Genomic DNA, 46,186 nt, shown 5'->3' with positions numbered 1-46,186 from the left:
TCGGATCAAGCAGTTCCGGGGCATAGCCACTCGATATGATAAGGATGCTGCCAACTATCTGGCGGCGATCAAGCTCATCTGCACACGCCTCTGGTGCAATGCATAATGAGTCTGCGCCCTAAAGTTTTCCATTTCTAACAGTAGCGGTTCGGCGGAGAGGCCTTTTAATTTCTTTATTTTTTTACCCAAGGCAAAAATACGAGTTCTAACGGGGAGTAAGCCGCAATTTGCGACTGCCGCCTTGGCGTAATCATAAAAAACTGTAAGGGCCGCTTTTGAGAACCCCTCATAATGCGCGTACAATAAAGCCCAAGAAACCCTAAGCAAAACTACTTTCTGATGATCGCTGACATCTTTTCGTGCAAGCAGCAATTTTAAAGAACCTAGTTCTGCTTCACGCCAACTTAAGTCATCAGTAATCAAGTCAAGCGGAGACTTCATTACAGAGATACTCCCGCACAACCTGAATCCTTTCATGGAGCTTTGGTATGGTGTTAGCGCCCGGCCCTGTAGCGCTTTTGAATCTCTCGCTGGAAAATGCGGCTATCAAGCGTGCCAAAAGGTCACCTCCGGGAACGTCAACTAGGTCGTCGTAGCGCTCTACGAACGCGGCACAGACAGCCTCGTAATATGCTGGCGCTAGACGCCCCGTGGCTTCGCCATGTGTATTGAAACGAGTGAATGCTTGATCGCCCAACTTTTCGAGAATGGCGTCGAAGGTCTTTTCAAAAAGTGCTGCCATTCCATCGCGATCAAAATGCACAAGCCCGAATAGGACGCTCTCCATGTAGCCGTCCAACCATTCTTCGATGTTACCTTTGAACGTATCTCGCGAGTTAACCAGAGCAAAAAATCGAAGTACTAGTTCCTCATTCGCTCTCTGTTCTACCATGCTGCTCGGAAGGCGTGAAATCGCTGATGCGAATCCCTGATGCTGCGCGAGTCCTTGCAGAAGCTCATAAAAATCAGCGCCTCCGTCGATCATCCTAGATGAGCAATTTCGGATCTCTTGAGCGGAAAGAAGCGAACCGCCAGTATTAAGACGTTTGAATAGCTCATATTTAACGAAGGCATCGCCGGATTTGTTAATTATCGTCGCACGGATAGGCGTGCGCTTTATTTTTAATTTTGTAACGGTATCGATAGTATTCAACGTCTTTCCATTTAGATCGTGAATAAAATCACAACCTTGCAGAACAAGTTCTGGTTGACTAATGGCAGAATGGTCTAAAAATTGAAGTACAGAGCTAGTCCTTTGAAGGCCGTCAATTAGCTCCAAAATTCCATCATCGTTCTCGATGAGAAATATGGGAGGGATTGGAAGTCCCATTACTATAGATTCTATTAGCCTAGATCTTTGCTCATTAGACCATCGAAAAAGCCTCTGATATTCTGGACGAATAACAATCTCTTCATCTCTATGTAAGTTGAGAAGTTCGCCGAAGGAAAAATCCACCGCCGTCGTGCGAATCTCGCGATCGAGGCTGCCTGGAGTGCTGTTAGTCAATTTTGATACCCTCTTCGATTTGCAACGACGCTACAGGCCCGCGGAAGCTTGAGCAATACCACGCTTCCGATCTCAGCTTGCGAAGGTGCATCAACGAGCGGCCATCTTTGCTGCCTAAATTAACGGCGGCCAGTGGCAGGTTCACGAATTATTCAATCCACGGCTGACAGTCTGAAATCGGCCCAAGGCGGTCATCCCGGCAGTGTGCGAAAACAGGTGAAACACGACAGGGGTAGTTAGGCCACCGCCTGCAACCCCTTGCGCTGGATGATGGACAAGAGCCGCAAGGCGGGACCGCCGGGGCGCTTCACGCCGCGTTCCCAATCCGACACGAGATTGCGCGAGACGTTGAGATAGGCGGCGAACACCGGCTGCGAGACATGCTCGCGCTCACGGATGGCGCGGATTTCATCGCCTGCCAGCGATGGGGCCGGGGCAAGACACGCCTCATCAAAGGTGCGAAGTGTCGCGCGCGACATAACGCCCGCGTCGTGCGCGTCGCTCATCATCTCGTGGACCGCGCCCGCGATCTCGCTGCGATAGCCCTTACCCTTCACCGTCGTTCCCATCGTCTATCTCCACCAGCGTTCCAGATGCCACCAGCCGGTCCAGTTCCTCGTCGTTCCATTCCAGCGCTTCGGTTGCCGCATTGCGCAGCAAGGCGAGGTCCGCCTTCGATATATTCGCCTGCGCACTCTTGGCGAAGCCGAAAGCGAATATCGCCCGATCACCGTGCCGGAGCAGGATCAGCGTGCGATAGCCGCCCGACCTGCCCTGACCGGTACGCGCCACGCGCTGTTTGATGACGCCGCCGCCGAGATCGGCATCCACCAATCCGCTTTCGGCGCGCTGCACAGCGTCCCGAAGCCCCGAATCGGCAATGCGCTCCTTGCGCGCGAAGCGCTCGAACCAGCCATTCTTGAATATACGTGGGATGGTGGCCCTCCTGCTTCCGATGCCATATATAATACATAGCGTTAGAGTTCAACGCACTTGCAGGGCCGATATTGGCGCAACCGGCACTGAAATGCCCCGATCGGCACTACAGTGCCCCACCCCTTGCGACGCAAGACGATCCGGCGCAGCCTGATCACTGGCGGGCAGACCTCCGATGATTTGGAGAATTGCCATGAATGATTCGACCTGACCAATGCGCAATGCCGTACCCATCGGCATAAAGCACTGACCGGCATGCTGTTTGGGACATAGTGGGAAAAAATTCTGCGATGGTCACGCCCTGCGGCAGAGCTACGTCGTGGACCGCCCTTGGACGCCCCTGAACGCCAGTCGTCGCCAGCGCCCACCCGTCCAATCCCGAATGGCCTGATTTGGCCCCGTAACGGCTCTTGCCCAGTGCGCCATGCTGCCCGATGCTGGTCCACAGGGGCGCGTGCAACACCTTGATTTGAAGAGATTGCCCCATGAACAACCCCGATCGTATCATCCGCCTGAAGACCGTTCTCGCCCGCACCGGGCTTTCGCGCACCACGCTCTATCGCAAGATGGGCGAAGGCACCTTCCCCCGCCAGGTAAAGATCAGCGTCCACGGCGCGGGCTGGCACGAATCCGCCGTCAATCGCTGGGTGGCCGATCCTGTCGGCTATCGCGACGACCACGCCGGGAGCCAGGTACAATGACCGTGCCTCTACCGCCCGATCCGATCTGCGTGCGCGTCAATGATGCGGCGCGCATGATCGGGGTCGGCCGCACCAAGCTCTATGCGCTGATCGCGGCGGGTGAGATCGAGACGGTGAAGCTCGGCAAGGCCACCCGCGTCACCACCGCCAGCCTGCACGATCTCATCAGGCGGCAACGCGAAGCCTGACCGGCTCGGACGCCGTGGGGTCGGCGTCCGAACTACCCTTCACCGGCAGCTTGTCCAGAAACTCCGCCCAGCGCGCCATGAGGCTGCGCCGCTTGTCGAAGAAGTCGGTGCGGCGATAGGCGGCTTCCACCTTGTTGGGCAGCTTGTGCGCCAGCGCCTTGTCGGCAACCTCCTTGGGGAAGCGGGTCCGCTCCGACGACCAGTCGGTGAAGGCCGAACGGAAGCCGTGGACGGTCACACTCTTGATGCCGTCATCGCGTAAGAGCTTGGTCATGGTCATGTCGCTGATCGGCTTTTCGCCGTCATTGCTGAACACAAGGCCGGTATCGCTGGTGCGCTCCTTCCACCGCTTGCGGAGCAGCGCCACGGCGGGCGCGGACAGCGGCACGACATGGGTCTCCCCTGCCTTCATCCGCTCACCCGGAATGGTCCAGATGGCCTTGTCCAGATCGAACTCCGACCACACGGCAAAGCGCGTCTCGTTCGACCGCACGGCATTATAGATGGTGAAGCGCAGCGCGTCGCGCCCGGTCGTGGGCGAAGCTGCCGCCAGCTTCCGCATGAGCGCAGGCACATCCACATAGGGCATGGCTTCCAGATGTCCGCCCTTGTCCACCTGACGGGGAAGCCCCTTGCGCACCGAGCGCAACGATACCTCACCCGGAAGCCAGCCCTTGATATGGGCGAAGTCCAGCACCGCGCCTATGCGTTGCAGGATGCGCCGCGCGCTATCAGGGATGGTCAGCCAGATCGGCGACAGCACCTCGACCACGCACGCATTGTCCACCTCGTTGACCGGCTTCGTGCCGATCGCCGGGAACACATGGTTCTCGAAACTGGAAATCCAGTTGGCGTGCCGCTTGTTCTTCCAGCCTTCCTTCAACGCCTCGTAACAATCGCGGGCCGCCGTCTCGAAGCTCGGCACCACCTTGCGCGCCCTGCGTCGCTCGGCGACCGGATCGGTTCCCTCACGGACCTTCCGCCGTAATGCTGCTGCCGCTTCCCGCGCCTCGGCCAGTGACACGTCCAGCGCCGATCCCAACCCATAGTCGCGTCGGCGTCCATCCTTCTGCATCCGCAGCACCCATGTCCGCGCACCGCTATCCTTCACCAGCAGGCACAGTCCCCGGCCATCGACATGCCGACCAGGCTTCGCGTTCTTTACCTTCAATGCCGTCAGTGCCATCGGTTCGGTTCCCGCTTTGGGCATCGCAGGCGTTCCCACACTTCCGGGCAGGAATTGGTCCCACAATCGTTCCCACATTTTGCGCCAAATTCAGGCAAATCAAGACGACCGACCGCGAACACCATACAAGACAAATCGTCGATTTTACAGTGTAGTTAGGAACGTCCCGGCATCGCCCGAGACAAAAGTTCTACACTCGTAGGGGTCACCATTTATCAATGCCTTGCGAGGCGGTTGGATAGTGGTTGGCGCCGATCTGGGCGCGCGGCCAGCGGATTGAGCCAGTCGGCTTTCGGCTATTCTCCTAGAACTATTGTCGTCCGGCCTGAAGGCTTGGACATTCACCCGTCTGCGTTCCGCTCCATGCCTGACGTCCAGCCTCGGCTCGGCTGGACCTTCCGCTTATCCCGCCACGGCCGTTCTCGTCGCCTTCGCCGATCGCGTCCTCTTTGCCTGCCCTTGCCGGGGCCGGGCAGTCGATTCCCGCACGACGAGCGAAGGCGCGAGCACGATGTTGCGGATCTCCGGATCATCCCCCCGAATGCGTTGCAGCAGAAGGTCGGCCGCCTCCCGCCCCAGGGCATTATGGCCGATGCGTATCGTCGTCAGCGGCGGCGTCACCAGATCCATCATGGGCATGTCGTTATGCCCGACGATCGATACGTCCTCCGGGCACCGAAGGCCACGTTCCTTCAGCGCATCATAGGCGCCCAGTGCGAGAAGGTCGTTTGCGGCGACGATCGCGGTGATGTCGGGGTCACGGTCCAGCAGGCGGCGGGTCGCAATCGCGCCCTCTTCCCGCGAATAGCCTTCGGCTGCTTCGTGCAGCGGCTCGGTCGAACGAAGGTCGTGCTGCTCCATCGCGCCATAAAAGGCGCGCCGCCGCAGATGGCCGGTGGACACCGTCTCCGGTCCTGCGAGATGTGCGATCCTGCGATGTCCCAGTTCCACGACATGGTCGACGGCGAGTTGCATTCCCAGCGCGTCGTCGGAGACGACGGCCGACAATCGGCGCTTTTCCTCCGCCCGGTTGACGAGAACCGCCGGAAGCCCCTGTTCGAGACAGAAATCGACCACCGGGTCGTCGCGCTGGACGGTCGCCAGGATCAATCCCTCGATCTGCCGCGTCGCCAACTCGCGCACGATCTCCAGCTGCCGGCTGGAATCCCGCCCCACATCGGCAACCACGGTCGAGAAGCCTTCCGCCGCAAGCCTTTCCGCCGCGCCGCTGAGGATCGGGGAAAAGACGGTATTCGCGATGTCGGGCACGAGCATGCCTACAAGATGCGAGCGGCCGGTGCGCAGGCCCGCGGCGAGCAGGTTGCGCCGGTAGCCAAGGCGCTGCGCCGCCGCGAGCACGCGTTCAGCCACTTCCTCCGCGACCAGATAGCGGGTCGCTGGGTTGAGCGCGCGGGAGACGGTCGACGGGTGAACTGCAGCGGCCTCCGCGACCTGCTTGATCGTCACGGTCCGGGATTTGGTGCTACTGCGCGGCAAAATAGTCTCCTTTGACAGGCCTTTCTCTTCCCGCGCGCAAATCTTGGCAACATGATTTCGCATTCCGGCCGGTCGCGGGCCTTTTGCAGGCGGCTGCGGCAGGATGGAGGGGCGTCGGTTCATGGCGGCGGGGCGATGCGATGCCGCCCGCGAACGGCCGCTTCGACGGACCGTCAGGTCATCGCGCCGCTATCCGGGCCGTCGGAAGTCCGGTCCGGGGATTGTCTCTGGCTTGTCGTGCTTAAAAGGAGCGATGCGGCAAGGAGCGCCCCCCTCCCCCTGCCGGGGCCGATATTTCCCGCCGGGCTTAATGCCGGCGTTTGAAGCGCTGCACCCGGCGGCCATAACCGACTTCCGCCGTGTAGAGATTGCCTTTCGAATCGATCGCGATGTTGTGGATCGACTTGAACTGGCCGGGCTGGCGGCCCGCGCGGCCCCATTTCGTGACGAACGCGCCGGTCTGGCGGAGCAGTGTCACGACCTGTCCGTTGCCGCCGTCGGCAACGAAGATATAGCGTTGCGCGGCGTCTTCGGACAGGACGAGGTCCCACACCGATCCGCTGCCCAGCGTCTGGGGCTCCACCTTGAACTCGCGCACATAGCTGCCGTCCTTGCGGAACACCTGTATCCGGTCGTTGGCCCGGTCGCAGACATAGACCAGACCGTCGCGGGCGATGCGCACGCAATGAACCGGGTTGTTGAATCCCTGCGATACCGAAGCGGGCGAATAGGGCGGCAGCTTGTCGTCATTAGGCACCGAACCGCTGCCGCCCCAATGCCGCTTATATGCACCGGTCGACAGGTCGAAGACGATCACCCGGCGATTGCCATATCCGTCCGCGACATAGAGTTCGTTCGCCGCGCTGTCCGTCATCATATGCGCCGGGCGTCCCAGCCGCGTCGTGGAATTCGACCCCTTGGTGCCGTCGTCGGCCCCGAACTGGCGGATGAACTTGCCGTCGCCGGTGAACTCCAGCACCTGGTCGCCGTCCAGATTGCCGGCGATGAAGACATGGCCCGCATCGTCGACATGGATGCCATGTTCCATCTGCACCCATGGATGGCCCTGTCCGGCTCCGCCCCAGGCGGCGAGAAGATTGCCTTGCTGGTCGAATTTCATGACCGGCGGAGCAGCCGAGCAGCAAAGCGACTCAGGCGGAGATTTCTGCGCGCCCTTCTCGTCGTCGAGCAGCGAACCCGGCCGCTGGATGATCCAGACATTATCGTCCTTGTCGACGGCGACGCCCGAGACCTGGCCCAATATCCAGTTGCCGGGCAGGGGCCTTGGCCATTGCGCGTCGGGTTCGAACCGGGGGGCGTCGGCGGCGGGTTTCTGGGCGGGAACGGGCGCTGAGCCGATGCAGCCGATCAGCATCGCCATGGCAAGGAAACAGCGCCGCATAGTCATCCCTCCGGGCCCATTGTCGACCGAATAAAGGCTCTCAAGCAAAGGGCCCGCGTCCTAACATATTGTTATTCCGAAAGCGCCGTGGCAGCAGGCGGTTGCGCGCCCTGATGATAGCCATTATTTATCTTAATTAATAAGATTTCAATTGCCTATATCGCGATATGATGGTGATTTGCAGCGTCTGTCAAGGCGCAATCAGGGTGCGTGGCATCTGTTCAGGAAGGTTTCCCCTGTGGAAGGAAGCTGCTAGCTGGAGTTTCGCGCCCGGGGTGGCGCCTTGGGTTTGGATTGGGAGAAGTATTCATTCGCGGACCGGTTCTAACGCCGAAGAATAATTCGGTGACGCGGGCGTTTGCGATCCTGCGGGCCATAGCGGGCGCGGGTCGTGATCTGAGCGCGACGGAGGTTGCCCGCGCGGTGGGCAGCAATATGGCGACGGTGCATCGCTTCCTGCTGACGCTGGAAGGCGAGGGTGCGGTCGCGCGCGGGCGCAAGGGCGGTTTCCATCTGGGACCGGCCCTGGCCGACCTTGGCGCCCGGGTGGAAGGCGACGTGCTGCTGGTAAATGCGGCGCATCCGCATCTGGAGGCTCTGGCCGATGAATTCCGCGAAGCCGTCCACTGCGTCGCACGCAGCGGGAACCAGGCGATCAATGCGGCCGTGGCGCGGCCCGACCGTTCGCTGGTCATCAGCCATCCGGTGGGCGAGCCGTTTCCGCTTCACTGCACCTCCGCGGGCAAGCTGTTCATCGCCTCGATGAGCGAGAGTCACCGCGCCAGCTTCCTCGCCAATGCGGAGCTCAGGCGCTACACGCCTGGCACCATCGTCGATCCGGGGCAACTCATGGCCGAACTCGGCCGCATCGCGAAGCAGGGCTATGCGGTGGACAATGAGGAATGGGAGGAGGGGCTTCGTTCGATCGCGCTGCCGCTGCATAACATGCGGGGCCAGGTGGTGGCGGCGATCGCGCTGTCGGCGCCCAGTTCGCGGCTGGGCGACGAGCAGTTGGCGAAGGCGCGGTCCGCGATCGCCGGCAGCGTGACCCAGATCGAACGGTCGCTGTCGATCGAAAGCCGGGTTTTCCCGTCGCGCGCCAAGCCCCGCGGCAATTTCCCGCACCTGAAGCGCGTGGCGGATTTCCTGTTCATTTCGGGCACCAGCGCGCGGCGGCCGGATGACAGTTTCGAGGGCGCGACCGTCGGGGAAGACGGCAAGGTCGTGATCGACATAGAGCGGCAGGCGCGCTTCATCTTCGACGCAATCCGGGACATGCTGGCAACGGCGGGCGCGTCGCTGGCGGACATCGTCGATATTCAGGTCCACCTGCTCGACATGGCCGATTATGAGACCTTCAACCGCGTCTATGCCGATTATTTCGGCTTCGAAGGCCCTGCGCGCAACACCGTCGCGGTCAAGGAACTGCCCCATCCCCATCAGGGGATCATGATCACCGCCATCGCGTTCAAGCCGGGTTCCCATATCGCCCCGGACGAATGACGCTATGGCCCTCGACCGGAGCGATTTCCAGGCGACGCGATTGATCGCTGATTAAGAAATCGCGTTAGGACGGAAATCAGGGCGGTTCCGGCCCGGTGCCGGGATCGCGCGCCTGCTGTTTGATCCTTGTCCGTTCCAATCGTGCGATGTCGCGCGAGCGCCAGCCGTGGCTGTGCGATATAAATTCTCATCTAACGACTTTTATATCTTGCATATCGAGATAATATATTTCATGCAGGGTTCCGGAAAGGGAGAGACGTGGATGCCCGATGTTCGTTTGAGCCGAAGGTCCGCAATGTCCGCCATGCCTGGAGGGCGGGCGCGTCGCCGGTTCTGGCGGGCAGCCGCCCTCGCCCTGTTGGCGGCGGCGGGCGGTGGCGCGGCGCAGGCTCCGGCAGCGAAGGTGCCGATGGTGAAAAGCCAGGCGCCGGGCTTCTATCGCATGATGCTGGGCGACTATGAGATCACGGCGCTCAATGACGGCGTCGTCGACTTCCCGCCGGCAAAGCTCTTGACGAACACGACGGCGGGCGAGGTGGCCGCAATGCTGCGCAAGCGGTTCGAGCCGGATGCCGTGCCCACGTCCGTCAATGCCTTCCTGATCAACACGGGCGACCGCCTGGTGCTGGTGGACACGGGCGCCGGAAAGGTTCTGGGGCCGCGACTGGGCGGGCTTGCCGAAAGCCTGCGGGCGGCGGGGTACCGGCCGGATCAGGTCGATGCCGTGCTGATCACGCACATGCATCCCGACCATATCGGCGGCTTGGTGAAGGATGGGCAGCCGGCATTCCCCAATGCGACCGTCTATGCCGACAAGACCGATGCGGCGCTGTGGCTGGACCCGGCCGAAGCGGCGAAGGCGCCGGAGGATCAGGGCAAGCTCGGCAAATATCGCTTCCGGGCGGTCAAGGAGTCGATGGACGCCTATAGCCGGCGCGGCAGGCTCCGATATTTCGACGGCACGGGGGAAGTGCTTCCCGGCATACGCGCCATCGCCTCTCGCGGGCATTCGCCCGGCCACGCCTTTTTCGAGGTGGAATCGAAGGGCGAGCGCCTGCTCTTCTGGGGCGACATCATGCATTTCGGGCAGGTCCAGCTCGAACTGCCGGAAGTGGCCATGTATTCCGACATCGATCCTGCAAAGGCGACGGCGAGCCGGTTGGCGGCGCTGAAGGATGCAGCGGACGGGCGCTATCTGGTCGCCGCCGCGCACCTGCCCTTTCCCGGACTGGGGCATATCCGCAAGGCCGAACGCGGCTATGCCTGGGTGCCCGTCACCTACGAAATCCCGCCCCGCTGACGGAGGGGGCGGCTGGACGGCCCGATGCGTGATGGCGTCGGATAATGCATCGATGGGAGGAGGCGACATTGCGACTGGGTTCCGGATTATTGGCCTTCGCGGCGACGATGCTGCTGCCCGCCGTTGCGGTCGCGCGCGACGCGGCTCCGCGCAACGACCTGCCTCAGCCTTATGAAACGACCCGGGATTGGGGCACTTTGCCCGCGGGGATGAAATGGGCGGCGGTGACGGCGGTGGAATCGGCCCCGGGCGGCGTCATCTACGTCATCCATCGCTGCTTTGAGAATTCCTGCATCGACCGGCCCGAACCGCCGATCCTGAAATTCGATGCGCAGGGCCGACTTCTGAAGGCATTCGGCCAGGGCCTGTTTCGCTTCCCCCATGGGGCGACCGTCGATGCGCAGGGCAATTTGTGGGTCACCGATCTGGGTTCCGTTTTCCTGGCCGAGCGCGGATCGGGCGACAATGGCGGCAAGATCGTGAAATTCGATTCCGACGGCAAGGTGCTGATGACGCTGGGTCACGATGCGCTGGGTTCCGCCACAGACTTTCTGGATCAGCCCAATGACGTCGTGGTCACGCGCAAGGGCGACTTCTTCGTGTCCGAAAGTCATTCGCCCGGCGGCAAGAACAACCGGGTGCTGAAATTCTCGAAGGACGGCAAGTTCATAGGGCAATGGGGGCGCAAGGGAAGCGGTCCTGGCGAGTTCAGCGAGCCTCACAGTCTGGCGCTCGATTCCCGTGGCCGGCTGTTCGTGGCCGATCGGGAGAATAACCGCATCCAGATCTTCAGCCAGGACGGCAAGTTCCTGGCCCAGTGGCATCAGTTCGGTCGCCCCAGCGGCATCTATATCGACGGGAAGGACAGGCTTTATGTCGCGGATTCCGAATCCAGTCCGGTCGAGGGCCGTAATCAGGATGCCCGCATCCGTCGGGGTATCCGCATCGGCAGTGCCCGGACCGGAAGGGTCGACGCCTTCATCGAGGATGCCGAAGCGGCGGAACCCAGGCATTCCGGGGCCGAAGGCGTGGGTGTCGACGATCAGGGCAATGTCTATGGCGCGGTCGTTGGCCGCCGCATGCTGGAACGGCATGTGAAGCGGCCGAAGCCATGAAGGGCTGCCCGGTTCCGAATGATCGGCCCGTTGCAAGGCCCGCAGACTTTCGTTGACGGCTTCCTGCGGGCTTGATACCAATCTTACAAGACGAATTATTTTTCTTACTTAATGAGAATCGGAGAGAGCTCATGTCCCAAGGTAAGATTCTCGCGGGCTTCGTGGCGCCGCATCCTCCCCATCTCGTCTATGCCGAAAATCCCCCGCAGAATGAGCCGCGTTCGGAGGGTGGGTGGGAGCCGCTGCGCTGGGCCTATGAAAAGGCGCGCAAGAGCATCGAGGAACTGAAGCCCGACGTGCTGCTCGTCCATTCGCCGCACTGGATTACGACAGTCGGCCACCATTTCCTCGGCGTGGAGCGTCTGTCGGGCAAGTCGGTCGATCCGATCTTCCCCAATCTCTTCCGCTTTGCCTTCGACCTGAACGTCGACGTCGACCTTGCCGAAGCCTGCTGCGGCGAGGCGCAGGCGCTTGGCCTGACCGCCAAGATGATGCGCAATCCCAATTTCCGGGTGGATTATGGCACGATCACCACGCTGCACATGGTCCGTCCGCAATGGGACATCCCGGTCGTCGGTATCTCGGCCAACAATTCGCCTTATTACCTCACCCTCGACGAGGGCGTGGAGGAGATGGAGCGGCTGGGCGAAGCGACGCGGCGGGCGATCGAGAAAAGCGGCAAGCGGGCCGTGCTGCTCGCGTCCAACACCTTCTCGCACTATCATTTCCATGAGGAGCCGGAGATTCCCGAGGATATGAGCCGGGAGCATCCGCAAAGCTACAAGGGCTACAAATGGGACATGCGCATGATCGAACTCATGCGCAGGGGCGAGATCCGGGAGGTGATGCGCCTGTTCCCCGAATGGGTGGAGGAAGCCTTTGCCGAAGTGAAGTCCGGGGCCTTCCCCTGGATGATCTCCGCCATGGAATATCCCACCACGCCTGCGGAGCTTCACGGCTACGGCACGGTCATCGGCACCGGCAACGCCGTCATGGAATGGCGTCTGGCGGCCTGAGCCCCAATCGAGATACGAGGACATATCATGCCGGTCGTTTCCGCATTTCTGATGCCGGGCAATCCGCTGCCCTTCCTGCGCCAGGACAATCCGCCCTGGGCTCCGCTCGCCACGGCGGCGAAAGCGGCGGGCGAGGCGCTGCGCGCCAGCCGGCCCGACGTGTTGCTGATCTATTCGACCCAATGGTTCGCCGTGCTGGACGAACTGTGGCAGGCGCGTCCGCACAGCACCGGCGTCCATGTCGATGAGAACTGGTATGATTATGGCGACCTCCAGATGGACTTGCGTGCGGATGTTTCGCTGGCCCAGGCGTGCGTCGCGGGGGCCAATGCGGCGGGCCATCGATCCAAGGCGGTCGATTATGAAGGCTTTCCGATCGACAGCGGAACGATCGTCGCCAACGCCTTCCTCAACCCCGGCGGAACGATTCCGACGGTGGTCGCCGCCAACAACCTCTATCATGATTTCGCCACGACGGAGGCGCTGGGCCGGGTGGCGGCGGAGCAGGCCGATCTTCAGGGCAAGCGCGCGGCGGTGATCGCGGTCGGCGGCCTTTCCGCCGGCTATTTCGACAAGGACATCGACATAGCCGAGGATCGTATCGTGGATGAGCAGAGCGACGCCGCCAATCGCGCGCTGCTTGCCGCGATGGAGCAGGGCAGGGCGGACCGCTTGCGCGCCGGACTGGATGACTTCGCCGCGGCGGCGAAGACCGACATGGGGATGAAGCATCTGGCCTGGCTGTTGGGGGGCGTGGGCGATTTCAAGAATGCCCATGTCCATGGCTATGGGCCGACCTATGGCGCGGGTGCGGCCGTGGTCGAGTTCAAGCTGGCCTGATCCGGCGGACCATGGCCGTCAGCCGGCATCGCCATTCCCTTGACTCCATGTCGCCGGACGCGCCGGGCGGTTCGGACTTCGCGCTTGAAGGCCGCGCTTGTCCCCCTTCGCTTGCGGCGGCGGCGGGAGAGGCGCTAGAGCCGATCGACATTCAGAAGATGACGAGCCGAAGATGGTGGTTTTCCATGACCCGGCGCGCAGCGTACTCAAAGTACGTGAGCACCGGAAGCACGGAAAAGCGTCATTTGCAGGCCGTCAGGGCTGAATGTCGATTGGCTCTAGGCCCCGGGGGCGGGTTCTGGCAGCAAATGGCCCGTCCGGCACAAGCGGGGCGGCCAGGCGTTCATCATGGGCTTCGCGTTCGAAAGATCGGTTCGATAGAGTTTACGGTGCAATGAAGATGACAGATGAATTGAAGATCGGCCTGCAGCCGGCACCCAATGGCCGTCTTGCGGCGGCGCCGGCCGGCATAGTGGAGGGCAAGGCGAAGCCGCGCGGGCCATTTCCCCATTATCGGCGGGCCGGGGACTTCATCTTCATATCGGGCACCAGCGCGCGAAAGCCGGACAACAGCATCGAGGGTTCCGATGTCGATGAAATGGGCGTCACCCAATTGGACATCAAGGCGCAGACCCGCGCCGTCATCGAGAATATCAGGGATATATTGGCGGCCGCCGGCCTCGACCTGTCGGATCTTGTCGAGGTAAGTTGCTTTCTCGTCAGCATGAACGATTTCGGTGGATTCAACGAAGTGTGGGCGGAATATTTCGACGAGACCGGCCCCACCCGGACGACGGTCGCCGTCCATCAGCTTCCCCATCCGCTGCTGCTGGTCGAGATGCGCGCCATCGCCTACGCCCCGGACCCGCAGATCGGCTGATCCGCCCGCGAACAGACCAAGCCCGATAGAAGGAGGAAATCATGTCCGACCGTCGCGAACGGATCGTGCGCGCCTATTTGTCCGCCATGGAAAAGGGCGATCTGAACGGCGTGCTCCAATGCTTCGCAGCCGATGGCACGGTGATTTCGCCCGTCTATGGGGAAGAGCCCGTCCGCCCATTCTACGAAAAGCTGTTCGCGGACACGATCAGCGCCAGCGTTGATCTGCACAGCCTGTACGTCAGTCCGACGCAGCCCGAGCGGCTGATTGCCCATTTCGCCTATCGCTGGAGCCGGCATGGCCAGCCCGATGTCGATACCGACCTGATCGACCTTTTCGAATTCGATCCGCAAAGTGATCGGATCGGGCGTTTGCGGATCGTTTTTGCGCCCTTGCCCGGCAGCGGCGCGTGATGGGCAGCGCCATGGCCCGACGGGCAGTCCGCCCTCACTATTCCGTCGAAGGTTGCGGCTTTCAGGCGAAAGCGGCCTGATCGCGAACCCATTCCCGCCCCGCGCCGCGTGGCGGACGAGCGGTGATCTTCTTCCACGCCTGCTCATGGAAGAAGAAGGCGACGGCGTTGATCATCGGTTCGATCAGCGCGATCCCGCTCGCCATGGCGACGGAACCGGTCATCAGATAAGCGACCGAGAAGCCCACGGTCAGGTGGATGCTGAGATAGGTGGCGGTCTTGATCAGGTCTGTGGACATGGCTCTGTGCTCCTGTTGCCGCTCAATTAAGATTCGTTCGCAATAGGTGCCAACAGCTTTTCCCTCTGGCTCTGATCGCCTTTGCCGATCAGGATGGCGGGAAAGGAGAGTCCAGGATGAGCGGAAAGATCAGGGTCGGCATCGGCGGTTGGATCTTCGAACCATGGCGCGGCACCTTCTATCCCGAAGGGCTGCGGCAGAAGGACGAACTGGCCTATGTGGGCCAGCATCTGACCGCGACGGAGATCAATGCCACCTATTACAGCACGCAAAAGCCGGCGACCTTCGCCGGCTGGGCCAAGGCCGTGCCGGATGGTTTCCAGTTCGCGGTCAAGGCGTCGCGCTACTGCACCAATCGGCGCGTGCTGGCGGAGGGGGGCGAATCCATTGCAAAGTTCATCAACCAGGGTCTGGTCGAACTGGGCGACCGGTTGGGGCCGATCCTCTGGCAATTCATGCCGACCAAGAAATTCGATGCGGAGGATTTCGGCGCTTTCCTGAAGCTGCTGCCGGCCAGCATCGACGGCGTGCCTTTGCGCCACGCGCTGGAGGTGCGGCATGAGAGTTTCGATGATCCCGTCTTTTTCGACCTCGCGCGGCAGGCCGGCGCGGCTGTGGTCTATGCCGACCATCCGGAATATCCGGCGTTGCAAGGCCAGGAGGTCGGCTTTTCCTATGCCCGTCTGATGCGCACGCGGGAGGAGGAGCCGACCGGCTATTCGGCGGAGGAGATCAAGGGCTGGGCGGAGGTGGCGCGCGAACGGGCTGCCAGAGGCGATGTCTACGCCTTCTTCATCAGTGGGGCGAAGGTCCGCGCACCCGCCGCAGCGCAGGCCATGATTGTGGCTTTGCAGTAACATCGACTGTTGCATTTGCTGCAACTGCGAAATCGTCCTTTGCGATTGTTACAACATCATGTCGGGCGCATAGGCCCGCTCGCCCCTGGTGGCGATAAATAACAATGACTTGCAGGACGAATGATATGCGACATACGGTTCAGGGCGTTGCCCTTATGGTTGCGGTCGGCGCGCAGATGCTGACCTTCTATTCGGTGCTGTTTGCCTGAGCGCAACATGACCCGATCCAAAGAGTCCTTGATGGACATCGGAAGAGCCGCCCTGGATATTGCCATGGGCGGCTCTTTCATTATCGCGGGACTTGATCAACCTTCCGCAGCCAGCCCGCCAGCAGATAAGCGACGACGCCGACCGGCCCCAGGGCGCACAGCGTCAGCAGCACGAGCGCAATCCGGATCAGCGTGACATCCAGGCCGGTGCGGTTGGAAAGCCCGGCGCACACGCCCATGATCTTTCCATTGCGGCGGTCGAGGGTGAAGCTGTTGTTCATGAATCTGGCCTTCTTGAAGAGATATGGCGGGATCAGGCGATCGGCGCGATCGGAACGGCGGCGCCGATGAAGAGCGCGGAAACCAGCAGGGCGCCGGTAAGGGCAAAGGCGGCGTTTTGAAGCTTGGCGAACATGATATACTCCCTGATTTGTGCTTGGCCGGACTGTCCGACCGTGATGCAGGGAAGATTGCAGGAGCCGTGCCAATTTCGATTTCGCCCCGATTTCAGGGTATTCTCGCGGCCCATTCCTCATTTTTGGGCGGGAAATTTTCCGCTAATTGGGCAAATTTCCTGCAAGTCGGGAATATTTGCAGGGTGATCGTCTGAAGGAACCGCTTCTCTTCGTCTACGGCACGCTCCGGCCCGGCTGCGACGAACCGATGGCCCGCTGGTTGGGCGATGCGGCCCGTCCTGTCGGCCCAGCCGTCGCGCAAGGCGCGCTCTATCGCGTGGCGGCCTATCCGGGCTTCGTGCCTGGCGGGACCGGTGACGTGACGGGCGACCTGTTCGCGCTCCCCGATCCGGAGGCGGTGCTTGCCGCGCTCGACGACTATGAGGAATGCGCTGCCCACTTCCCCCAGCCGCATGAATATCGTCGCGAACGGCTGATCGTCCTGGGCGAACATGGGCCGGTGGAGGCGTGGACCTATATCTACAATCGCGACGTCGTCGGGCTGGAACGGATCGAGAGCGGTGATTTCCTGAGTTGAGAATGGCTAGCGCGAGGCCCGGGCGCGGCTGGAGCGTTTTCCGGGCGGATAGAATGATCTGCTGGCTCGGAAAACGCGGCAAAACAAAAGCCTGGAGCATCATGCAGAAAACCGGTTCCCACTTTTCCGCATGATGCTCTAGGCTCTCCCGCCATGGCTTGAGGAGAGACGCGCATGACCGATGAACGGGATCAGCCGGAACGTTTGCCCGAAGACAGCAACTGGATCGGTTCGACCGGCCTCGACCGGCGCAAGCTGCTGGTGGGCGGGGCGTTCGCTGCGGGCTTCGCCGCTGCCTGCCGGCCTGTGTCCAGCAGCGCGGTCCAGACCTCCGGCGAAGGGTTGAAGGAAGAAAACGTCTCGATCGGGGCGAGCGACGGCTTTGCCATGCCTGCTTTCGTCGCTCGTCCCGTCGCCGGCAAGGCTGCGCCCGTCATCGTCGTGGTGCATGAGATTTTCGGCGTGCATGAATGGATCCGCGATATCTGTCGCCGCTTTGCGAAGGCGGGTTATTACGCCATCGCCCCCGACCTGTTCGCACGCCATGGCGATGCGACCAAGGTGGCTGATTTCAGGCAACTGGTCGGCACCATCGTGTCCAAGGCCTCCGACGAGCAGGTGTTGAAGGACATCGACGCCACCTATGCCTGGGCGGGCAGCCATGGCGGGGACGGCAGGCGGCGCGGCATCACCGGCTTTTGCTGGGGCGGGCGGGTCGTGTGGCTCTACGCCGCCCACAGCGCGGAACTGGACGCGGGCGTTGCATTTTACGGCCGGCTGGTCAGCGACAAGACCGAATTGCAGCCGCTGAGCGTCATTGAGCAGGTGAACCGGCTCAAGGCCCCGGTGCTTGGCCAATATGGCGCGCTGGACAAGGGCATTCCGGTGGCTGACGTCGAGAAGATGCAGGCCGCGCTGAAGATCGCGGGCAAGTCGCCGCCGGACGCGATCACCGTCTACCCTGGCGCCGACCATGGCTTCATGGCCGACTATCGCCCCAGCTACAACGAAGCCGCCGCCAAGGCCGCGTGGGACGCGACGCTCGGCTGGTTCGGCAAATATGTGAAGGGATAAGGACCGTTCGGCTTGGCTGAGCTGAAAGCGGCGCCCTTGCCATATGTTCATTCTTTACCGCCATGCTGAAACAAGTTCGGCATGACGGCTTTGCAGGGCGGCGGTTGCCCTTATTTCTGCTTCATCGCCTCGACGGCGGCGAGCGTGCTCTTCACATGGCCGGCATAGTTCATCTCGCTATGGACGAAGACGATGCGGCCGCTGGGCGCGATGACATAGGAAGTGCGGTCGGTCATGCCCGGCCGCATCTTCAGCGCCACGTCATAGCCCGACACGATGTTGGGACCAGCCGACGCCACGGCGAACTTGCCCGCGCATTCCTTGGTGGAGAAGGCGACCAGATCGTCCACCGGATCGGCCGACATGCCGATCACGGTCGCGCCAGCCTTCCTGAAATCCTCGATATGTTCCGCGAATTCCCGCGCTTCGGCGGAGCAGCCGGGGGTGAACGCCTTGGGGAAGAAATAAAGCACCACCGGCCCGCGCTTCAACTGGTGCGACAGGGTCAGGGTGAAGGTCTTCCCCGCCAGCGCGCCGCGGGTGGTGAAGTCGGGCGCCTTGGCCCCGACGGCCAGCGCCGCCATGGCGCCCTGCGAACCGACGGCGGCAGCGGCAAGGGCGAGAGCGATCTTCAGGCTTCTCATCATCGGCTTCCTCTTCATTCAGGCGGTGGGGGGCTTCCGATAGTCCATCCCTTCGGCCATGGTGATGACTGCAACGTTCGCCGCGCGCAAGTCCGCCAGTGGCCCAGCCGGATCGCGGGGGAAGAAAAGTCAGCCCCTTCCGGCGCGCCATGGCATAAGCCGTGGCTGAGAAGTGGCCGAGAAGGAGTGTGGCAGGGATGAGGCAGGAACGCGCGCTGGCCGGAACCCATTGGCGGAATGCCGGTTTTCCTCACATGCGCGCGATGATTCTCCTGCCGCTGCTCGTCCTTGCGGCGTGCGGCGACAAGCCGGGCGATCAGCCCGGCATCGCCACCAATATCGTCGACGAAGCGATGAACGAAGTGCAGCAGGTGCCCGAAGGCGCGAACGGTATCCAGACCGCTGAACCCGCGCCGGAGATTCCATCCAAGCCCGTGCCGGTGGGGTCGACCATCCCCGCCAGCGTGCAGGGGCGATGGACGGGCCTGGACGAAAGCTGTGCCGACCGCGCGACCGAGCTGGAGCTGACGATCACGCCGACCAGCCTGGTCTTTCTGGAGAGCGAGGGGAAGGCGACCGGCGTGTCCCACGGCCCGGACGGCCGCATCCGCATCGACGCGGCCTTCACCGGCGAAGGGCAGAGCTGGAACAGGAAGCTGGAATTGCGGCCCTCGGCCAGCGGGCGGGAGTTGACGGTGATCGACGACGGCCGGGCGGTGACGCGGAAGCGGTGTAGTTGATCTTCGGCCTGTTCCTGCAAAGGCGGGAAACGGGATCGGGCGGCAGAATTGGGTTCCTGCCTGCGCAGGAGCGCGGAATGCTTACTCCAAGCTTTCCCAAAGCCGCCGCACTGGTTAGAGCCGCCTCATGATCGGCCGTCTTACCTTGAGCGATTTCCGCAATCATGCGGATGCGCTGATCATGCCCGATCACAGCTTCATCGTGCTGACCGGGGACAATGGCGCGGGCAAGACCAACATATTGGAAGCCGTGTCGATGTTGGCGCCGGGACGCGGCCTGCGCGGCGCGGCCCTGCGCGACATGGTGCGGCAGGATGGGGCGGGCGGTTTCGGCATAGCGGCGGAAGTGGACGGCGTGATGCTGGGTACGGGGGTTCTCGCTTCGGCCCCCGACCGGCGTCAGGTGCGGATCGGCGGCGTCGCATCCTCCGCCAATGCGCTGGCGGATCATCTGTCCATCGTGTGGTTGACGCCCGCGATGGACCGGCTGTTCATGGACAGTCCCGGCGGGCGGCGGCGTTTCCTGGACCGGCTGACGCTGGCGCTGCACCCCGCCCATGCCGCGCACAGCGCCCGCTACGAGGCGGCGATGCGGGCGCGCAACCGGCTGCTCAACGATCTGTCCGCCGCCGATCCTTCCTGGCTGAGCGCGCTTGAAACGCAGATGGACGAGCATGGCGCGGCGCTTGCCGCCGCCCGCGCCGATCTGGTCGGCCGCTTGCAGGCCGCGCTGGAGGACCAGCCCGACCATCCCTTTGCCCGTCCGCTGCTGGCGATCGAGGGGGAAGGGGAGGGCGACGAGCCCCTGGGGCTTCGCCTAGCCCGCGAACGCCGCCGCGATGCCGCTGCCGGTCGCACCTTGTCCGGCCCGCATCGGCAAGACCTTGCCGTCGTTCACGCCGCCAAGGCGCAGGCTGCCGCGCTCTGTTCGACCGGCGAGCAGAAGGCGCTGCTGCTCTCCATCCTGCTCGCCCATGCGGCTCTGGTGGCGGCTCATCGCGGCCAGCCGCCCGTGCTGCTGCTCGACGAAGTGGCGGCGCATCTCGACCCGTCGCGGCGGGCCGCGCTGTTCGACCGGCTGCGGGAAACCGGCGGCCAGGTCTGGATGACGGGGACGGAATCCGCACTTTTCAACGGCTTGTCTGCGGCGAGCCGGTTCTGCGTAACGGCGGGGCACGTCTTTCGTTCCGCAGATTGACGCGCCGCAACAACGACTCGTCGCTGGCTGCTTTTCAATGCGTCCGGCGTCTGCCCTAAAGCATGGCACGGGGTTAAGTCGTTCAAATAGTCGGGGGTCGCATTCCTATGATCGGTGGTTTTCGCGCTATTGTCGCAGCGGCAACGCTTGCACTCGGCGCCCTGATCACGACCCCGGCCGCTGCCGGCGTCCTTCAGTGCGCGCCCTTCGCCCGGCAGGTTTCCGGTATTGAGCTATATGGCAATGCCAACACCTGGTGGGGTCAGGCCGATGGCCGCTATGAACGCGGCCATGAACCCCGTGTCGGCGCCGTCCTTGCCTTCTCGGCGAGCCGTTCGATGCCGGTCGGCCATGTCGCCATGGTCAGCAAGGTGGTCAGCGAGCGCGAAGTGCTGTTGACCCATGCCAACTGGTCCTATCGCGGCGGCGTAGAGCGCAATGTCCGCGCCATCGACGTGTCCCCGAACAATGACTGGACCGATGTGCGCGTCTGGTATGGCCCGATCGGGGATCTGGGTCTGCGGCCGAACCCCGCCAAAGGCTTCATCTACGCGCACAAGGCGAACGACGCTCCGGTGCAGATCGCCATGGCGGATCGCGCGACCGCAGGCTCCGACGCCGCGCGGGGTGCTTTCTGACATTTTAACCATTTCCTAATGGCCGCCGCCTAATTTCGTCGGCGGTGGGGCGATTCTGAGACTTTTGGGGTCGCATGAAAGTGGGAATGATGCGCTGGGCGGCCTTGCTGCTGGCCGGCCTGACAGCGACGCCTGTGCTGGGCGCGACCGTGCTGCAATGCGTGCCCTATGCGCGCACCGTGTCGGGCGTCCAGATCTATGGCGACGCGCTGACCTGGTGGGACCAGGCGGAAAATCATTATAAGCGCGGGCATGCGCCCCGCAGGGGCGCGGTGCTGGCCTTCCGTCCCGTCGGCCCGATGGTGCTGGGCCATGTCGCGGTGGTCAGCAGGGTGCTGGACGACCGGCGCGTGCTGATCCGGCATGCCAACTGGTCGGTGCCCGGCGCGATCGAGGAGGATGTTCTCGCAGTCGACGTATCCGAAGAAGGCGACTGGAGCGAGGTGCGCGTCTGGCACAGCCCGACCAACCGGATGGGCGCGCGCAGCAACCCGACCTTCGGCTTCATCTATCCCTACAAGCCGCAATTGCGCGAGTTCCGGACTGATCCGGCGCTGGGCGTCAGTACGCGCTTCGCCAGCATGACGGTGACCAAGGACGATCCGGAGGAGGATAGCGCTCCGTTGCGCAGGTCCGCCGCCCAGCCGCGGCTGGCAGTCGACCTGCGTGCCATCCGCTATGCCGATGCGGCGCCTTCCGCCCGTTCGCTGCGCGACATCATCGCGGACGTGAAGCGAGACGCGGCGCTGCGTTGAAGCGGCCCGATGTTCCCGCGCGGGCAGCAACCCGGCCCCGGCTATCCTGAAAACATGGCGTCCGAACGGGCTCTCATGAGCCTCTCGTCTCATCGGAACGCGGCTGAATAAAAGGGCGCGGCCCTCTGGCGAGGCGGCGCCCTTTTTTCTTCAGCGCAGACGAAACTCTATTCCGCCTTGTCCGCTGCTTCCCCGGCGCCCTCGTCCGCATTCTCGAACCACGCCTCGACCGGCCCCGAGAGCTTGATCGTCAGCGGCTGGCCGTGGCGGTCGCGGGTCTTGCCCGCCGCCACGCGAATCCACCCTTCGGAAATGCAATATTCCTCGACATCGTTGCGGACGCGGTCCTTGAAGCGGATGCCGATGCCCCGCTGAAGCACGTCCATGTCGAAAAAGGGGCTCTTCGGGTTGGTGGAAAGGCGGTCGGGGGGCGTATCGCTCATGATGGTCCAAATCCTGTCAATCTGGCGCGACCTAGCCCTTAGGCCTGCCCGCCGTCAACTGCTGCGGTCCATCGTCGACATCGCAGAAGATGCGCCGGATCACCCCCTGCGCCAGCCAGGATTCGAAGCGGGCATGCGCATCGGCCAGATCCAGGAAGGGATAGGCGACCGGCCGTTCCCCCACCGCCCGGCTGGCGATGACCAGCCGCATCATGGCATCGGGCGCCGTGGTCAATATACGTCCGCGCCGGTCGGTGGCGGCGCTGTTGACGCCGACGACATGGCCGTCCTCGGCAAAGACCGGACCGCCGCTGATGCCCGACAGCGTGCCGTCACCCATCGGAATGCGCGCATGCTCCGCCCAGGCGAGCACGGGCTGCGTCTCCTCGCCTGCGCCGCGCCGGGCGCGGGCGGCGCCGATCAGCTCGGATATGACGAGCGTCGGCTGTCCGCCCGGAAAGCCCATATGATAGCCGACCGATCCGGGCGGCGGCATGCGGTCCGACAGCGGCAGGGCGTGGTCGCTCGCCACGCCCCCGCGCACCAGCGCCGCATCCGCCTCCCGGCTTTCCACCAGGCGCGACACGGGGCGGGCGAAGCCGCCCTGCTCTATGCCGACCCGGGTGCAGCCATGGGTGACATGCTCGGCGGTCAGCCATGCGCCGTCCCGGTCGATGGCGAAGGTCGTGCCCATGCTGTCGGCGGGCGCCTCCGTCCGTTCCTCGATGACGAAGCTCTCATCGCTCCATTGCGGCATCGGACGGCGCGGCGAGCGCGGGTCGAAAGCCTCGACATGCAGCGGCGTTGGCCTGATGACCTCGCTGATCCACAGCAGGGCGAGGATGATGCCGAGCAGGCCGGGCAGACAGCCGAAGCGCCGGCCCGCCACGGCTCAACCCGCGACCGCGCCGGCGGTCAGGCAGGCGATGGCGACCTTCATCATGGCGAGGAAGATGGCGGCGGACCGTTCGTCCGCCTCGATGCGGGTCGGCAGCGAGCCCAGCAGGAAATCGACCACGCGGAAGGCGATGAGTTGCAGGATCAGCGTCACGCTGCCCCAGATCATGATGTCCCAGACATTCACCGAGCCCGCGAGGCAAAAGCCCAACGGCACGGCCAACCCGATCGCCGCCCCGCCCAGCGAGATCGCCGCGGCAGCATTGCCTGCCCGGATCAGTGCGAATTCGTCATGCGGCGTGATCCACATATAAAGCGCCAGCGCCGCCAGCCAGGCCACGGTTGCGGAACCCAGGTGCAGCAGGAAGATGGGCAGGCCCGACAGCAGGCTCTGAATGACGGGCATGGGATCGGTCATCGCGTCAAAATGCCGCAAGCGGATGCCGGGCGCAATTGCCAGTCGATGGCGAAACGGGTGGAGAGGAAAATGGCGCAACCCGCGCAGCTTCCCCTCCACCATTCACTTCGCGGGTGTTGAACAGAGGCAGGTGCCTCTCCTGCAATCCTCCCTACGCTGCGCGCAGGGAGGATTGCATGGCATCAACCGGCCGATGCGGTCAGATCAATTGCAGACCCGAACCTTCACGCGCCGGTCGCGGTAATGATTGTAGCGCCATTCGGTCCAGCAACGCTGGCGGTAATGCCCGCGCCAGGAGCGCCGGTCGCCGCGCCAATAGCGGCGGTCGTCATGGCGCCAGTCGCGCCTGCCATCCCAGCGCCTATCGTCCCAACGGTCGCCGCGATACCCGTCGCGATAGCCATAGCCGCCATAATATTGCGCCTGTGCAGGGGCCACGCTCGCCCCCATGGCGGTGATCGCCAGGCCCAGGGCGGCAGCGCCCTTCCACAAGATGTTCATGTCTTTCTCTCCTCAGCATGCACGCCCGTCGCCGGGGTCATGAAGGGAAGATGCACCGGCCTTACTGAACCGTCCGGGAACGGTGTCGTCAGCCAATATTCATGGATGGATCAGCGGCCCCGCAGGGCGCTTTCCGCCTCCAGCATATAGTCGCGCGTGATCGGCAGGCTGCGGCGGTCGCGGACATATTGGACCTGGTAATTCACCATGCCGCCATGTTCGAACACCGTGGCCGCACCGGCCAGATAGAAGGTCCAGAGGCGGAAGAACCGCTCATCGTACAGGGCGACGATGTCCGCCTTGTGCGCCAGCGTCCGCTTGTACCATTCGCGGATTGTGAGGCCGTAATGGATGCGCAGCACCTCGACATCCGTGACCATCAGCCGCGTGCCCTCGCTCCCCTGGATCATCTCCGACAAGGCGGGAATATAGCCGCCGGGGAAGATATATTTCTGGGTGAAGGCGTCGGTGATGCCCGGCCCGTCGATCCGCCCGATTGTGTGGATCAGCATCACCCCGTCCGGGGTCAGAAGCTCGCGGCACTTGGTGTAGAAGGTGCGGTAATCCTTGGTCCCGACATGCTCGAACATGCCGACCGACACGATGCGGTCGAACGGCCCGTCCATGTCGCGATAATCGATCAGTTCGAAGCGGACATGGTCGGCCACGCCGGCATCCTGCGCCCGCTGGCGCGCGACCTTGAGCTGCTCTTCCGACAGGGTGATGCCGGTCACGTCGACGCCGCAGGTGCGATGCAGGTACAGCGCCATGCCACCCCAGCCGCAGCCTATGTCGAGCACCTTCATGCCCGGCTTCAGGTGCAGCTTGGCCGCGATATGCGCCTTCTTGTCCTCCTGCGCCTGTTCCAGGCTGATCCCCGCCTCATTGTCGGCATCGGGGAAATAGGCGCAGCTATATTGCCGGTCCCGATCGAGGAAGAGGGCGTAGAGCGCGCCCGACAGGTCGTAATGATGCGCGACATTGGCCTTCGCCCGCGCCCTGTGATTGGCGGCCCAGAGCTTGCGCCGGATCGCCTTGAAGCCGCGCTTGACGGAGCCGAGATCGCTGATCGACTTGCCCGTTTCCCAGGCATTGTTCATGCGGATGAGCGAGATCAGCTCCATGATCCCGCCGCCCTCTATCGCGACGCGCCCATCGATGAAGGCCTCCGCCATGCCGAGGCGCGGGTCCCTGACGATGTCGAACGGCACACGCGCATCGTGGAATTTCAGCGCCAGCGACGGAAAGCCCGGTTCGGGGGTTCCGACCGTGATCTTCCTGCCGTCATGATAATAGATGCTGAGCTGGCCCCGCGTGACCAGCCGCTTGATGACGCGATCGAACAATTTCATGGGGCCACCCTGTCAGGTCATTCCGCTGCCGTCAAATGCCCGCATACCAGTCATAGCCGGCGCGGTCCTCCCAATAGCCGCCCTTGCCGCCGCCTATGCCGTCAAGACTCGCAACCGCTTCAATCTTCATCAGATATTTCGCCTGCTTGTAGCCCAGTTGCCGCTCCACCCGCAGCCGGAGCGGCGCGCCATTGGCCACGCGCAGGGGTTCGTCGTTGAGCGCGAAGGCGAGGATCGTCTGCGGGTGGAAGGCGTCCTCCAGATCGATGCTTTCATAATAGCCGCGCCCGCCGCCCATATCGTCGGCGCAGTGGAAGACGATGTACCGCGCCCCGTCCCGCAGCCGCGCCGCGTCGAGGATCGGCTTCAACGGCACGCCGCGCCATTTGCCGATGGCGCTCCACCCCTCGACGCAGTCGTGGCGCGTGATCTGCTCCCGATGGGGGAGGGCGTGGAGCTGCGCCAAGGAGAGGGAAAGCGGCCGTCCCACCAGTCCGGACACATGCAGCCGCCAGTCGGCAAAGCCGTTGCGCCACAGCGCCTTATATTCGGCTGTGTTCGGATTGGCGGTGCCGTTGGGGCGGAAGGAGGGAGAAATCTGGTCCGGCCGGAATTCCCGCGCCAGCGCGTCGCGGGCCATCAGGCTGCGCTGCGCCCATTTGTGGAAATTCCCGGCGGAAAACAGCGCCTCGCGCACCGTCTCGTTCTTCGCCAGCCGGTCGCATCCCGCCAGCGTCGCGGCGGCGCCCAGTACCAGGGTCCGACGGTCGAGGATCAGGCTCATCGCCGCGCCTCCGGCACGCGATAGCGTCCGCTGATCATCGAGCGGATTTCGTTCAGGGGCCCGGCGAGCACCACCATCAGCATATGCACCAGGAAGAAGGCGACGAGCATGAAGGCCGTGATGAAATGGATCGAGCGTGCCGACTGGCGCCCGCCGAACAGGTCGACCAGCCAGGGCCATGCCGCGTTCATGCCTGGCGACATGGTGAGGCCCGTCAGGATCAGGATCGGCAGCGCGACGAAGATCACGCCGATATAGCTGGCCTTTTGCAACATATTGTAGCGCAGCGCCGCTTCGCCGGTTGGGAAACGCAGCCGGGCATGGTCCTTTATGTCCTGCCAGACATGGCGCGGCGCCAGTTCGTCGCGCCGGAAGGCCAGGTCGCGCGCCAGATGCCCGCCGAACAGGCTCCAGACCATGTAGAAGAGCAGCGCGAAGGCAAAGATCGGCGCGGCGCTCAGATGCCAGTGCCGCGACATCGCCAGATCATAGTGGGCGGGCAGCGTGATCCAGCTTCCGAACCGCTCCAGCACCAGCCACGGGCGGTCGAGATTCGCGCCATAATGCCCCCAATAAAGCCGGGGATGCGCATTGAAGATGCCAAGCCCGCTGGCGAACAGCACGTAGAGCAGCAGCGCATTCAGCCAATGCCACAGGCGCGTCGGTCCTTTGTGGCGCAGCACCAGCTTCGGTTCGGCGGCTATCGGCTCGGATGAGGCGCTATCCATAGGCTGCTGTTACCCTTTTGCACCAACAGCGTCAAAAAGGACGATGCCGTTACGCGCATGAATCATTTTTCATGATCCCGTTCATGTGGGAGCCAGATTGCGGGTCCATAAGCGCCGCTGCCGGGATCGAGTAAAGTTTCCGGATTTTTGAAGCTCCTATGGATAGATGCCCTGTAAGTTCAATAGGGATGATATGAAAATATTTATCAAATCAGTCTCTTTTAAAAACCGATTGAGAACATAAATCGATCTCACCCGGTTCAGGGTATCGAACAAGTCATGAGGAATACCATGAAAACTGCGATTATCGCAGCGATTGCTGCTGCCACCGTTTCTGTTCCTGCCTTTGCTCAGGATGCCGCGCCTTTTACTGGTCCGCGCGCCGGCATTACCATGGGCTATGACAAGGTTCAGGGCGAGGACGGCTTCAGCTATGGCGTGTCGACCGGCTATGATCTGGCCGTCACCCCGCATGTGACCTTCGGTCCGGAAGTCTCGCTCAGCGAGTCCACGGCGAAGTTCAGTGGCGTGGATGCGAGCCGCGATCTCGCCGCATCGGTGCGCCTTGGCTATGTCGTGACGCCGCAGGTGCTGGCGTTCGGCAAGGTCGGATACGCCAACAGCCGCTTCGAAGTCCCTGGCGACCACCAGACGCTGGAAGGCGTGCGTTATGGCGGTGGCGTCGAATATTCGGTGACTCCGCGCACCTATATTTCGGCCGAATATCAGCGGACCGAATATGAGGACAATTTCGGCGGCCGCGATGCGGGCGTGGTGGGGATCGGCTTCCGCTTCTGAGTTGGGTGCCGTTGGGTATGACAAGGGGCGGTCCCGCTGGGGCCGCCCCATTTTCATGCAAACTCATACTGTTGCGGAAAAGCATCATACATTTGTAAAGTTCATATCCATATTGCAACAATCACAATCGCGTTACATATGCGCGCCGTCAGCGATGCATGTCGCTGCGTGCAGGACGGGGGGATGAACCGAATTATCTCGGTATTCCGAATGACGATGAAATAACGACACGCAACGTCATCCCCGTAAAAAGAACAAGCGGCAGTCCACATCACCGGACTGTTCGTTTCTGATGACATGAGGATTTTATGAAGACTGTGATTTTCGCAGCCCTTGCTGCTGCCGCCGTTTCCGCCCCCGCTTTCGCTCAGGACGCCGCGCCCTTCACCGGCCCGCGCGCCGGCGTGACGCTGGGCTACGACAAAGTTGGCGGCGAAGAAGGCTTCAGCTATGGCGTCAGCACCGGTTACGATCTGGCCGTCACCCCGAACATCACCTTCGGCCCGGAAGTGTCGTTCGGCGATTCCACCGTGGATGAGGCCGGTCTGGATGTCAGCCGCGATCTGGCCGCTTCGGTGCGCCTGGGCTACATCCTGACCCCGCGCGTTCTGGCGTTCGGCAAGGTCGGCTATGCCACCACCCGCTTCGAGGTCGCCGGCTTGGGCAGCACCAATCTGGAAGGCGTGCGTTATGGCGGCGGCGTGGAATTCGCCGTGACCGGCAACACCTATATCTCGGCTGAATATCAGCGCACCGAATATGAAGACAATGCTGGCGGCCGTGACGCCGGCGTCGTCGGTATCGGTTTCCGCTTCTAATCCCTCTCGGATAGAACAGGGAAAGGGCGGCCCGGTGGGGCTGCCCTTTTTCCATGCCAGTTCAACAGAAACAGCACAAACCCTAAGCCCAGGGGAGAGGCGTCAGGTCCGGTTCCACCCAGCGCCGCCGCGCTTCCGTCGACATCAGCCGCTCGCGCGACCAATAGGCGAACAGCCAGTCCTTGTCGGCCATGGGGGAACGCATCAGCGCCGCAAAGGCCTCTGCCGGCGACGGTTCGCCCGGCAAGCCCGCCAGCACGGCCCGCGCCGCCTTCAGCGATGCCATGGTAATCGTCTCATGATAGCCGGCGCTGTCGCTGTTCACGCCGCCCATGCTCTCGTTATAGGCCGCGATCATCCCGGGCATATCCCGCTCGGCCAGCATGTCCGTCCGCCGCAGCATGAGCCACAGGGCCGTCGCGAAATGCGCGCCATGCGTCCACTCCTCCTTGGGCAGCGTCCGCGCGCAAAAGCCGCTGGCGATCCGCTCGATCTCTTCGTCCGTCATTGTCATCCATCCTTTCATGCCGCCCGGACGAAGCCGACAAGAAAAACCCCGCCGTCCGGGCGGGGTTTGCATCTCGCGCCGCAAAGGCGCAGGTCATCGGCCCCGCTCTATCCGAGCGCCGCTTGCTTCTCCGCCTCCAGCCGGTCCAGCTCCGCCCGGCTTTTCTTCTCGGAAGCGGACTTGAGCTGGCCGCAGGCGGCCATGATGTCCCGCCCCCGCGGTGTGCGCACCGGCGCGGAAATCCCGCCTTCGAACACGATGTCGGAAAAGCGCCTGATCCGTTCGGGCGTCGAACATTCATAATCCGTGCCCGGCCAGGGGTTGAACGGGATCAGGTTGACCTTCGCCGGCAGCTTGTACTGGCGAAGCAGCCGGACCAGCTCGCGCGCATCCTCGTCGCTGTCATTCTTGTCCTTGATCATGACATATTCGAAGGTGATGCGCCGCGCATTGTTCGCCCCCGGATAGTCGGCGCAGGCCTGCAAAAGCTGATCGATGCCGAACTTCCTGTTGAGCGGCACCAGTTCGTCGCGCACATCCTTGGTCACGGCGTGCAGCGACACCGCGAGGTTGACGCCGATCTCCTCGCCCGCCCGCGCCATCATCGGCACAACGCCGGAGGTGGAGAGGGTGATGCGCCGCTTCGACAGGGCAAGTCCATCGCCGTCCATCACGACCTTCAGCGCATCGCGCACATGGTCGAAATTATAGAGCGGCTCGCCCATGCCCATCATCACGATGTTGGTCAGCATGCGGCCATCGGTCGTATATTGCGGCGCATCGTCGGCTTCATCGTCATTGGCGGACGCCATGCTGCCCTTGGGCCACTCGCCCAATGCATCGCGCGCCAGCATCACCTGGCCCACAATCTCGCCCGGCGTCAGGTTGCGCACGAGCCGCATCGTGCCCGTATGGCAGAAACGGCAGTTGAGCGTGCAGCCCACCTGGCTCGATACGCACAGCGTCCCCCGGTCCGCGTCCGGGATGAACACCATCTCATAATCCTGCCCGTCGTCGGAGCGCAGCAGCCATTTGCGCGTGCCGTCGCTCGAGACCTGCGCCTCCACGACCTGCGGACGACCGATGACGAAGCGCTCCGCCATCCAGCCGCGCATCGGCTTGGCAAGGTCGGTCATGGCGTCGAAATCGGTCTCGCCGCGATGGTAGAGCCAGTGGAACAATTGCTTGGACCGCAGTTTCGCCTGCCTGGTATCGAGCCCCGATTCCTCCAGCACGCCCTTGATCTGCGGCCGCGACAGCCCCATCAGGTCGACGCGCCCATCCTCACGAGGCGTCACCGCGCGGGGCACGGGCACAGGGTCGATAGCGCCGGGAATCGGCATCAAGGGGTTGGCGGCTGTCTGCATGCCCGCGCCCATAGCGGATTTTGGGGGATTTTGGAAGGGCGGTGAATGGCGCACGCCCCTCACCGCAATCGCGCGCACCCCAGCGCCGCGGCATCGATCGCCGTAGCCGCTCCGCGCAACGCATAGGTGTCCGCAAAGCCCCGCCCACGCGCATCCCGCGTCTGCACACTCATGCTGGTGGCGGAGCGCATCGCCGCGATGATTGCCGCATCCGCCCGCGCATCGGGCGCCCAGGCATCCACCTGCCCCGCCACCAGCGTAAAGCGCCGATCCCCCACATTCAGGATCACCGCAGCGTCCCCCATTCGCATCCTGCTCAAGCGGAAATGCACCTGCCCCCGCACCGATTGGCGCGGCCAGCTCCCGACCGCCGCAAAGCCCTCCGATCCCGCTGCGACGGGCATGGCGATCGCATAGCAACGGGGGCCACCGGATTGGGAAGGGGTCGGATCGCGAAACGCCCCCCACGCCTCGAACACGCCCAGAGAGTCCCGCGCCTGCGCGGCCGTGGCCATGATCATCAGGGGGAGGGCGAGGGGCCATGGAGCTTTCACATCCCCGGCAAAGCGCATGCTGTTCCCTTTTGCAACCCTTTGGCAAACGAAACGATCACCCAGCGCTTGCAGGGGCCGTCACAGCGGCTATGAAGGATCATCCATCATTGTCGCCCGGATTCGACCGAGTTCGGGCTTTGCGCAGAAAAGAAACGGACAGAACAGGGACATGAAGGCCACCATCGAACGCGCAACGCTGCTCAAGAGCCTCAGCCACGTCCAGTCGGTGGTCGAGCGGCGCAACACGATTCCGATCCTGTCCAACGTGCTGATCGAAGCATCGGCCGATGGCGCGATCAAGCTGATGGCGACCGACCTCGACCTCCAGATCGTCGAAAGCGTCGCCGCCCAGGTGGAACAGCCCGGCGCGACCACCATTTCGGCGCACACCCTGTTCGACATCGCGCGCAAGCTGCCCGAAGGCAGCCAGGTCTCGCTCCAGGCCGCCGAGGGCAAGATGCTGATCCAGGCAGGCCGCGCCCGCTTCAACCTGTCGACCCTGCCGCGCGACGACTTCCCGGTGATCGCGGAAGGCGACCTGCCGACCAGCTTCGAACTGCCCGCCGAAACGCTGAAGCAGATCATCGACAAGACGCGCTTCGCCATCTCGACCGAAGAGACGCGCTATTATCTGAACGGCATCTATTTCCACGTTTCGGACGAGGGACAGCCTGTGCTGAAGGCGGCGGCGACCGACGGCCATCGCCTGGCGCGCGTCACCGTGCCGCGACCCGACGGCGCGGACGGCATGCCGGGCATCATCGTGCCGAGGAAGTGCATCGGGGAACTGCGCAAGCTGCTCGACGAGGTGGAAGGCTCTGTGCAGATTTCGCTGTCGGCGAGCAAGATCCGCTTCGGCCTGGGCAGCGCCATCCTGACCAGCAAGCTGATCGATGGCACCTTCCCTGATTACAGCCGCGTCATCCCGACCGCCAACGACAAGCTGCTGAAGATCGATCCGCGCAGCTTCGAGGAAGGCGTGGACCGCGTGGCGACCATCGCCACCGAAAAGACCCGCGCCGTCAAGATGACGCTGGACCGCGACAAGATCACCCTTTCCGTCACCAGCCCGGAAAACGGCACGGCAGCCGAGGAAGTCCCCGGGGCCTTCCAGGGCGAGGGCTTCGACATCGGTTTCAACGCCCGTTATCTGCTCGACATCCTGGGCCAGATCGACAGTGATCTGGTCGAACTGCACCTGGCCGACGCCGCTGCGCCGACGCTGATCCGCGAAGATGATCGCAGCCCCGCGCTCTATGTGCTGATGCCCATGCGCGTTTGAGGGTTTTGCCCGGTTGCGGACATTGACGCTTCCCCTCCCCTTCAGGGGCGGGGATTAGTGGCGGGAAACCACCCGCCGCAGACCTTGCCTGTCGGGTAAGTTTCTTTCAATCTCTTGTCGTTACGCAGCGAATATGACTTCCTTGCGGGCGAACCTGGCAGAACTGCATACGCGGCGGACCGATCTGGTCGCGGCGCTTGGCCTTGCCGAAAGCGGGGCTGCCGTCGACGCTTCCTGGATTTCCGGCACCTTCGTCCATATCGCCCGGCTCTGGCCGCTTGTCCTGCTGGGGAAGCTCTGCATCACCGCTCTGCTGCATGTGCCTTTCTATGATGAGGGCAATGTCGGCCATGCCGTTGCCCTGGCGGCCATGCTGCTGGTCGACGGTATTGCCATCGTCGTGCCGCGCGGGGCCCGGTTCCAGCTCTTGCGGCCACATCACCAGAAATGGCTGATGCTGCCGATGGTGCTGCTCTCGGGCCTCAGCTTCAGCCTGATGCTGGGACCGTCGCTGATCGCCGGCGAGCCTTCGCGCAATCTGGCCGCGGAAATGGCGGTCGCGTTGATGGCCGTGTCGATCTTCGGCGACCGGCGCCTGTTGGGTGTCAGCTATTTCTGCGGCCTGCTGATCGCCTCCATCCTGCATCGGGGCGATTTCGCGCAGGTCGGCCTTTTGATCAGTTGCATAGCCGCGATGCTGGTCGCCGCGCTGCGCCAGGCGCATGCCGACATGAACCGCGCCATCGCCTTCCATCAGCGGGATCTGAGGGCCCAGCGCTCCGACCGGCTGCTCCATGACTATGAACAGTCAGGTCGCGGCTGGTTCTGGGAAACCGACCGCCACGGGTGCATCGTCTATATTTCCGACACATTGGCCCGCACCTTGGGGCTGGGCAACGATGCGCTGATCGGCCGCCCGATCACGGAAATCATCCGTCCCGGCGACCGGCAGGATGGCGATGGCGAGCGCACATTGGGTTTCCACCTGTCGGCGCGCACCGGCTTTGCCGAAATTCCCGTCCGCGCCGCGATGGCGAAGGACGAGCGCTGGTGGTCGATCTCCGGCCAGCCGGTGTTCAACGAATTCGGCCAGTTCCACGGCTTCCGGGGCAGCGGCACGGACCTTACCGAAATGCGCCGCAGCCAGGCGGAGGTGACGCGGCTCGCCCAATATGATTCGCTGACCGGCCTTGCCAACCGGGTGCAGATGATGCGCTCGCTGGAGCAGGCGGTCGCGGGCAAGAACGGGCAGCCGCGTGACTGCACTTTGATGATGCTGGACCTCGACCGGTTCAAGATCGTCAACGACACGCTGGGCCATCCGGCTGGCGATGCGCTGCTGCGCCAGGTCAGCGAGCGTATCCGGCGCGTGGTCGGCAACAAGGGGCTGGTCGGACGCCAGGGCGGCGATGAATTCAAGATCCTGCTGCCCGGCCGACCCGACAAGATCACCCTGGACCATCTGGCGCGGGCGATCATCACCGATGTGTCCCAGCCCTATACGGTGGAGGGAACGGCGGTCGTCATCGGGGTGTCGATCGGCATTTCCTTCTGCCCGCAGGATGGGGTGACGGCCGAGGAACTTATCCGCAATGCCGATCTTGCGCTCTACGCCGCCAAGGGGGACGGGCGCGGCATCTATCGCTTCTATTCCCCGGAGATGCATGCCGATGCGGAGGATCGCCGCCAGTTGGAGGAGGATCTGCGCAAGGCGCTGGTCGAAAACGCCCTGCACCTCGTCTATCAGCCGGTGGTTTCCTCCCGGACCGAGCAGATTACCGGCTATGAAGCGCTGCTGCGCTGGCAGCATCCGGTGCGCGGCGCGATCTCTCCCACGCTGTTTATCCCCATTGCGGAGGAAAGCGGCCTGATCGGCCCGATCGGTGAATGGGTGCTCCGCACCGCCTGCCGCGATGCGGCGCAATGGGCCGACGGGGTTAGGGTGGCCGTCAACGTCTCCCCGATCCAGTTCGCCAATCACGGCCTGCCCTCGATCGTCATGAATGCGCTCGCCGCTTCTGGGCTGGCGGCCCAGCGACTGGAGCTGGAGATCACCGAAAGCGTGTTCCTGAACGACGATGATGGCACGGACTCGATGTTCTCCCGGCTGAAGGGCATCGGGGTGCGACTGGCGCTCGACGATTTCGGCACCGGCTATTCCTCGCTCGGCTATCTCAAGAAAGCGCCGTTCGACAAGATCAAGATCGACCAGAGCTTCGTGCGCGGCGCCGCGATCAAGGGCAGCCCCAACAGCGCGATCATCAAGGCGATCGTCAGCCTGGCCGAAGCGCTGGGCATGGACACCACGGCCGAAGGGGCGGAGACGCAGGATGAACTCGCGCTGATCCGCAACCTGGGGTGCAGCCATATCCAGGGCTATGTCTATGGCCGCCCGCTGCCGGCGGCGGACGTGCTGGTACAGCAACACCGCCATGGCGGCGTGGTCGCGCCGCAGGGCTTCCAGTCGAGCCGGACGGAACGCAAGACCATGTTGCGTACCGTGGCCGTGCACCATGACGGTCATGTCTATACCGGGCGCATCCGCAACATCTCCGCCACGGGTGCGCAGTTGGAGGGCCTGTGGAACGTGCCGGAGGGCACGCTGTTCGCCATCGAACTGGGCGACAACCAGACCGTCAACGCTATCGCGCGATGGTCCAAGGACGACCGGCTGGGGGTGGAATTCGTCCAGGCGATCAACCCGTCGACATTGCGCGCCGTGCCTCGTTCCATGGCATCCTGAGGGTGCGAGGCGGGTCAGGATGGCTGGGTGTGGGGCGACGGAGATAGTCGGGTTCCGCCATTAGGCGCGCGGTGCTCCTGCGCAGGAGCATGCTTTACCCAGACCAACATCAACGTCCGCTCTCCACTCTTGCCCCTTGCTCCATCTCCACGCTTGCCGATACCTTGAACCGCGCTATGTCCGTCCGGTCATCGGAGCGGGAGACGGCATGGGCCGCATCGTCGGGAAAATCGTCAAAGGCTTGGGCGCTGCGCTGCTGTTTCTGGTTGTGGCCCTGTGCCTGGCGGTGACCGTCGTTCCACCCTTTCTCGACCGCATCTATTATGAAGGGCCGGTCAGCCGCCATTATGACGGGGAACGCTTCTTCAATCCCGATGGGGAAATCCGCTCTCCCGGACCGGCGGGCGGCAACCCGCGCGGTTTCATCGCGCGATGGCTGCTGGGTCAGGACGACCGGCCCTCATGGCCCGACATGGTGGCGGTCAAGCCTTCGCGCCCGCCTGCCTTCGCCGCGCCGCGTGGCATGATCGCCACCTGGGTGGGACATGCCACCGTACTCGTGCAGGCGGCGGGCCTCAATATCCTCACCGATCCGATCTGGTCCGACCATGCCAGCCCCTTTCCGCCCCTGGGGCCCCGGCGGGTGGCGCAGCCGGGCGTGCGCTTCGACGATCTGCCGAGGATCGACCTCATCCTCCTCAGCCACAATCATTACGACCATATGGACATCCCCACGCTGAAAAGGCTGTGGAAACGGGACAGGCCGAAGATCGTCACCAGCCTGGGCAATGACGCGATCCTGAAAGCCAACGGAATTCCGTCGACGGCGCTCGACTGGGGGCAATCGATAAGCGGCGCGGCGTTGAACGGCCTGGGCGACGGCACGGTGATCCAGTGCGAAAATTATGAGCATTGCCCGGATTATCGCGTTCATGTGCTGCGCAACCATCATTGGAGCAGCCGCTGGGGCACTGACCGCAGCCGGGCGCTCTGGTCGAGCTTCTTCGTCAGCACGCGGGCGGGCAATATCTTCTTCGCGGGCGACACGGGCGCTGGCGATATGGCCTGGCCCGCCGACGCAGCGCGGCTGGGGCCGATCAGGCTGGCGATGATCCCGATCGGCGCCTTCCGCTTCCATCCCGGACAAATGCAGTCGGATTCCCATGTCGGGCCGGAACAGGCCGTGCAGATTTTCGAAAAGCTCAAGGCCTCGACCGCCATTCCCATCCATTGGGGGACGTTCCGCCTTTCCTACGAGAAATGGGATACCCCGCCCAAAATGCTGGAACTCCAACTGAGTTGCGCAGGCATTGAACGGCGGCGTTTTGCGCCCCTTCGGGTCGGGCAGTCGATCCTGGTGCCCGGCTGGTCGCCCGTGCCGCACGGGGAGAAGCGGTGCGATCCGAGCGAGATCGTGAGGTTGAAGTAGGCGGAGGTTGTTGGGAGGCGGTAACCCGCCAAATCCTGTCGCCGCCCTAATGTTTCTGGAGCTGCCGCTCGATCGTCGTCCAAAGTCCGGCAAAGGCCTGGGCGGATGGGGATGAGGCCGCGAAGGCGCCCAGCGGTTTGCGGCGGACAGCCATTTGTTCGACCGCGCTGGCCATGGGAATGGCCGGCCAGCCGGGCTGGGATTCCAGGGCCGCGCGATGCAGGCCACGGCGGCGGTCGACCATGGAATAGACCGGCATGATCGGCGGATGGCTGCCGCCGCGCTGCACCAGATAGCGGGCGACCTCCCCCATGGCGCGTTGGGCGAGGGGGGAGGGGATGACCGGAATGACGATCATGTCCGCCGCGCGCAGCACCTGCTCGCTGGTTTCGGTGAGGCCGGGCGGACAATCCAGGATGATCCGGTCATAATCCTTGCCCAGGCTCTCGATCAGCTTGGCGAGACGCTTCTTCTTGTCCATCTCCCGGAACAGATGGTCGAGGCTGCGCAGCGAGGTGTCGGCGGCGATCAGGTCGAGGCCCTGCACCGTCGAGGGCTGGATCAGCTTGCGGACCTCCACATCCTTGCTGAAGATCGCCTGCGCGGCGTCGCGGCTTTCGCTGTCCGTGGAGATCAGCCAGCTCGACGCGGCCTGTGGGTCGAGATCCCACAGCAATGTCCGCCGTTTCGAGATGCTTGCGGATGCCCAGGCGAGGTTGATCGCGAAGGTGGTTTTCCCGACCCCGCCCTTCAGGCTGTAGACGGCGATGGTCGCCACTTGCGGTTCCTTTGCCATATGCGGAGGCTATCTTGCTGCACCGCCAAAGCAAGGGCTGAATCATGGGATTGTTACGTGCATGTGACGGACCCTGCCGGACCCTCGATTACCAGCCCGCCGTCGAAGAGGATGATGGGTTGGTCCGCTGGCGGGTTTCGATGGCCAGTGCCGATCATTCCTCGTCCACGCCCATCCGTTCGGAATGAGCCTGTCGCCGTCCTGCGCTTTCCCCAAGGAAGAGTGGCGCTTCGACAGGCTCAGCGCGAAAGAGGTGCTAATCCGGCTCCCGCGACATAGGGCGCTCAAACGAGCACCGGGGATTGCGCCAAGAAAAATCCCGCCGCGAGGCATGGTCGCGGCGGGATCATTTCCTTTTCGAAGGATCAGGCGGCTGCCCGGCGTTCCTTCAGTTCCTCGTTCAGCATTTCTGCGAGCAGGAACGCGAGTTCCAGGCTCTGCGCCGCGTTGAGGCGCGGGTCGCAATGGGTGTGGTAACGATCCGCAAGGCCTTCGTCCGTGATCGCCACGGCGCCGCCGGTGCACTCCGTCACATTCTGGCCGGTCATTTCGGCATGGATGCCGCCGCCGAAGCTGCCCTCCGCCCGGTGAACGGCGAAGAAACCGCGTACCTCCGCCAGGATGCGGTCGAACGGCCGCGTCTTGTAGCCATTGGCCGCCTTGATGACATTGCCGTGCATCGGGTCGCAGGACCAGACCACCGGATGGCCTTCCTTCAGCACCGCGCGGACCAGCCTGGGCAGGCCCGCCTCGATCTTGTCATGGCCGTAGCGGGTGATGAGCGTGATCCGGCCCGCTTCCCGGCTGGGGTTCAGCACGTCCAGCAGGCGGATCAGCGCGTCCGGCTCCAGGCTGGGGCCGCATTTCATGCCGATCGGATTGCCGATGCCGCGCAGATATTCGACATGCGCCGACCCTTCGAACCGGGTGCGATCCCCGATCCAGAGCATATGCGCGGAGGTGTCGTACCAGTCGCCGGTCAGCGAATCCTGCCGGGTCAGCGCCTGCTCATAGGGCAGCAGCAGCGCCTCATGGCTGGTGTAGAAGCTCGTTCCCCCCAATTGCGGCACGGTTTCGGGCGACAGGCCGCAGGCGCGCATGAAGTCGAGCGCCTGCCCGATCTGGTCGGCCATCGCCTCGAACTTCGCGGCCCAGGGGCTGCGGCCCATGAAATCCAGCATCCAGCCATGGACCCGGTCCAGGCTGGCATAACCCCCGGTCGAAAAGGCCCGCAGCAGGTTGAGCGTCGCCGCCGACTGGTTATAGGCGCGGATCATCCGCCCCGCGTCGGGTTCGCGCGCCTCCGCCGTGAAGGCGATGTCGTTGACATTGTCGCCGCGATAGCTGGGCAGTTCGACGCCGCCGATCGTCTCCGTATCCGCGGAGCGCGGCTTGGCGAACTGGCCAGCCATGCGGCCGACCTTCACGATCGGCAGCTTAGACGCAAAGGTCAGCACCACTGCCATCTGCAGCAGCACGCGGAAGGTGTCGCGGATATTGTTCGGATGGAACTCCGCAAAGCTCTCCGCGCAATCGCCGCCTTGAAGCAGGAACGCCTCGCCATTCGTCACCCTGGCGAGTTCGGCCTTCAGGCTGCGCGCTTCGCCGGCAAAGACGAGCGGGGGAAACTGGCTGAGCTGAGCCTCCACGGCGGCAAGCGCCTGGGCGTCACGATAGACGGGCATCTGGATGCCCTTTTGGCTGCGCCAGCTTTCCGGCGTCCACTTCGCCGCCACGTCGAGTCTCCCAAAGATCGTAAAATAGGGGCCGCACCTACGCGCAACCAGTGGCTAACGCAAGTTTATAGCGGCGGCGTGCGGGGGCACGTTATTTCTGGCAAGGATAATGTTCGTTGAGCGCCACGCTGACCAGGACGGAGGCAGGCGCCTGCCGCTGGTCGGGATAGCGGGTCAGATAGGTGAGGACGATGCGCTTCACTTCCTCCGCATTCATCTGGGCGGGCCAGCAATTGGGCTTGGCCCGGCCGATGAACACATCCTTCTTGATGCCGTCCACCGCGCCGACGATATAGGCGGTGCAGGCCAGGGCATATTCCGGCGCCTTGTTGCGGCATTTGGCGAGCAGGGTCGTGCCCGTCTCGAACATATAGCTTTGCGCAGGCGCAGCGACGGTCGGTATCGTCATGGCGCCAATTCCCATGAACGCTGCGGTTGCGGCTTTTAGCATGCGCGGAATATGCCCGCTTGCCTGACATATGTACAAACGGGCCGGCTGATCCGTCGCACGGTCCGGCTCAGCCGCTGGAACCTTATGCCGTGTTGAGGGTGAGGCGCCAGTCCCAGCGAAGCGGATCGCCGTCCATCACCTCGACCCCCCGGTCGATCAAGGCGTCGCGTATCTCGTCCGACAGGGCGAAGTCCTTTTCGGTGCGCGCCTGCTGGCGACGGTCCAGTTCGGCTTCGATCTCTTCGGGCGCGATCGCCGCGTCCCCGGGCCGGATGCGCAGGTCTGCGCGGCCGATGGTCAGCAGGTTGAGGCCCAGCGCCTGGTCGAAGGCCGCGAGCAGGCAGAGCTTCTCGTCCACCGGCACCTTCTTCATGGCGATGGTCTCCTCCAGCAGCGGCAGCGCGCGGGGCGTCATCAGGTCGTCGCTGATCGCCGCGTCGAACTGTTCGAGCAAGGGCGCGAGCTTGGGGTGGAGATTGGCGCGCAGCCAGTCCAGCCGCAGCGACTGCCATGTCACGCCCTCGGCCCGCGCCTTCAGATTTTCGACACCCATGACGAGGCGTTTCAGGCGGGTGAGCGCTGCGCCGACGCTGTCCGCGCTGAACTCCAGCTCGCTGCGATAATGTGCGCCCAGGCACAGCAGGCGATAGGCAAGCGGATGCACGCCCGCGTCGATCAGCGAGAAGAGAGTGGTGAAGCCGCCCTTCGACTTGCTCATCTTTCCCTGCCGATCGACAAGGAAATTATTGTGCATCCACCATTTCGCGCCGGTGAAGCCTGCGGTCGCCGCGTCCGCTTCGCCGCAGCAGCCATGGAATGCCTGATTCTGCGCGATTTCATTGGGATGGTGGATTTCGCGATGGTCGATGCCGCCGGTGTGGATGTCGAACGGATGGCCAAGCCGCGCCTGGCTCATCACCGAACATTCGAGATGCCAGCCCGGCGCACCCTTGCCCCAGGGCGAGTCCCACTCCATCTGCCGCTGTTCGCCGGGCGGGGATTTGCGCCAGATCGCAAAGTCGCTGGGGTTGCGCTTGCCGGCGACGGGATCGATGCGGGCATGGGCGGCATCGTCGCGCCCCCCGGCCAGCGCGCCATAATCAGGCACGGTGCTGCTGTCGAAATAGAGACCCGTTTCCAGTTCGTAGCAATGGGCCGGCGCGATCTTCTCCGCAAAGGCGATCATCTGCGGGACATAGTCGGTGGCGACCGTCCATTCGCTGGGCGGGATGATGTTGAGGTCGGCGATGTTCTGCTTGAAAGCCTGGGTATAATGCGCCGCTATGTCCCAGATGCTCTTGGCCTGGGCACGGGCGGCGGCTTCCATCTTGTCGTCGCCGGCATCCGCGTCCGACGTCAGATGACCGACATCGGTGATGTTGATGATATGGGTGACGGTGAGCCCCTTCCACAGCAAGGTGCGGCGCAGCGTGTCGGTAAAGACATAGGCGCGCAGGTTGCCGAGATGAGCGTAATTATAGACCGTCGGGCCGCAGCTATAGACGCGGGCGTGGTTCGGCTCGATCGGGGCGAAGGCCTCCACCGTGCGCGTCAGGCTGTTGAACAGGCGCAGAGGCGCATCGGCATGCTGCTGGGCGGGTGTGAACTGGTCGCTCATGGAATGACGCCATGCGGCGGTTCGCTCGAAGCGTCAACAGCCCTCGCTATTTGGGAGAGTTCCGGTTTAATATCCGCCGGGGCATCCTTGCCATGCTTGGCGTCGAAAAAGGGAAGACTGTATATGAAAGCGGGTTTTGTCGGTCTTGGCTTGGCGTTGGGCGCAGGGATCGGCGCGGCGACCGGCAATGTCGCGGTGGGCGTTGCGCTGAGTCTGGTGTGCGGCGTCGTGATCGGCGCGGCGAAGATTCGGCGGAGCATGTCGCCGCAAAATCCGGACCCCGACGTCAGCGGACGATTGTAATAAATTGTTGCTGGCGGACCGACGCTCTGCGCCATCCCTTGCATTGGCGCGTTGCCCCACCGATATTGCTTGTGCGGGCCGGGCCCCTCTGGCGGTTGGATGTGACATCCAGCCGCGATGTCGGACCGCATCGAGTGTGCTCGGTGCAGGTTCGTGTGCGTTTGCCCCCCTCTGACGTAGCACGAAGACCGCGCCGGGCCACTCGATCCGTCAAGACTGTTTTTGGATGGAGTGATAACGCCGTGAACAATCCCGTTCGTATGCCGGGCTATGGTGCGAGCCAGACGGCGCAGACCGACGCCGGGCTGCGCGCGCACATGCTGGGCGTTTTCCGCAACATGGGCATCGGCCTGGTCATCACCGGACTGGTCGCCGCTTTCATCGGCAATACGCCGGCGCTCGCCGCCGCGATCTTCGGCACGCCGCTCAAATGGGTGGCGATCTTCGCGCCGCTGGCCTTTGTGTTCTTCTTCAGCTTCCGCATCGAAAAGATGACGACGGCGGGCGCGCGCATGGCCTTCTACGCCTTTTCGGCGGTGATGGGCGTGTCGCTGGCCAGCATCTTCCTGGTCTTCACCGGCGGATCGATCGCGCAGGCCTTCTTCTCCGCCGCCGTGATGTTCCTGGCGATGGCGCTGTGGGGCTATACCACCGGGCGCGACCTGTCGAAATTCGGGTCGTTCCTGATCATGGGCCTGATCGGCATATTGGTAGCGAGCCTCATCAATATCTTCATCGGCTCGTCGGCTATGGCGATGGTCATCTCGATCATCGGCGTGGTGGTCTTCACTGGCCTGACCGCCTGGGACGTGCAGCGCATCAAGTCGGAATATTTCGCCTATGCCGGCCATGAAGTCACGCAGAAGATGCAGGTGATGGGCGCGCTGTCGCTCTACCTGAACTTCGTCAACCTGTTCCAGATGCTGCTCAGCCTGACCGGCGAGCGGGAGTAACCCGGATGCGGGATCAGGCCGCGGTGTCGGCCATGCTCTGCCCGGTCTGTCATGTGGGCCTCTCCATGACGGACCGTCAGGGCGTGGAGATCGACTATTGCCCGCAATGTCGGGGCGTCTGGCTCGACCGGGGTGAACTGGACAAGATCATCGAACGGTCGGCGGGCGGGGTTCCGGCTCCACAGCCCAGCTACCGGCCGGACCGCGACCATCGCGACGACGGGCGATATTATCAGAAGAAGCGGAAGAAGAGCTTTCTCGAAGAGCTGTTCGACTGACGATAAGCGGCCCCGGCGTGGGCCGCTTTTTTTCGGCTTCTTCATAGGTGCTTTCACGGAATGGCGATAAGAGGGGCGGATATGGTCCCATCGGGATGGATCGCCTTGTTCGAGTGAGTTGCATGCCGGGTATCGAAGGAAAAGAATTTCAGCAGGTTATGCCAGTCATATTGGCCGGTGGATCGGGGACGCGGTTGTGGCCGCTGTCGCGCAAATCCTATCCCAAGCAGTTCGTGCCGCTGCTGGGTGAGGAGACGCTGTTCCGCTCCGTGGTGCGGCGGCTGTCGGGTGCTGGCGAGGGTTTCGCCTTTGGCCGCCCCGTCGTCCTGACCAACGCGGCGTTCCGTTTCATCGTGGCCGAACAACTGGCGCAGGAGGGCACCGATCCGCGGGCCATCATGATCGAGCCTTCGGTGCGCAACACGGCGCCCGCCATATTGGCGGCGGCCCTGCATTTGATGGCGGACGATCCGCAGGCGGTGATGCTGGTCGCGCCATCGGACCATGTGGTGCCCGATGCAGAGGCCTTCCGTGCGGCGGTGAGCCAAGGCTTGGCGGCGGCGCATGCCGGCGATCTGGTGACCTTCGGCATTCAGCCGACACGGCCGGAAACCGGCTATGGCTATTTGCAGGTCGTCGCCCGGCCGAATGGATCGGGCGAACCGATCAAGCTGGCGCGCTTTGTCGAAAAGCCCGATGCGGTTCGTGCGGCGGAGATGCTGGCGAGCGGCGACCATCTCTGGAATGCGGGGATTTTCCTGTTTGCGGCGAAGGATCTGGTCGCCGCCTTCGAGGCGCATGCGCCCGACGTGCTGGCGGCGGTGCGGCCGGCGGTCGAGGCGGCGGAAGGCGATCTGGGCTTTTTGCGGCTGGCGGCGCAAGCATGGGACAGCGCGCCGGACATTTCCATCGATTATGCCGTCATGGAGCGGGCCGACAATCTGTCCGTCGTGCCCTATGGCTCTGGCTGGTCCGACCTGGGCGGCTGGGATGCGGTGTGGAGCCATGCCGGTCCGGATACGGCCGGAGTGACGGTGAGCGGCGGGGCGACGGCGATCGATTGCAGCGATACGCTGCTGCGGTCCGACAGTGAAGGCATGGAACTGGTCGGCATCGGGCTCAGCAACATCATTGCGGTGGCGATGAACGACGCGGTGCTGATCGCGGACAAGGCGCGCTCGCAGGATGTGAAGCTGGCCGTCGAGGCGCTCAAGAAGAAGGGCGCCGCGCAGGCGGAGAGTTTCCCCAAGGATCACCGGCCATGGGGTTGGGTGGAGGGCCTGCTGGCGGGCGAGCGCTTCCAGGTGAAGCGGATCGTCGTGCAGCCGGGGCAGTCATTGAGCCTGCAGAGCCATTTCCATCGGTCGGAACATTGGATCGTCGTCGAAGGGACGGCCAAGGTCACTGTGAATGAAGAGGTGACGCTGCTGACGGAAAACCAGTCGCTTTATGTCCCGGCGGGGGCGAAGCATCGGGTCGAGAATCCGGGGAAGATTCCCGTCGTGTTCATCGAGGTGCAGACGGGAACCTATCTGGGGGAAGACGACATCGTTCGGTATGAGGACCGGTACGCGCGGGGGTGAATTCCCGGCGCGCCGCGCCTTCCAGGATTAATGCGCCGCGCCCCAGCTTGGGCCGTGGCCGATTTCGACGCCCAGCGGCACTCTCAGCTTCACGATCGGTTCGGCGGCGCCTTCCATGACGCGGCGGATGACGGTGCTGGCCTGTTCCACATCGCCTTCCGGCAGTTCGAAGACAAGTTCATCGTGCACTTGCAGCAGCATCTTGACCTGATGCAGCCCTTCCGCCGCGAGCGCCGGGCCCATGCGGGCCATGGCGCGCTTGATGATGTCGGCGCTCGTGCCCTGTATAGGTGCGTTGATCGCGGCCCGTTCGGCGCCTTGTCGTTCGTGCTGGACAGGCGCCTTGATGCGCGGGAACCATGTCTTCCGGCCGAACAGGGTTTCCGTATAGCCCCTTGAGCGCGCCTTTTCGATCGTGTCGGTGATGTAGAGGCTGATGCCGGGGAAGCGTTCATAATAGCGGCTGATCATGTCCTGCGCTTCGTCGGCGCTGATCTCCAGCCGTCCGGCGAGGCCCCAGCGGCTGATGCCGTAGAGGATGGCGAAATTGATCGTCTTGGCCCGGCCGCGCGTGTCGCGGTTGACCTCCCCGAAGAGTTGCTGGGCAGTGGCGGCGTGGATGTCCTCGCCGTTCGCGAACGCCTCCTTCAGCGCGGGCACGTCCGCCATGTGCGCGGCGAGGCGCAGTTCGATCTGGCTATAGTCCGCCGCCAGGATGACATTGCCCGGTTCCGCGACGAAGGCGTGGCGGATCTGGCGGCCGACTTCGGTGCGGATCGGGATGTTCTGGAGATTGGGGTCGGTCGAGGACAGGCGGCCGGTCTGCGCGCCGGACAGGCTGTAGCTGGTGTGGACGCGGCTGGTGTCCCTGTTGATCTGGGCCTGAAGCGCGTCGGTATAGGTCGACTTGAGCTTCGAAAGCTGCCGCCAGTCGAGCACCTTGCCCGCGATTTCCGCGCCCTGGGCCTTGAGCTGCTCCAGGATGGTGACGTCGGTCGAATAGGCGCCGGACTTGCCCTTCTTTCCGCCCTTGTAGCCCATTTTGTCGAACAGGATCGCGCCAAGCTGTTGCGTGGAGCCGATGGCGAAGGGTTGGCCGGCGAGGCCGTGGATTTCGCCCTCCAGCTTGGCGATCTCGGCGGTGAACTCGGCGGAGAGGCGGGAGAGCGCCTCGCGGTCGACCTTGATGCCTTCATGCTCCATCTTCGCGATCACCGCGACGAGCGGGCGGTCGACCAGCTCGTAGACGCGGGTTGCGCCTTCATTCGCGACGCGGTTCTTGAACAGCTTCCACAGGCGCAGCGTGACGTCGGCATCCTCGGCGGCATATTCGGTCGCCTTGTCGAGCGGGACTTCCGCGAAGCTGATCTGGCTCTTGCCGGTGCCGCAGACATCCTTGAAGCTGATGCATGTATGATTGAGGTGCACCTTCGCCGCCTCGTCCATGCCGTGGCCCGCGAGGCTCTGGCCCGCGTCGAGGTCGAAGCTCATGACGATGGTGTCGTCATAAGGGACGATCTCTATGCCATGGCGGCGCAGGACCGTGATGTCATATTTGAGGTTCTGGCCGATCTTGAGGACGCTGTCATCCTCCAGCAGCGGCTTGAGTTTCGCGAGGACGAGGGCGAGGGGAAGCTGGTCGGGTTTCTCCGCGAACATGTCCTTGCCGCCATGACCGACCGGGATATAGCAGGCGGCGTTGGGGCCGACGGCGAGGCTGACCCCCACCAGCGCGCAGGACACGCAGTCGAGCATGTCCGTCTCCGTATCGACGGCGACCAGCCCCTCGGCATGGGCAGCGGCGATCCAGCGGTCGAGCGCGTCCTCCGTAACCACCGTTTCGTAGAGGCTGCGGTCGATCGGCGGTTCCTCCTCCAGCACCGGGGCGGCGGGGGCGGCGAGTTCGGTGACGGCGGCGGCGGCGGTCGCGACCGCCACGGCCGCGGCGGGCGCCCC

The 46,186-nt window shown here is 63.5% G+C and carries 49 protein-coding genes and 2 pseudogenes; 26 read left to right on the top strand and 25 right to left on the bottom strand.

Features of this window, described 5'->3' with window-relative positions:
- Nucleotides 1-106: pseudogene (locus A8G00_RS17190) on the top strand (IS5/IS1182 family transposase); the annotation flags it as partial.
- Nucleotides 107-123: 17 nt separating this feature from the next.
- Here A8G00_RS17190 and A8G00_RS25265 read toward each other — a convergent pair.
- The 4 genes and pseudogenes from A8G00_RS25265 to A8G00_RS17175 form a co-directional block, all read right to left on the bottom strand.
- Nucleotides 124-441 (bottom strand): annotated as a pseudogene (locus tag A8G00_RS25265) (MAE_28990/MAE_18760 family HEPN-like nuclease); the annotation flags it as partial.
- Complete coding sequence (locus A8G00_RS17185; RefSeq protein WP_103001239.1) at nt 425-1,507, bottom strand: DUF262 domain-containing protein; 1,083 nt, start codon at nt 1,505-1,507, stop codon at nt 425-427. The pseudogene A8G00_RS25265 and the gene A8G00_RS17185, both read right to left, overlap by 17 nt.
- A gap of 236 nt (nt 1,508-1,743) precedes the next feature.
- Complete coding sequence (locus A8G00_RS17180) at nt 1,744-2,076, bottom strand: DNA-binding transcriptional regulator (RefSeq protein WP_172451895.1); 333 nt, start codon at nt 2,074-2,076, stop codon at nt 1,744-1,746.
- Complete coding sequence (locus A8G00_RS17175) at nt 2,054-2,434, bottom strand: type II toxin-antitoxin system RelE/ParE family toxin (RefSeq protein WP_301182315.1); 381 nt, start codon at nt 2,432-2,434, stop codon at nt 2,054-2,056. The genes A8G00_RS17180 and A8G00_RS17175 overlap by 23 nt, the downstream gene beginning before the upstream one ends.
- Nucleotides 2,435-2,928: 494 nt before the next feature.
- Between A8G00_RS17175 and A8G00_RS17170 the strand changes: the two genes are divergently transcribed.
- Both A8G00_RS17170 and A8G00_RS17165 read left to right on the top strand, forming a co-directional pair.
- Entirely contained in the window at nt 2,929-3,144 is a 216-nt protein-coding gene (locus tag A8G00_RS17170) for an AlpA family transcriptional regulator (protein WP_066560297.1), read from the top strand.
- On the top strand, nt 3,141-3,332 hold the full coding sequence (locus tag A8G00_RS17165; protein WP_103001236.1) for a helix-turn-helix domain-containing protein: 192 nt from the start codon (nt 3,141-3,143) through the stop codon (nt 3,330-3,332). Before A8G00_RS17170 ends, A8G00_RS17165 begins: the two co-directional genes overlap by 4 nt.
- On the opposite strand, the gene A8G00_RS17160 is transcribed toward A8G00_RS17165, so the two are convergent.
- The 3 genes from A8G00_RS17160 to A8G00_RS17150 form a co-directional block, all read right to left on the bottom strand.
- Nucleotides 3,310-4,542: a site-specific integrase gene (locus tag A8G00_RS17160; RefSeq protein WP_103001235.1), complete on the bottom strand. Its 1,233-nt coding sequence runs from the start codon at nt 4,540-4,542 to the stop codon at nt 3,310-3,312. The genes A8G00_RS17165 and A8G00_RS17160 overlap by 23 nt on opposite strands.
- 378 nt (nt 4,543-4,920) lie before the next feature.
- Nucleotides 4,921-6,015, bottom strand: coding sequence for a LacI family DNA-binding transcriptional regulator (locus tag A8G00_RS17155; RefSeq protein ID WP_216365633.1), 1,095 nt, complete (start codon nt 6,013-6,015; stop codon nt 4,921-4,923).
- Nucleotides 6,016-6,322: 307 nt separating this feature from the next.
- Nucleotides 6,323-7,417 (bottom strand): hypothetical protein, encoded by a 1,095-nt coding sequence (locus A8G00_RS17150; RefSeq protein ID WP_216365632.1) that lies wholly within the window; start codon nt 7,415-7,417, stop codon nt 6,323-6,325.
- A 345-nt stretch (nt 7,418-7,762) separates the two neighbouring features.
- Here A8G00_RS17150 and A8G00_RS17145 point away from each other — a divergent pair, with 345 nt between their 5' ends.
- The 7 genes from A8G00_RS17145 (at nt 7,763) to A8G00_RS17115 (ending at nt 14,484) form a co-directional block, all read left to right on the top strand.
- Nucleotides 7,763-8,920: an IclR family transcriptional regulator C-terminal domain-containing protein gene (locus tag A8G00_RS17145; RefSeq protein WP_137710225.1), complete on the top strand. Its 1,158-nt coding sequence runs from the start codon at nt 7,763-7,765 to the stop codon at nt 8,918-8,920.
- A gap of 295 nt (nt 8,921-9,215) precedes the next feature.
- On the top strand, nt 9,216-10,220 hold the full coding sequence (locus A8G00_RS17140) for an MBL fold metallo-hydrolase (protein ID WP_216365631.1): 1,005 nt from the start codon (nt 9,216-9,218) through the stop codon (nt 10,218-10,220).
- A gap of 68 nt (nt 10,221-10,288) precedes the next feature.
- The gene (locus tag A8G00_RS17135; protein WP_172451894.1) at nt 10,289-11,335 is read left to right on the top strand and encodes a peptidyl-alpha-hydroxyglycine alpha-amidating lyase family protein; all 1,047 of its coding nucleotides are present in this window, start codon (nt 10,289-10,291) and stop codon (nt 11,333-11,335) included.
- A 131-nt stretch (nt 11,336-11,466) separates the two neighbouring features.
- Nucleotides 11,467-12,351 carry a tRNA U-34 5-methylaminomethyl-2-thiouridine biosynthesis protein gene (locus A8G00_RS17130; protein ID WP_037482922.1) on the top strand — a complete coding sequence of 295 codons (885 nt, stop codon included), beginning with the start codon at nt 11,467-11,469 and terminating at the stop codon, nt 12,349-12,351.
- A 27-nt stretch (nt 12,352-12,378) separates the two neighbouring features.
- Complete coding sequence (locus tag A8G00_RS17125) at nt 12,379-13,191, top strand: tRNA U-34 5-methylaminomethyl-2-thiouridine biosynthesis protein (protein WP_103001232.1); 813 nt, start codon at nt 12,379-12,381, stop codon at nt 13,189-13,191.
- A 400-nt stretch (nt 13,192-13,591) separates the two neighbouring features.
- On the top strand, nt 13,592-14,071 hold the full coding sequence (locus A8G00_RS17120) for a RidA family protein (RefSeq protein ID WP_103001243.1): 480 nt from the start codon (nt 13,592-13,594) through the stop codon (nt 14,069-14,071).
- Between the two features lie 41 nt (nt 14,072-14,112).
- Complete coding sequence (locus A8G00_RS17115; protein ID WP_061937901.1) at nt 14,113-14,484, top strand: nuclear transport factor 2 family protein; 372 nt, start codon at nt 14,113-14,115, stop codon at nt 14,482-14,484.
- Nucleotides 14,485-14,545: 61 nt separating this feature from the next.
- Here A8G00_RS17115 and A8G00_RS17110 read toward each other — a convergent pair whose 3' ends face one another.
- Nucleotides 14,546-14,782: a DUF2061 domain-containing protein gene (locus A8G00_RS17110; protein WP_103001231.1), complete on the bottom strand. Its 237-nt coding sequence runs from the start codon at nt 14,780-14,782 to the stop codon at nt 14,546-14,548.
- Nucleotides 14,783-14,898: 116 nt separating this feature from the next.
- Here A8G00_RS17110 and A8G00_RS17105 point away from each other — a divergent pair, with 116 nt between their 5' ends.
- Nucleotides 14,899-15,639: a DUF72 domain-containing protein gene (locus A8G00_RS17105; RefSeq protein WP_103001230.1), complete on the top strand. Its 741-nt coding sequence runs from the start codon at nt 14,899-14,901 to the stop codon at nt 15,637-15,639.
- Between the two features lie 289 nt (nt 15,640-15,928).
- On the opposite strand, the gene A8G00_RS17100 is transcribed toward A8G00_RS17105, so the two are convergent.
- Entirely contained in the window at nt 15,929-16,129 is a 201-nt protein-coding gene (locus tag A8G00_RS17100; protein WP_103001229.1) for a PspC domain-containing protein, read from the bottom strand.
- Between the two features lie 325 nt (nt 16,130-16,454).
- On the opposite strand from A8G00_RS17100, the gene A8G00_RS17090 reads away from it, so the two are divergent.
- Both A8G00_RS17090 and A8G00_RS17085 read left to right on the top strand, forming a co-directional pair.
- Nucleotides 16,455-16,841 carry a gamma-glutamylcyclotransferase gene (locus A8G00_RS17090; RefSeq protein WP_103001242.1) on the top strand — a complete coding sequence of 129 codons (387 nt, stop codon included), beginning with the start codon at nt 16,455-16,457 and terminating at the stop codon, nt 16,839-16,841.
- Between the two features lie 174 nt (nt 16,842-17,015).
- Nucleotides 17,016-17,915: a dienelactone hydrolase family protein gene (locus tag A8G00_RS17085; RefSeq protein ID WP_103001227.1), complete on the top strand. Its 900-nt coding sequence runs from the start codon at nt 17,016-17,018 to the stop codon at nt 17,913-17,915.
- A gap of 110 nt (nt 17,916-18,025) precedes the next feature.
- Here A8G00_RS17085 and A8G00_RS17080 read toward each other — a convergent pair whose 3' ends face one another.
- Entirely contained in the window at nt 18,026-18,559 is a 534-nt protein-coding gene (locus tag A8G00_RS17080; RefSeq protein ID WP_103001241.1) for a peroxiredoxin, read from the bottom strand.
- Between the two features lie 197 nt (nt 18,560-18,756).
- On the opposite strand from A8G00_RS17080, the gene A8G00_RS17075 reads away from it, so the two are divergent.
- The 4 genes from A8G00_RS17075 (at nt 18,757) to A8G00_RS17060 (ending at nt 21,890) form a co-directional block, all read left to right on the top strand.
- Nucleotides 18,757-19,299 carry a hypothetical protein gene (locus tag A8G00_RS17075; protein WP_103001226.1) on the top strand — a complete coding sequence of 181 codons (543 nt, stop codon included), beginning with the start codon at nt 18,757-18,759 and terminating at the stop codon, nt 19,297-19,299.
- Nucleotides 19,300-19,426: 127 nt separating this feature from the next.
- On the top strand, nt 19,427-20,497 hold the full coding sequence (gene recF / locus A8G00_RS17070; RefSeq protein ID WP_103001225.1) for a DNA replication/repair protein RecF: 1,071 nt from the start codon (nt 19,427-19,429) through the stop codon (nt 20,495-20,497).
- Between the two features lie 107 nt (nt 20,498-20,604).
- Complete coding sequence (locus A8G00_RS17065) at nt 20,605-21,135, top strand: CHAP domain-containing protein (protein WP_103001224.1); 531 nt, start codon at nt 20,605-20,607, stop codon at nt 21,133-21,135.
- 86 nt (nt 21,136-21,221) lie between these two features.
- A complete protein-coding gene (locus A8G00_RS17060) occupies nt 21,222-21,890 on the top strand; it encodes a CHAP domain-containing protein (RefSeq protein WP_103001223.1) in 669 nt (222 codons plus the stop codon).
- Nucleotides 21,891-22,057: 167 nt separating this feature from the next.
- Here the strand turns inward: A8G00_RS17060 and A8G00_RS17055 are convergent, their stop codons facing one another.
- The 7 genes from A8G00_RS17055 to A8G00_RS17025 form a co-directional block, all read right to left on the bottom strand.
- The gene (locus A8G00_RS17055) at nt 22,058-22,333 is read right to left on the bottom strand and encodes a DUF3297 family protein (protein ID WP_025549680.1); all 276 of its coding nucleotides are present in this window, start codon (nt 22,331-22,333) and stop codon (nt 22,058-22,060) included.
- A 31-nt stretch (nt 22,334-22,364) separates the two neighbouring features.
- The gene (locus A8G00_RS17050) at nt 22,365-23,222 is read right to left on the bottom strand and encodes a serine protease (RefSeq protein WP_025549679.1); all 858 of its coding nucleotides are present in this window, start codon (nt 23,220-23,222) and stop codon (nt 22,365-22,367) included.
- A 3-nt stretch (nt 23,223-23,225) separates the two neighbouring features.
- Nucleotides 23,226-23,648: a DUF350 domain-containing protein gene (locus A8G00_RS17045; RefSeq protein WP_103001240.1), complete on the bottom strand. Its 423-nt coding sequence runs from the start codon at nt 23,646-23,648 to the stop codon at nt 23,226-23,228.
- Between the two features lie 204 nt (nt 23,649-23,852).
- A complete protein-coding gene (locus A8G00_RS17040) occupies nt 23,853-24,149 on the bottom strand; it encodes a hypothetical protein (RefSeq protein WP_044660348.1) in 297 nt (98 codons plus the stop codon).
- Nucleotides 24,150-24,259: 110 nt separating this feature from the next.
- Nucleotides 24,260-25,501, bottom strand: coding sequence for a cyclopropane-fatty-acyl-phospholipid synthase family protein (locus tag A8G00_RS17035; RefSeq protein ID WP_103001222.1), 1,242 nt, complete (start codon nt 25,499-25,501; stop codon nt 24,260-24,262).
- A 31-nt stretch (nt 25,502-25,532) separates the two neighbouring features.
- Nucleotides 25,533-26,285, bottom strand: coding sequence for a molybdopterin-binding protein (locus A8G00_RS17030; protein WP_103001221.1), 753 nt, complete (start codon nt 26,283-26,285; stop codon nt 25,533-25,535).
- Nucleotides 26,282-27,013, bottom strand: a complete 732-nt coding sequence (locus A8G00_RS17025; protein WP_103001220.1) for a cytochrome b/b6 domain-containing protein — start codon at nt 27,011-27,013, stop codon at nt 26,282-26,284. Before A8G00_RS17025 ends, A8G00_RS17030 begins: the two co-directional genes overlap by 4 nt.
- A 291-nt stretch (nt 27,014-27,304) precedes the next feature.
- Here A8G00_RS17025 and A8G00_RS17020 point away from each other — a divergent pair, with 291 nt between their 5' ends.
- Together A8G00_RS17020 and A8G00_RS17015 are read left to right on the top strand one after the other, a co-directional pair.
- On the top strand, nt 27,305-27,811 hold the full coding sequence (locus A8G00_RS17020; RefSeq protein WP_103001219.1) for a porin family protein: 507 nt from the start codon (nt 27,305-27,307) through the stop codon (nt 27,809-27,811).
- A gap of 308 nt (nt 27,812-28,119) precedes the next feature.
- Complete coding sequence (locus A8G00_RS17015) at nt 28,120-28,629, top strand: outer membrane protein (RefSeq protein WP_025549672.1); 510 nt, start codon at nt 28,120-28,122, stop codon at nt 28,627-28,629.
- Nucleotides 28,630-28,711: 82 nt separating this feature from the next.
- Here the strand turns inward: A8G00_RS17015 and A8G00_RS17010 are convergent, their stop codons facing one another.
- The 3 genes from A8G00_RS17010 to A8G00_RS17000 form a co-directional block, all read right to left on the bottom strand.
- Nucleotides 28,712-29,137 carry a hypothetical protein gene (locus A8G00_RS17010; protein ID WP_025549671.1) on the bottom strand — a complete coding sequence of 142 codons (426 nt, stop codon included), beginning with the start codon at nt 29,135-29,137 and terminating at the stop codon, nt 28,712-28,714.
- Between the two features lie 107 nt (nt 29,138-29,244).
- On the bottom strand, nt 29,245-30,504 hold the full coding sequence (rlmN, locus tag A8G00_RS17005) for a 23S rRNA (adenine(2503)-C(2))-methyltransferase RlmN (protein WP_025549670.1): 1,260 nt from the start codon (nt 30,502-30,504) through the stop codon (nt 29,245-29,247).
- A gap of 59 nt (nt 30,505-30,563) precedes the next feature.
- Nucleotides 30,564-31,076: a hypothetical protein gene (locus tag A8G00_RS17000; RefSeq protein WP_044660342.1), complete on the bottom strand. Its 513-nt coding sequence runs from the start codon at nt 31,074-31,076 to the stop codon at nt 30,564-30,566.
- 151 nt (nt 31,077-31,227) lie between these two features.
- Between A8G00_RS17000 and dnaN the strand changes: the two genes are divergently transcribed.
- The 3 genes from dnaN (at nt 31,228) to A8G00_RS16985 (ending at nt 36,512) form a co-directional block, all read left to right on the top strand.
- Nucleotides 31,228-32,340, top strand: coding sequence for a DNA polymerase III subunit beta (dnaN, locus tag A8G00_RS16995; protein ID WP_044660341.1), 1,113 nt, complete (start codon nt 31,228-31,230; stop codon nt 32,338-32,340).
- Nucleotides 32,341-32,473: 133 nt separating this feature from the next.
- Nucleotides 32,474-35,083, top strand: a complete 2,610-nt coding sequence (locus tag A8G00_RS16990; protein ID WP_103001218.1) for an EAL domain-containing protein — start codon at nt 32,474-32,476, stop codon at nt 35,081-35,083.
- Nucleotides 35,084-35,291: 208 nt separating this feature from the next.
- Nucleotides 35,292-36,512, top strand: a complete 1,221-nt coding sequence (locus tag A8G00_RS16985; RefSeq protein ID WP_103001217.1) for an MBL fold metallo-hydrolase — start codon at nt 35,292-35,294, stop codon at nt 36,510-36,512.
- Between the two features lie 46 nt (nt 36,513-36,558).
- Here A8G00_RS16985 and A8G00_RS16980 read toward each other — a convergent pair whose 3' ends face one another.
- The 4 genes from A8G00_RS16980 to cysS form a co-directional block, all read right to left on the bottom strand.
- Nucleotides 36,559-37,308, bottom strand: coding sequence for a ParA family protein (locus A8G00_RS16980; RefSeq protein ID WP_044660338.1), 750 nt, complete (start codon nt 37,306-37,308; stop codon nt 36,559-36,561).
- Nucleotides 37,309-37,673: 365 nt separating this feature from the next.
- Nucleotides 37,674-39,044, bottom strand: a complete 1,371-nt coding sequence (locus A8G00_RS16975) for a class II 3-deoxy-7-phosphoheptulonate synthase (protein ID WP_044660337.1) — start codon at nt 39,042-39,044, stop codon at nt 37,674-37,676.
- 91 nt (nt 39,045-39,135) lie between these two features.
- A complete protein-coding gene (locus A8G00_RS16970) occupies nt 39,136-39,453 on the bottom strand; it encodes a Rap1a/Tai family immunity protein (protein ID WP_044662810.1) in 318 nt (105 codons plus the stop codon).
- 124 nt (nt 39,454-39,577) lie between these two features.
- On the bottom strand, nt 39,578-41,113 hold the full coding sequence (cysS, locus tag A8G00_RS16965; protein WP_103001216.1) for a cysteine--tRNA ligase: 1,536 nt from the start codon (nt 41,111-41,113) through the stop codon (nt 39,578-39,580).
- Nucleotides 41,114-41,236: 123 nt separating this feature from the next.
- Between cysS and A8G00_RS16960 the strand changes: the two genes are divergently transcribed.
- The 4 genes from A8G00_RS16960 (at nt 41,237) to A8G00_RS16945 (ending at nt 44,230) form a co-directional block, all read left to right on the top strand.
- On the top strand, nt 41,237-41,416 hold the full coding sequence (locus tag A8G00_RS16960; RefSeq protein WP_103001215.1) for a hypothetical protein: 180 nt from the start codon (nt 41,237-41,239) through the stop codon (nt 41,414-41,416).
- Between the two features lie 260 nt (nt 41,417-41,676).
- Complete coding sequence (locus tag A8G00_RS16955; RefSeq protein WP_048575853.1) at nt 41,677-42,369, top strand: Bax inhibitor-1/YccA family protein; 693 nt, start codon at nt 41,677-41,679, stop codon at nt 42,367-42,369.
- Between the two features lie 5 nt (nt 42,370-42,374).
- Nucleotides 42,375-42,647: a zf-TFIIB domain-containing protein gene (locus A8G00_RS16950; protein WP_025552169.1), complete on the top strand. Its 273-nt coding sequence runs from the start codon at nt 42,375-42,377 to the stop codon at nt 42,645-42,647.
- Nucleotides 42,648-42,805: 158 nt separating this feature from the next.
- A complete protein-coding gene (locus tag A8G00_RS16945) occupies nt 42,806-44,230 on the top strand; it encodes a mannose-1-phosphate guanylyltransferase/mannose-6-phosphate isomerase (protein WP_103001214.1) in 1,425 nt (474 codons plus the stop codon).
- Between the two features lie 27 nt (nt 44,231-44,257).
- Here the strand turns inward: A8G00_RS16945 and polA are convergent.
- Nucleotides 44,258-46,186 (bottom strand): DNA polymerase I (gene polA / locus A8G00_RS16940; RefSeq protein ID WP_103001213.1); only part of this gene is annotated, 1,929 nt, incomplete at its 5' end.

Origin of the sequence: Sphingobium sp. SA916, assembly GCF_002894065.1 — a bacterium.
Taxonomy (GTDB): Bacteria; Pseudomonadota; Alphaproteobacteria; order Sphingomonadales; family Sphingomonadaceae; genus Sphingobium; species Sphingobium fuliginis.
Note: the sequence above shows the minus strand (reverse complement) of the source record. Positions and strands in the feature narration are given on the sequence as shown.

Excerpts from the sequence above, each read along its gene's own strand:
- A8G00_RS17180 (WP_172451895.1), bottom strand. The coding sequence starts at position 2,076 with ATGGGAACGACGGTGAAGGGTAAGGGCTATCGCAGCGAGATCGCGGGC.
- A8G00_RS17170 (WP_066560297.1), top strand. The coding sequence starts at position 2,929 with ATGAACAACCCCGATCGTATCATCCGCCTGAAGACCGTTCTCGCCCGC.
- A8G00_RS17165 (WP_103001236.1), top strand. The coding sequence starts at position 3,141 with ATGACCGTGCCTCTACCGCCCGATCCGATCTGCGTGCGCGTCAATGAT.
- A8G00_RS17160 (WP_103001235.1), bottom strand. The coding sequence starts at position 4,542 with ATGCCCAAAGCGGGAACCGAACCGATGGCACTGACGGCATTGAAGGTA.
- A8G00_RS17150 (WP_216365632.1), bottom strand. The coding sequence starts at position 7,417 with ATGCGGCGCTGTTTCCTTGCCATGGCGATGCTGATCGGCTGCATCGGC.
- A8G00_RS17140 (WP_216365631.1), top strand. The coding sequence starts at position 9,216 with ATGTCCGCCATGCCTGGAGGGCGGGCGCGTCGCCGGTTCTGGCGGGCA.
- A8G00_RS17130 (WP_037482922.1), top strand. The coding sequence starts at position 11,467 with ATGTCCCAAGGTAAGATTCTCGCGGGCTTCGTGGCGCCGCATCCTCCC.
- A8G00_RS17125 (WP_103001232.1), top strand. The coding sequence starts at position 12,379 with ATGCCGGTCGTTTCCGCATTTCTGATGCCGGGCAATCCGCTGCCCTTC.
- A8G00_RS17120 (WP_103001243.1), top strand. The coding sequence starts at position 13,592 with ATGACAGATGAATTGAAGATCGGCCTGCAGCCGGCACCCAATGGCCGT.
- A8G00_RS17115 (WP_061937901.1), top strand. The coding sequence starts at position 14,113 with ATGTCCGACCGTCGCGAACGGATCGTGCGCGCCTATTTGTCCGCCATG.
- A8G00_RS17110 (WP_103001231.1), bottom strand. The coding sequence starts at position 14,782 with ATGTCCACAGACCTGATCAAGACCGCCACCTATCTCAGCATCCACCTG.
- A8G00_RS17105 (WP_103001230.1), top strand. The coding sequence starts at position 14,899 with ATGAGCGGAAAGATCAGGGTCGGCATCGGCGGTTGGATCTTCGAACCA.
- A8G00_RS17100 (WP_103001229.1), bottom strand. The coding sequence starts at position 16,129 with ATGAACAACAGCTTCACCCTCGACCGCCGCAATGGAAAGATCATGGGC.
- A8G00_RS17085 (WP_103001227.1), top strand. The coding sequence starts at position 17,016 with ATGACCGATGAACGGGATCAGCCGGAACGTTTGCCCGAAGACAGCAAC.
- A8G00_RS17080 (WP_103001241.1), bottom strand. The coding sequence starts at position 18,559 with ATGAGAAGCCTGAAGATCGCTCTCGCCCTTGCCGCTGCCGCCGTCGGT.
- A8G00_RS17075 (WP_103001226.1), top strand. The coding sequence starts at position 18,757 with ATGAGGCAGGAACGCGCGCTGGCCGGAACCCATTGGCGGAATGCCGGT.
- recF (WP_103001225.1), top strand. The coding sequence starts at position 19,427 with ATGATCGGCCGTCTTACCTTGAGCGATTTCCGCAATCATGCGGATGCG.
- A8G00_RS17065 (WP_103001224.1), top strand. The coding sequence starts at position 20,605 with ATGATCGGTGGTTTTCGCGCTATTGTCGCAGCGGCAACGCTTGCACTC.
- A8G00_RS17060 (WP_103001223.1), top strand. The coding sequence starts at position 21,222 with ATGATGCGCTGGGCGGCCTTGCTGCTGGCCGGCCTGACAGCGACGCCT.
- A8G00_RS17055 (WP_025549680.1), bottom strand. The coding sequence starts at position 22,333 with ATGAGCGATACGCCCCCCGACCGCCTTTCCACCAACCCGAAGAGCCCC.
- A8G00_RS17045 (WP_103001240.1), bottom strand. The coding sequence starts at position 23,648 with ATGACCGATCCCATGCCCGTCATTCAGAGCCTGCTGTCGGGCCTGCCC.
- A8G00_RS17040 (WP_044660348.1), bottom strand. The coding sequence starts at position 24,149 with ATGAACATCTTGTGGAAGGGCGCTGCCGCCCTGGGCCTGGCGATCACC.
- A8G00_RS17035 (WP_103001222.1), bottom strand. The coding sequence starts at position 25,501 with ATGAAATTGTTCGATCGCGTCATCAAGCGGCTGGTCACGCGGGGCCAG.
- A8G00_RS17030 (WP_103001221.1), bottom strand. The coding sequence starts at position 26,285 with ATGAGCCTGATCCTCGACCGTCGGACCCTGGTACTGGGCGCCGCCGCG.
- A8G00_RS17025 (WP_103001220.1), bottom strand. The coding sequence starts at position 27,013 with ATGGATAGCGCCTCATCCGAGCCGATAGCCGCCGAACCGAAGCTGGTG.
- A8G00_RS17020 (WP_103001219.1), top strand. The coding sequence starts at position 27,305 with ATGAAAACTGCGATTATCGCAGCGATTGCTGCTGCCACCGTTTCTGTT.
- A8G00_RS17015 (WP_025549672.1), top strand. The coding sequence starts at position 28,120 with ATGAAGACTGTGATTTTCGCAGCCCTTGCTGCTGCCGCCGTTTCCGCC.
- A8G00_RS17010 (WP_025549671.1), bottom strand. The coding sequence starts at position 29,137 with ATGACGGACGAAGAGATCGAGCGGATCGCCAGCGGCTTTTGCGCGCGG.
- rlmN (WP_025549670.1), bottom strand. The coding sequence starts at position 30,504 with ATGCAGACAGCCGCCAACCCCTTGATGCCGATTCCCGGCGCTATCGAC.
- A8G00_RS17000 (WP_044660342.1), bottom strand. The coding sequence starts at position 31,076 with ATGCGCTTTGCCGGGGATGTGAAAGCTCCATGGCCCCTCGCCCTCCCC.
- dnaN (WP_044660341.1), top strand. The coding sequence starts at position 31,228 with ATGAAGGCCACCATCGAACGCGCAACGCTGCTCAAGAGCCTCAGCCAC.
- A8G00_RS16990 (WP_103001218.1), top strand. The coding sequence starts at position 32,474 with ATGACTTCCTTGCGGGCGAACCTGGCAGAACTGCATACGCGGCGGACC.
- A8G00_RS16985 (WP_103001217.1), top strand. The coding sequence starts at position 35,292 with ATGGGCCGCATCGTCGGGAAAATCGTCAAAGGCTTGGGCGCTGCGCTG.
- A8G00_RS16980 (WP_044660338.1), bottom strand. The coding sequence starts at position 37,308 with ATGGCAAAGGAACCGCAAGTGGCGACCATCGCCGTCTACAGCCTGAAG.
- A8G00_RS16970 (WP_044662810.1), bottom strand. The coding sequence starts at position 39,453 with ATGACGATACCGACCGTCGCTGCGCCTGCGCAAAGCTATATGTTCGAG.
- cysS (WP_103001216.1), bottom strand. The coding sequence starts at position 41,113 with ATGAGCGACCAGTTCACACCCGCCCAGCAGCATGCCGATGCGCCTCTG.
- A8G00_RS16960 (WP_103001215.1), top strand. The coding sequence starts at position 41,237 with ATGAAAGCGGGTTTTGTCGGTCTTGGCTTGGCGTTGGGCGCAGGGATC.
- A8G00_RS16955 (WP_048575853.1), top strand. The coding sequence starts at position 41,677 with ATGCCGGGCTATGGTGCGAGCCAGACGGCGCAGACCGACGCCGGGCTG.
- A8G00_RS16950 (WP_025552169.1), top strand. The coding sequence starts at position 42,375 with ATGCGGGATCAGGCCGCGGTGTCGGCCATGCTCTGCCCGGTCTGTCAT.
- A8G00_RS16945 (WP_103001214.1), top strand. The coding sequence starts at position 42,806 with ATGCCAGTCATATTGGCCGGTGGATCGGGGACGCGGTTGTGGCCGCTG.